Raw genomic sequence first — 46,276 nt, forward strand, 5'->3', positions numbered from 1 at the left:
CATAAGAGGCACTGTTTTGCTACCCATGCTCTGGAAGAAGGCATCGATCCGGTATTTATTCAACAAATGATGGGACATAAACATCTTAATACTACAGTAGCGTATCTTCACATGACCTCGAAAAGTCTTATTGGGGTTAAAAGTCCTCTTGATACTGGCTGCAACCAAAAACAATGAGTACCGTACAAGATGCGCTTCATCAGTTTCATTCCCAATTTACCAAGAGCTATCCTTTGTCTGCGCAGCAGGCCAAAGTCTATCGGGATATTCTGTGTTGCCGGACAGCACAGGTTAGGGGGGCATGCCTTTGTTTGCGAAGAATGCGGCCATTTGGCCATTTACTACAATTCTGCCGCAATCGCCACTGCCCCACCTGTCAAGGCCTCACAAAAGCCAGATGGATTGACAAACGCAGCCAGGATATTCTTCATGCTCCCTATTTTCACGTCGTATTTACTATGCCCCAAGAGCTTCAAATTCTGATCTATCACAACCAAGAACTACTCTACAATCTCATGTATAAGGCCGTTGCCCAAACACTCCTGGAACTTGCCGCCGATGACAACTATCTTGGAGCGCAAATCGGTTTTTTCTCTTTATTTCATACCTGGGCGCAAGATTTACACTACCATCCGCACATTCATACTGTCGTATTGGCGGGTGGACTTACTAAGAAAAACCAGTGGCGAAGCGCGAATAAAAAGTTTTTTATTCCTGTAAAAGTATTATCAAAAAAGTTTCGCGGCAAATTTCTGCACCATTTGAAGCAGTACTATCACCAAAATTTACTGGCGTTTTATGGCGACGCCCAGCAATATCAAAATCCCAAGCCCTTTCAAGCCTTGCTGGATCAGTGTTATCGAAAAAACTGGTACTCTTATACCAAACGGACATTTTCCGGACCGTTGGCAGTTGTCAAATACCTGGGAAGATATACCCATCGTATTGCCCTATTCAATAGCCGGATTGTCGCTATGGATGGAAATACCGTAACGATTACTGTAAAAGACCGAAAACACAATAACCAGACAAAAAAGCTAACCCTAACCGGCATTGAATTTCTCCGGCGCTTTTTCATGCATGTATTGCCCAAAGGGTTTGTCAAAATCAGATACTATGGCTTGCTCTCCAACCGCAACAAACAGACGAAGTTGGCTCTCTGCCGGAAATTAACCGGCAGTCCACTATACCAAGCAAAGTTTGAAGGACTTACTACAACAGAAATTCTCTCGATTCTTACTGGTAAAGATGTAACCCTTTGCCCTGTGTGCGCTAAAGGAAAGCTAAAACTAGTCTATTCGTTCTTTCAGGGTTCATCACCATAATGTGGAGAAAATTATATATTCGTAGCAAGACCCATTAGTGGGGAGGGGAAAAGTATGTCCAATTTGAGGAAATCCAGCAATGATACGTCCATATCAACAGCCAAACAGCAGCCAAATGAGCAACTTTTTTCAGAAAAAGATAAAAAAACCGAAAAGACGGTTGATTGAAAATCCATAGCCACCCAGCCAGCGATTTCCTTCTTCTGGGCAATCAAAAATTTTGCGCGTAGATAGTTTTGTCGCTCAACTGGCAGTCAGCTGCTGCTAGTTGAGCCTTTTTGCGCGCAAAACTTCCGATTGAACCCTTCACGAACCGTCCCCGAGAGTCTTTCTGGCAAGAAGGAAAACTCTCGATTTAAAGGAAACATCTGATGAAAATTTTATTTTTCCCACACAAGACCGAAGCACGTATAATATTTTTGCAATCAGCTATGGTGGAGATCCTACTAGATTTTAGGGTTCTTGCATAATAGCAGATTCGTAACATCACTTCTGTAAGAATCAACGCAAAACCACATGGCAATAAAAAACCACTTGATGTGCGATAAAAATAAAACATCAGGTGGTCGTGTCACTTGAAATCATTATAATTATTTTGACCCGCTTAGTGGCGTCAGTAATTCCGACAGCCCAGCCTTTTGGTGATATTGAAAGTTTTTGCGCTCCCTTTTTAGTTTCGAAACTTGGTTATATAATAACTAGTCGTAGAGGACAATAAAAGCCATCCTACTTTCTAACTAAGAGCTTTGCGTCCAACCGCTATTTCAAATTTTGGATTCTGGCAAAAATTTATTTATTCTAACTCGTAATTTTTCTACCATAATAATCAGCATCTGGCAATATTGCGCAATCTCCTCCATATAGTTTACAGTTTCACCGAATTCTTCAATTTGGTTATTTATTATCGGTTTGCTGAATTTAAACAGAACTTTGTAAATTAAAGAATCTATTTTTATTGCTACTTCTTGCGATTGTTCCGCAAACAAACGGATTTTTATTAGATTCCTGTACTCTTGATTCTTTAATTTTGATTCTATTAGGTAAGTTTGACTGGTAATATCTGCGATCTTCTTAACGATATTATCGTTTAACTTTGAGAAAGCCTTTAACTTATCAATGCTGACAGTAAAAGATGTGTTTGGTTCTATAGTGGTTGGATTCATTCTACTTTCGTTTAGACGGTTTATACCGTTGATCCTTATCTGTTTTTTCACACTTATCCACTTCCTAAAACAAAGCTCAAAGATCTTATAAGTTGAACTCTTTCTCGTTAGGACTGTCAATGCATAACGGCTAATCCGTTACCTCTTGGATGGTATTTTACCAACCATTCCACACATTTGATTTCTTGCCCAACCAGTAATACTAATAACTTATCAGTCAGACCTTGACTCTTGTCTCACTTTATCCGTACATTCATTTGTTTTCTAATTGCAGGAAAACACCCCAAATGGTAGCCAGTATTGATTGCACTTACTTGACCAGACATTGAGGTGTTTTACCTTTATTATCCATGAACAATACACTTGATAGAACAATTAGTTTGAATTAATCCATGATGCTACTTACCAGTAGCGGCGGCAACCATAGCCTTAACATTTTCAAATTTTGCATTTGGCGGTATCGTACAACCGGAAGCAAGAATAAATCCTTTGCCCATGTCCTTAATCAATTTGGTAGAATAATTATACACGTCGTCAGGAGTGCCAAGCGCTAACATAGCAGCAGGGACATCCCCCTTAATACACATATGGTCGCCGAGAACATCTCTCACTTTATAGATGTTGGTAGCGCCATCAGACTCAAAGATGCATTTATGTTTAGGTAAGGTTTTGAAAAATTTCAAATCCCGCTCCCAGTTACCGTCAATGTGAAGGTCTGCTATCGCACCTTCTTCAATAATTGCCTCGGCAGCTGCTTTTAGATACTTCCAGACAAAACGCTGCCAGATCTTCGGCGAATAAAATTCACTTGCTCCCCGAGCCGGCGACATAAAGACAACCATAGGTTTAATGGCTCGTATTTGCTGACGTAATTCTGCTAGATTTTCTTCAAGAATAACATCTAAAACAGCCTCAACCTTATCCGGCATTTTAAACATATCTCTCATGAATTTAGGAAACGACCGGCCGCCGCCCAAAAATTCATTTACCGTAGAGGATGCTTTGGGAGAATATACCACAATGCCGGCATCCTCAAAATCTTTAATAAATTGTGGGACATCCTTCAATTGTTCACGGATCGAATCAAGATCAAAGCCAACCCGACTTTTCAAATAATCCTCACTAAAAGCTTTCCAGCCTTTATTCAGAATGGTATCGTAATCTTCCACTGTCATCAATTCCTGCTCATCAAGCTGCCACGGAGTATCATCAGGAAGCTCACGCCCAGGCAATTTGACTTTCGAATAAAAGATTAATGGAAAAATTGTGGCGGTTGCATATGTACTGCCTGTTCCATCCACATCGCCTAAATCTTTAAATGAAGACAGAATTGCTTGATGGGAAGCTTTCATGTTTGAAACAAATTCTGACAACTTCATGCCTACATGTCTTGCAAACACAGCATCTCCCGCGATTATAACAGGAGTACGGTCCGTTTGCTCAAAAGCAATGGTCTTTTTCAATCTTTCTTTACGTTCCTGAAGTAATTCTTGTGGTGTCTTCATTATAATCTACTCCTCGCATATCAAATTCCGCCTAATTATATTTTCGTGAAATCATATTAACGTATAACCCCCACTAGCCTGAATCTTTGACACCCTGATCAGATTATCAAAGGCGGCATAATATTCTTGATATATTCGTTATATTGGATGTAAATTGCACCAAGAGGGGCCCCGATCGAGTCGGGGCCTGTTACACTAACTGATTAATTTTTCCAAGTTTTAATAGAAAAATTCAATCTTGGTCATATAGGTTTTTCCAAGATCATCAGAAGCCAATCCAGTCAGGTTTTTATTTTTGATTTTGAGATCTTGACCCTCAATTGTCCAGATTACATTTTTGCAGATTGTATTTTGAAAAGCTACAAAAAGACCTTTTATGTTATCCGTGCCTTTCATGATGGTGGAGTAGGGATCTGTAGCATAGCTAACGGCTTGGGCGTCAAATCCACCGGCACCGGAAGGGACTGCACCCGCGTCAATACTGCGATAGGCAACTGACCAACCGAAATCGCCCTTTTTCTTATAATCCACAAGATTTTTCACTGAGAAGAAGGCCGGAGGCTGATTGACTGCACTTGAAAGTTCGATTGCCCAGCCTTTAGGTGATGATGGGAGTCCTTTTGCATTGGTAAGACTTGTTGAAACATAGTCCCCAATAAGCATTAAGTTACCCACCTTGACATCAAAGCCAGCTGTCCAGCCTTTAGACTGATCAAAGGCACCAACATTAGTATTAAGTGATCCTTTTCCCTCTGCAGTGCTGGTACCCGGAACATCTGACCAGTAGTAACCAGTTTTCCAGCCAATTTTATCATTTAATTTTCCCGTTAATTGAGCGGTAGTAAGGGTTTTGGCATCACCGCTGTCCCCGGTACCCGTATTTTGATTAGCATTGCTCTTAACGTTGTTTACCGCGCCGGTAAACAATACTTTACCTATATTTTTATCAACGCGAATACCGTCAACGCCCACTGCTTTACCAAAAAGAGCATGGGTAAAGGAATCCAAGGGGAAACGGCCAATACGAACTTTATCAAAGCCGAGGGTATTCTTGGCAGTTACAGCAAATATATCAAAGGCAGCGTTACTTCCATCAGTTGCGTTGTTGTAATTTCCTGCTTTACCTGTTATCAAAAGTCGTGCTGTCCAGGAAACATCATCATTAATGGTTCCATTAAATTTAATACGTTGGCGGAAATCGAAGCGGTCTGAACCATGCATCTTTGTTCCGCCCGCCTTGGGGTCATTGCCCAGATAACGGAACCGGGTTTCACCGCTTACCCAAGTATTTGTCTTAGCTTCAACTTTTGCAACTCTAGCGCCCAACCGATTAAGTTCACCAGCAAATTCTGAGGACAGTTTATCAATTAGTTCCTTATTGCTTTCATCAGCTGCATCAAACTTGTCCATTGCTTTGGCAACGATAATTGCAAATTCATACCGACTCATGGTTCTGTCGCCTTTAAACGATTTGTCACTATAACCGTCTACAAGGCCCGCTTTTACTAATTTTCCTACTGCACCATAGGCCCAGTGATCAGTGGGGACATCACTAAAAGACGCCGTGGTAGCAGCGGCATGGACAGGATGATCAACAATGGGAAACCCAGCCATGGTAATAGACATTAGCGTCAAAGGAACGATTGCCATCCATTTTTTTAGTGTTTTTGCTTTCTGCATAAACTCTCTCTCCTCATTTTTATTTTTTATGTTACGTTGGCAATTTTTTCTAGTCCCACAGCAGTTGCCGTCAATTGCTGTATAGCCGCAGACATTTCTTCTGTTGCCGCTGCCTGCCGTTCTCCAAGTTCCGAGATCATTGAAATTGTCTGTACCTCTGATTGAGTAGCATTTTGTATAGTTTGTAATATCTGTTTGATATCTTTAACCGATTGAGAACTATTCAGCGCCATTTTGCGAATTTCATCGGCAACTACCGCAAAACCTCGGCCTTGTTCTCCAGCCCGAGCAGCTTCAATTGCAGCATTTAGGCCTAACAAGTTTGAATTATCAGCCACCTCACTAACAAACTGTAAAATATCATCTGTCTTTTCAATATGGCCCAATACCGTTTGACTAACGTCTTTTGCCTTATTTATATTCTCAGCTAGCTTAACAGCCGTCGAAGCCAGTTCTCCGGCGGTAGAACTGATCTGCTCAGCAGTAGCAGCAATTGACTTGGAAGCTGCATGAACTGAATCCTGTATTTTCATTGATATTCCAATGCCTATCGTCCCAGAAACAGTTCCGTCCTCTTCAATAATAGGAGCAACAGCTATCTTGAGTTTTACCCCATATAAATGTTCCGGAAGAACCGCACTCACTTTCTGCTTTAAAGAAACACATCTCTGAATAGTAGTTCCCTTGTCTAATATCATGTCTACTTGCAAACCAGTATCATAGGTCTTGGCAGGAATATAGCAAAGGATTTTTCCTTTGCTATCAGTTACAGTAGCGTGACAGTCGTAGGGAATCAAAGCACAGAATGTTTCAGCGGTGGCAGCAATAGACTCCAACTTTTTTATGGTTATTCTCCTCTTTCCTATTTACCGGTAGCGGCGGAAATCATAGCTTTTATATTCTCAACTTTCGCGTTGAGGGGAACACAGCAACCAACCGCAAGAATAAACCCTTTTGGCCCAAGATTCTTGACTAACTTACTACTATAGTCATATACTTTTTCGGGTGTTTCTAAGGTGAGCATGGCTGCAGGTATGTCACCCATCAGACACATATGATCGCCGAGAATTTCTTTTGCTTTGAACAAATCGGTATTACTGTCAGTAGCCAAAATACATTTACCCTTAGGTAGTTCCTTAAGATACTCTAACGACCGGTCCCAGTTGTTGTCCCAGTGTAACAGCGGGTAGGAACCCGCATTTATAACTGTTTCGACAATTTCTTTTATGTTCGGTAAGCAAAAACGCTCCCACATTTTCTTCGACATATATTCTGTTGCGGAGCGGGTGGCACCAATAAAGTACGCGAACGGTTTTGACTGAGCGATTGTAGTCTTGATTGTTTCCTTCATCTCTTCGGTCATTATCTTGATTACAGCTTCTACTTTATCAGGAACGCGATACATATCCGTAAATAGATTTGCCATTCCGCGCGCGTTGGAAAGGCGGTCAAACGGCGGCGCGGTTGTTGCCGGGCTGACCGGAACAATGCCAGCGTTGATGTAGTTTTCCGTTATTTGGGGCCAGTTGGCGGACCGGTGCCATAGGAAATCATCCCAAGACTGTTTCAACTCGTTCTGAAAAATTTGCTGTGCCCATACGTTAAAACCCTTTTCAATAATTACATCATAGTCTTCGGGTTTCATCGGATTAATTTCGTCAATTTGCCACTGTGCGTCAGCAGGCAGTTCTCTTCCGGGCAATTTCAATTTTGCCATAGACGCCATCCCTAACGCTCTGATAATAGGAACTAAATATTCAACTCCATCCACCTCCCCGAGCTGGGCAATAGATGCTATATTGGTACGACTAGCTGCTTCTAAATCATTAATATAATCAGCCAGTGGAACCCCCATATGGCGGGCGAAAAAAGAATCCGCGGCCAGTATCACCGGTACACGGTCAGGCGTACCCAATTCAATTGCGTTTTTTAGACGATTAAAATGTTTTAAGTATAGTTCGTTACTACTTTCCATGAAAAATCCTCCAGTTATTAATTAATTAAATTAAAATACCTTCTCCTATCCTCCAAACAAACTTATCACCGGACCATTTTTTATCAAAATGTAGCTGCTAAAGCATATTGAACCTAACCAGCTATTTTACTACCATTTTCGCTCGACCGAACCGAGGGCGCCACTGGCATTTTGGCAAAAATAATTGCTATGATTCCTATTACTACGATCGTCATAATAATATAAAACGCCGGGTTATAACTTTTAAATATGTCAAAAACTTTTCCACCAATTAATCCCGAACAACAGCCCACCAAGACCGACCCAGAGAAAAGAGTACCATTAATCTTAGGGTAATTTTTAGCCCCGAAGAAATTGGCAACAACGGTATTTTGGCAAACAAAGGTCCAACCGAAGGCTGCCCCATAGCAGATAGCTGCTATATAACCAAGAATTAGATTGTTGGGAGTTACTTGCATGGCTAAAATAGATCCGATAATATAACCGCAAAGGCCTGTAGCGAACGCATAGCGCGCTGCGATCTTATCCATTAGCCAACCGCCAATGATCCGGCCTGCAATCCCCCCCATGGTGAACATGCCCATAGCCAAAGCGGCATCTGCGGCACTAATACCCAGACCTCTCAGGTGTGGAATCCAATGGGCGGTAAAAAAATAGAACGGATATCCTTCAGCAATTGCAGCAATAAAAACTAACCAAAAGGCCAATGTCCGATAAGCTTCAGACGGAGTCCACGAGTATTTTGTAATTAATGGGCCATCAACTGAAGGTGAGACCGTCGAGTCAATAATCTTACCATCGGGAACTTGTCCCATATCTTCTGGTCGTTCTTTGACAAAAATAAAAGTAATAATAGCACCAAAGATCACGAGTCCCAAAATAATAAGCCACCCTTGGCGCCAATCACCGTCATTAGAAACCATGATCTTATTCATTAGCGGCGAAGCAATAAACCCCGCAAAGCCAGACGCGGTCATGGCAATTCCGATAGCCCGTCCCCTCATTCTGACAAACCAACGAGACAGAACCGTAGTAAGGGGAACGATAGTGCTGAAACCCATTCCAAGGCCTAAAATAGCACCGAATCCAACCACGTAATGCCACGGCGCCGATGTTACAAGTGCCATCCATACCGTTCCAATAACCAATAGAGCGCTGCCAAATAACATTGTCCACCTGACGCCATATTTAACTACTGAAGTACCAACAAGCACGGCGGGAACGCCAGTAAAAAAATTTACCAATGTAAATGCCAATCCATAGGTAGCCCGATCCATAACAATTTCCTTCATCATGTAAGTATGAATAACAACGCCGCCGTAAAGTACAAATCCCATATTCAATAAATAGATAAACCATAAGACCCCAACCAGATTCCAGCCATAAAACTTGCGCTCATCGCTCACTTTACCGACCTCCTTGTTAGTTGCTAGTTACCTATTATTGCTTTAATAACTATTGCGTTTTCCACCTCGATGTCAACATTAATCTCCTTTCTCTTGTAATGCTTAACACAGTACAATTGATAGCAAATCACCCCCCAGATTGCGCAATTTTCCTAAAATTTTGTTTTTATTGTATCTTGTTACAGCTTTGTTGGGAAACAGTCTTTGCTTTTAGGCTTAACAAGTAATACTTGTAATTAAGTTAATTGTTTTTCGAAAAGTCTGGATGTATAATATCGTTATAATATTCTGACCTTTTGACAAGGGGTGGTGGTATCTATGGACATACGGCAGCTTCGATATTTTATTGCCGCAGCGGAGCATCTTAATTTTACCGCGGCGGCCAAACATATCTATATAAGTCAGCAAGCGCTCAGTCAGCAGATTTTCGAGTTAGAAAGTGAATTAGGAGTAACTCTGTTTAATCGCGGTAATTCCCTATCCCTCACCGCCGCAGGGGAAGCTCTCGTACGCGAATCCAAGTCCATTGTTGCCAAGACTGAAAAGGCGATTAGAGTAACCCGTCAGGTAGCTTCCAAGATAACTGGCAGGCTAAAAATCGGCTATTTGGGCTTTGCCGAAAGATATTTTCTGCCAAGATTAATATACCAATTTCGACAAAAATATCCCTCTATCGAGTTATCCTGTCATCAGCTTAGCAATGGAGCCATTGAGGCCGCATTAGAACAAGCTGATATTGACATTGGCTTTATACAATTATGGGATAAAGCTACTATCCCCGGTATTTCATGGAAAAAGATATATGATGACAAGCTTTGTCTCGTAGTTCCATCCAACCACCCGTGGGCGCGTAAGAGCAACGTAGCTCATACTGAGCTATTTAAAGAAACTTTTGTATTCCATCCTAAAAACGCACCTAGGGCTTATGTCAACCTAATGCGTGTTTGTTCAAACCGTGGATTCCGTCCCTGTGTTAATCCAGTTTCCGATATTCTAACCGTATTAATGATGATAGAAGCGGGTTTTGGCATCTCCCTGCTTCCACGCCATATTCCATTAGGATATGCCAGTTCCTTATTAAAAGTTATTAACGTTGACGATGAGGACGCGACAGTTTATGTATCCATTGCATGGAATCATACTAATTCTAACCCTGGCATCTCCCTATTTCTTAAAGAACTAGAACCATTTCTCGATTCTAAGAAATCATTAAATCCCAATAACAAAGGACGAGGGAACGGTGGTTCCGTCCTATAAGACATTTCCTCCGTCCCCTCGTCTTCTCGAGAGCTGTTGATGATTAGCTTCACCCTGGATAATTTCTACAGTAAGTTACTTTAATGAACATGGCACCACTGTCATATAAAATATGTTTCCTAGCTTTATGTACTCTTGAGTTACTTCCATAACACGCCACAAGAGGCTTTCTCAAAATAGTTTTTCTAACTATAAGAGAAAGCCCCGTCTGCGTCTGTATAATATCCTTCTTACTTACCAGTAGCGGCAGATATCATAGCTTTTACGTTTTCCACCTTTGCGTTAAAAGGTAGATCACACCCAGTGGAAAGAATATAACCGGAAGGACCAATTTCTCTAATTAATTTTGTACTATACTCATACACCTCATCCTCTGTTCCAATTGTAAGCATAGCAGCTGGGACATCACCCATTATACACATATGGTCGCCTAAAATCTCTTTTACTTTAAAAATATTTGTAGAACCGTCAGGCGAAAAAATACATTTTCCTCTTGGAAGCTCTCGGAAAAATTCAAGATCTCGTTCCCAATTAGAATCTAAATGCAATACAGGAATAACCCCTTCCGCAACTACAGCCTCAACAACCTGTTTAAAATATGGCCACACGAAGCGACGCCAAATTTTCGGAGATAAAAATTCACTGGCCGCTCGCCAACCGCCAACCCAAACGGCCACCGGCTGTGAGGTTGACAGACGCGTCTTTATTGAATTAAGTATCTCAGGCATAGCAGTTTCCATAGCGGCTTGTACCTTATCAGGAATCTTATATAAATCCTTGTTAAACTTAGTTAAGGTACGGCCACCACAGAACATTTCATACGGGATTGTGAAGGCGCCAGATTGCATAACAACAAGGCCGGACTCACGAAAATTCTTAACTGCCGTGGGATAAAACGGAGCATTCTGTTTTAACTGAGCACCCAAATCATCCAACCTATTTTTATAGTAGTCTGCGAGAAAATAACTAAAGCCTTTATTAATTATTATGTCATAGTCCTCAACTGTCATAAGTTCAACCTCATCTGTTTGCCAAAGAGTGTTTTCCGGCAATTCGCGACCAGGGAGCTTAAATCTTGATAACCACAAACTTCCCAATGAAGAAATATGGAAAAGTGACTCCTGCACACCATCAAGTTCGCCTAATGAAGTAAATGATTCTAACATGGTTTTATGAGATAACTCGGCATTAACGGCAAATTCGGATGTTTTAACTCCCAAGTGATAGGCTGCAAAAGCAATACCCGCTGGAACAACAGGGACGCGATCTGGCGTTTCAAGTGCTACCGCCTTTTTTATACGGTTTAATCGTTCATTATATAATTCTTGGGTCGTTTTCATAATATTATTTCTCCCTTCGTAGTTATGGTTATTTAAATCCTATATTTTTGACGCTGGATGTTGATCCTGATTTTCACCTTCCTTTCGCGTTTGGTCATAATATGACGACAATTCGCTTAATTGTATTAATTTTTCTACAATTCATTTTAACTCGATAGTAGCTTTATAGCAAAACAGGAATAAATTTTAGCATCACAAGTATTACTTGTAGGTTAATTGTTTTCTGAAAAATCAGGATGTATAATAAACACAAAAAGTTGTGTTTTTTTTGGGGGGAGCCATGGATATACGGCAACTTCGATATTTTATAGCCGCAGCAGAATATGTTAATTTTACCGCGGCAGCTAAACATATCTATATAAGTCAGCAGGCGCTTAGTCAACAAATCTCCGAGCTTGAAAGTGACTTAGGGGTAATTCTATTTAATCGCAAAAGAAATTCCATATCTCTTACTGCGGCAGGAGAAGCGTTATTACATGAAGCCAAGGCCATTGTGTCCCAGACTGAAGAAGCAATAAAATTAACCCGTCAGATAGCTTCCGGAATATCCGGAAAACTGAAAGTTGGTTATTTAGGTTTTGCTGAAAGGTACTTTCTACCAAAATTGTTATATCAATTTCGGCAAAAATACCCTTCTATCCAATTATCATGCAAACAACTTTCACATGGAGCTATTGACGATACGTTAGAACATGCTGAAATTGATATTGGATTTATACAAGTATGGGAAACAACAAAGCTTACCAATATCTGCTGGCATAAATTATACGCCGATGAGCTTTGTCTTATAGTTCCAGCCAATCATCCATGGGCAGGTAGAACCGACATAACTCGCGCCGAATTATCTAAAGAAGATTTTATATTTCACCCCCAAAATGCGCCTAGGGCTTATACTAATCTAAAACGTGTTTGTTCAAACCGTGGATTCAGCCCTAGTGTAGATCCAGTTTCTGATATTATGACCGTCTTAATGATGGTAGAAGCTGGTTTCGGTATCTCCTTATTGCCTCGCCATATTCCTTTGGGCTATGCCAGTCCAACATTAAATATCCTCACTGTCGTCGGAGATGATATATCTGTTGATGTAGCAGTCGCGTGGAATCGTAATAATGATAATCCCAGCATCTCTCTATTTCTTAAGGTAATGGAATCCTTTCTCGCTTCAACGCATTCGTTAAATCCAATAGTGTTTCAAAAGCTGCTCTTTGATACGCAGAGGACAGGGACGGTGGTTCCGTCCTCTAAAGACATTTCCTCCGTCCCCTCGTCTTAAAGACCTCTATAATTTGATTGTAGAGGTGAAACCATTTATGGAATCCAGCAATGACGAACGTTATCGCCAGATTGCTAAAAGAATTGTCTATTATCGCATCCGTAAGGTCTTTCCCTGGAAGAATTAGTAGATAAAATTGGTAGCAGTAAGAGTTATTTATCTAAGATAGAAGCACCTAATTCGGACTAAGACTTTTTCTCTGGAATGTGTTTTATTTGCTATTGTTGACGGATTAGAAGTTGATGTGGTTCAGTTTTTTATGCCAATTAAAGAAAATAAATAACAGCGATATCTCATATGTTTGCTGAGATGTCGCTGTTATTTTTGTACATATTCCTAAATGAAACTATGGAGTCTTTACCTTAGAATTAAATCAATATTTGTATTTTCTGTTATTAACTAAATGTTTTTATTTTGATATATAATTTTGCAGCCTTGCATACTAATATTCATTTCCATAGCTTCGTTCATTTCCTCAAGGCCATAACGATGTGATATTAGTTCTTCTACAGGAATTCCACGAAGCTGAGCCTCTTTTAAGAACTCGCAGGCCTGAATCCAATCACATGCTTGATATGTCCACGAGCCAACAACCTTAATTTCCTTATTACAAATATCTAAATGTGGATTATATGTTGCATCTCCGTTATTTACGAAGAATCCTAATTCGCATAAAGCTCCACCCCGCCGCACGTAATTCCAAACCATGGAAGCAGCTTTGGGTGAACCAGTACATTGAAATGCCATTTCCGCACCCAAACCATTAGTAAGTACTTTTACATCAGCTACAGGATCCTGTGTTTTAGTGACATTAACAATTGCAGATGCCCCTAATTTTTTTGCAATATCCAGTCTCTTTTGGTCCGTATCGACTGCAATAATATTTCTCACACCCATTGTACGAACTAAAGTTAGTAGCAGTAATCCGATAGGACCGCAGCCTTGCACTAATACACAAGAATCATGCTTGAAATTAAAAATTTCTTTTGCTTTTTCTACTGCATGTACAATAACAGCTGCAGGTTCTATAAGAATTCTTAAATCCAGATCCATATCACTTACATTGAATACAACGCCACCCGGATTAATTTTGATATATTCACCGAACCAACCATTAAAATAGGCACTTTCGCCAGGAATTAATCCAAATATTTCTCCGCCTTCACATAAGTGAATTTTCTCAGGATGCTTAGTGCAAGTATCACATTTTCCACAGGGACGAAGTCCGGTTACAATCTTATCACCCACGGCCAATGGTTTGCCATAATAATCTTTGGTTACATTCTTGCCAAGTTTAACTATTATTCCTGTACCTTCATGTCCTAATTGAACAGGAATAAAACCAAAAGGATCTCCCTTAAATTCATGAACGTCTGTACCACAAATTCCGCAACCTTCAACGTGTACTAAAATTTCATCATCGTTAATTTCTGGAACCGGAAGCTCTTTTACTTCCATGTTTCGAACACCTGTCAAAGCTGAAATTTTGGCTATTTTCGGAATTTTGAAATCATTCATCCTAAATACCTCCCCGCTTTTGTTTCTATGAAAAATTTCGTCTACACACAATTATAGGAATATTTGGTATTTAGAACAAGTTTCACTTACATTCATCTGTCACGTATCTTTACAATTCTATTTTTTTGTCACTTATTAATAACTCTTACCAATTGTAACAAGAAACAAAATGATATCTTCATGTTGTATGTCTGTATCTGGATAAGTCACTTAAATATTCGTGCAGACGCAGTGGCATAGCATCTACTAGAATCCGTGCCATTGTCGCGGGAGAAATTCTCATACCTTTTCTTACCCAGTCAGCCGTCATATCCATAGAACTTCGACAGTAAAATTCCAATAATAAACCAATTTCCTCCGTTAATGGCCTCTTCGACATGGCAACCTCTTTATAGAATTCGTAAATACAGCAGTAATCATAATGAAACAAATTATTAAGATCCGAGGAGGTAAAGGCTGACATAAAAAAATATTTATCTTCTTGCATGAACTCAAATTTTTTTATGAGACCTTCTTCCAGTGATAGACTAAGCCCCATCTGTTTAATGGTTTTTTGTATAATTTTATCAAAATACCAGTTAACTAAATCGTATTTATCTTTAAAGTTCCGGTAAAATGTTTGGCGAGTCGTACCACAATTTTCGACAATTTCCCTAACAGTAATCTTATCCAGAGGAACATTCTCCATTAGCTCTTTAATGGAATTTGCCAATGTATATTTCGTTCGTTCGGAAAAATTCATATACATGCCCCTCCTTATTGAATTATGATCATTTATTTGTTAATTAACTGAAACTCATACAGTATCGTTATATTCTTTTTTTCCGCAATGTCCCGTATATCCGGCGGCAAGGCTTTATCACTAATTATCACATCAATATCATCAAAGTAAGCACTAATATTAAAATACGTTACATTAAATTTACTACTGTCCACTAGTAAAACTAAACAACCTGTATTATGAGCAAATTCTCTTTTAAGAGCTGCTTCCCCTTCATTTGAATCAGTAGCCCCTTTCGTACTCAATCCCCGACATGAAATAAAAGTTATGTCACTATAGTGCATTTTTATATTTTGATTAGCTTCTGGGCCATAAATATTAAAATACGACTTATTTATATTCCCACCAATTAAATAAACTTCTACATTGTTTAACTCGCAAAGTTTAGTTGCAGTATGAATGCCATTCGTAAGAATAGTCAAGTTAGCAAACTTTTTTAGTTTATTAATAATCCGGTAAGTTGTTGTGCTGGAATCTAAAAATAACTTCTGGTTATCTTTTATTAAAGTAACGGCAATAGATGCAATCACTTCTTTTTGTTCTAAATTTATCCGATTTGTGTAATCATAAGGTAAATCCTTTGGCTCTTTGATGATAATTGCACCACCTGTCACTCTGCGAATTAGACCTTTTTTTTCCATTTCGGCTAAGTCTCTTCTAATGGTAGCAGAACTTACAAATAACTCTCGACTTAAAGCTTGCGTTTTTAAAAATTTTTTACCTTTTAGCAAATTAAGTATCGCTTCTTGCCGTTCATAAGGGATCATACTGCAACTCCTCTATGTTCATTTTTGATTAAAAATGAACATTTTTTTGTAGTTTTATGATTAATTATCAACATTATAACCATCCATTGAAGTAAAGTCTATATCTTTTATAATGAGAAATGTAACACACAAAAAATGGGAGGGGATACAATGGCATTAATGGGTATTGATGTAGGGACAACCGGAGTTAAGTGTACGATTACCGATAATTGTGGTAACTATTTATCAGATTCGTATGCAGAATACCATACTTTTTCACCAGTACAAGGCTACTTTGAGCTAAATCCAAATGACGTGTGGGATAGTACAAAAAAAGTTATCAAATTGGCAGCCAGTAAGGTAACTGAAAAAATTCTTGGTGTTAGTGTCTCATCTTTTGGCGAATCTTTTGTCCCTATTGACAAAAATGGTAATGTTTTAATGAACAGCATGGTCTATACAGATATTAGAGGTGTCGGGGAAATTAAAGATTTACTGCTGTCTATTTCCGAACAGGAAATAATGGAACGCACAGGACTTAAGGCAAGCAGCACATATTCTTTGCCCAAAATTATGTGGATAAAAAAGAATAAGCCAGAAATATTCAACGATATATGGAAAATACTTTTGTATGGCAGTTATATTTTGTATCGTTTAGGTAATATTTGCACCATCGACTATACGCTTGCCGCCCGGACAATGTCGCTAAATGTTGAAAAGAAAAAATGGGATGAGAAAATCCTGGCCGCTGCCGGACTTACAGAAAGCATTTTTCCTGATGTATATCCTATGGGTACTATTGTCGGAACCATTAATAAAGAATTAGCGTTAGAATTAGGCCTTCCGCAAGACATGCCATTAGTCACGGGAGCGCATGATCAGATATGTGCGGCTATAGGCTCAGGAACCTATAAAATAGGTGAGGCAATGGATGGTATGGGCTCCGTAGATTGTATTGCACCAATATTCTCTGTCAGTGTGAATACCGAGAAACTTGCGGAAAACAATTATGCGATGGTGCCCTATATTGATGATAAGTTTACCACATATGCTTATATTTACGATGGGGGAACGTTACTTAAATGGTACCGGGATACTTTTGGACAGGAAGAAAGTAGATTAGCCGCTGAAACCAATAGCAGTGTATATGATATTTTTAATAGCTACGCGGCAAAAGAACCCACTGAAATATTGGTCTTGCCACATTTTAGCGGATCCGCCTTACCTTATATGGATCCCTTCTCCAAAGGAGCAATGATTGGCTTAGATAGTAATACAAATAAAGCGAAAATTTTCAGAGCCTTGTTAGAGGGGATTGCCTATGAGCTGAAAATAAACATCGAAAAAATGGAGGAAAACGGAATCCACATAGACTCTTTAAGAGCTTGCGGCGGAGGTTCAAGGTCGGATATTTGGCTACAAATCAAAGCTGATATTTTCAACAAGGAGATAAAAGCAGTAAAAATAAAGGAAGCGGGAACATTAGGGGTCATTATTATGACCGGATTTGCAGTAGGGCTATTTCCGTCGTTTGAGGAAGCTATGAATAGTCTGGTAAAGATAGAAAAAATATTTGCGCCAAACCCCAAAAATGTTGATATTTACAATAAAAACTATAACAAGTATAAAGGGCTATACGCGTCACAGAAAAAACTGCTTGAAACTGATTAGAGAGGACGATTTATATGACTGTAGTTAACATGAAAAATTTACTGAATCATGCAAGTGTTGAAAAATATGGGATAGGCGCTTTTAATGTAACTGACTTAGACATGGTTAGAGGGGTAATTGCGGCTGCCGAAACGGAAAATTCACCTGTAATTTTACAATTCGCCGAAGTACATAAAAATTACGCCCCCTTAGAAGTACTCGCACCTATTATGGTTGATGCAGCAAGAAATGCCAAAGTGCCTGTGGTTGTTCATTTGGACCATGCAGAAACATTCGATACAATTTTGCAGGCAATGCATGTAGGCTTTTCATCTGTTATGATTGATGCATCCAAAATGGCCTATGAGGATAATATCGCAACAACAAGGGAAATTGTAAAAATTGCGCACGCTTTGAATGTTTCTGTTGAAGCTGAACTTGGAACAATGAACCGCGAAGGTGGCGGAACAAACGATTTCTATGACACCCTGGAAAGCACGTTTACTGATCCTAAAATCGCAAAAGATTTCGTAACGAAAACAGGAATAGATGCATTAGCTGTAGCTTTCGGAACCGTTCATGGTGTATATACAAAAAAACCCCATTTGGACTTTAAACGTCTGGCTGAAATCAATAACGAAGTAGATGTACCACTAGTCATGCATGGCGGATCGGGATTGAGTGATTTTGAGTATCAAGAGGCCATTAGAAATGGCGTCCGCAAAATTAACTATTATTCCACACTGGCCTACAATGTCGCCAATAGTGTCAAAGAAAAATTGAATAAAGAAACAAAACAAATATTTATTTCTGATGTTTCCCTGTGGGTTATTGATCTAATTAAAGAAGATGTACGTTCAAAAATGCGAGTTTTCCAATCTTCAGGTAAAGCATAACCAACTTAATGGGAGGAAATACAATGAAATTTTTAAGTGATTTATTAGGGCAACCAGCAATTATTGCAGGGTTGGTAGTACTTCTCGGATTAATCGCCTTAAAAAGACCTATAACAGAAATAATCAGAGGAACAATCAGAGCGATACTCGGTTTTGTAATTCTATTGGCAGGTACAACATTGATTGTTGGCGCGCTCTCAAATTTTGGCAAGCTTTTCGAAAGCGCCTTCAGCATGCAGGGAATTATACCTAGCAATGAGGCCGCAATATCCGTTATCATAGCAAAATATGGTTCAGTGGCAACTTTCATTTTTGTGGCAGGCTTAATATTGAATGTTATCTTGGCTAGATTAACAAAATACAAGTACATTTTTTTGGCCAGTGATCATGCATTCTACATGGCTTGTGCAATTACGCCCGTAATGATTTTAGCAGGATTTAACACCATTGAGTCAATTATTTTCGGCTCTCTCTTATTGGGTGTAATTCTTTGTATTATGCCAGCGCTTGCCCATCCAACTATGAAATTAATAACGGGTAAAGATAATGAAAGTTTCGCTCATTTTGGCACATTGGGATATTGGCTTTCGGCGCAAATTGGAAAATCGTTTGGAAAAAATTCAAAATCAATCGAAGAAATAGAATTTCCAAAATCATTAGCCTTTTTACAGGATAGCAATGTCTCGGTATCTCTCGTAATGACCCTTCTCTTTTTTATAGTAACAATAATTTCCGGTCCAAATGTAATAGCAAAATTGACAGATATGAATCCTTATGTTTGGGCATTTCTGCAAGCAATTGAATTTGCTGCCGGTATTGTAGTATTGCTTGCAGGCGTAAATATGCTGCTCGAAGAAATCACGCCGGCATTCAAAGGATTTAGCAGCCGAATTGTTCCGAATGCTATTCCTGCATATCCCTTTGCCATTTTATTCAAAGGAACATCGAACGCTCTATTAGCCGGTTTTTTAAGCAGCCTTTTAGGTGGTATTCTAGGTATGCTAATTCAAATTCTAATTGGGACAATTGTTATACTTCCCGGTATTGTGTTCCACTTCTTTTGCGGAGGACTTAGTGCTATCTTTGGAAATGCAACAGGCGGACGTAAAGGAGCCCTTCTTGGCCCTTTTATAAACGGTATTTTTATGACATTCCTGCCAATATTATTTATTAATTTATTTACGAAATTTGGCTTCGTAACAACAACATTCTCAGACAGTGATTTTCTTTTTGTGGATACTATATTAGGCAGTATTATATCTTCAACAAATAAAGTTGTATTTATGGTAGTAATAGTAATTATTTTTATCTTGCCATTCGTAATGACTTTAATTACGAAAAACAATGAATCTCAGTATACCAAAAATTGTAATTAAATAATCACTGTAATCATTTAAAAATTAGCCTACAAACTTTTTTGAGTTCTGGGGGAAAAATTCTACAAAGTCAAAGTTACGCCTATCTTTAGTGGAAAATTAAGCTATCTTCTAATTATATTAAAGAACTCAACCTCAGAAAGGACAGATTGAATTTCTTCAACCTGCCCTTTCTCCTTTCTGGTCATACGCATAATTTCAATTTCACAAATTGCTTTTTAGCGGTTTCTAAACTGTCAAATCCAAGCATGAGTTGGATTTTTCGTTTAATAAAGCGATGATCTCGCTCAATATTTATTGTTTAAGTATGAATATTTTTAGATATGTTTCTTTTTGTCTATCGATACGGAGTTAGCAACACAAACTTTACTCGAACATTACAGCCATCAGTGGCCGATTGTAAAAAACCGGAGACTATCTGTCGCCTGGTAAGTAAAGGAGCTGCATTCGTTTCTATTTGATGCCTTAATTGAAAAAAGTAATAAGATAGCCGTCCGGCCATTGCGTGATCCTATTGAATTCACCTATGGACTTAGCTGGAAGATGGATAACTATTTGTCCTTAGCTGTTAAAACTTTTATCGAATCTTTCACTAATTGTAATACCTTTTCAATTCTTTAAAACCTGTTTTGCCCCCATAAAATAAAAAAAACCGTAGGCTCTAAACCTACGGTTTTTCTATTACTGGAGCGGGCAACGAGATTCGAACTCGCGACCCACGGCTTGGGAAGCCGGTACTCTACCACTGAGCTACGCCCGCATAAGTTGATTTTACTGAGTTTCTTAGCCTCAGTATTTGTTAGTTTTGAGTAGTTTTAGCACTTCTTGAACGTCATTTGTGCGTCAAATCTGCGTCAACTATCAAGGCTAACTACCGAGTATTACTATAGCATATTTATAATCCAATATCAAGAGTAGGAATAATAGTACCTTCAGCTCAGGCAAGCCTCAACAAACGAATATAGTCCCTTTGCGCCTGCAACACCTGTTCAGCAATATATTCTGTAAATACCTGCAACCGTTCATGACTTTGCTCTAACGCCCGAATATATTCATGTTTAAACATCGGTGAAATAATCACCGGAGGAAATCCCTGTGAAATCAGCGCGTGATTTAACAAAAGCCTAGCTACACGCCCATTACCGTCAGAAAAAGGATGAATCATTATAAACGACCGGTGAAGCCATGCTGCATATTCCACAGGATGTAGTTTTTCTCTCTGCGCCTGAAGCGCCCCCACTAGTTTCCGCATATCATCTGGCACACTTTCACACGCAGAAAGCCGGTCATTGTATTGAGAACCAGTAATAACTACATTTACCGTCCGATAATGGCCGGCCATTTCTCCTTCACTTGGCTGAAAGCAAAGTTTATGGATTTTTTTTATATCCGATTCCGTTATTTCCAGCCGTTGCGCCAATCTCCACATGAAATCGAAAGCCCGTGCGTGGCCTATAGCATCCAAATGATCACGCAATGCCTTGCCACCAATTGTGATTCCGTCTTCAATAACAACTTTTGTTTCCGATTCTGTCAGCGTATTGCCTTCCAATGCGTTGGACGAGTACGTTATACCAATCTTAAAATAGTCTTTTAAATTCTTTACCTGATTTTGGTCAAGTGGACGATTTTGATTGATTAACTCCTGATTTGCATCTATTTTTTGCAAAAGTTGACTGAGATTACTCAAGCCGTCTCATCCTTCCCTACCGTAAATAACTTTTATATGATTATACCATACTTACTTACACTTATTTTATTTCATAATCCAAGTATTTACAATAAATCCATACCAGAGGTTACTTCAAGACTACAAAGAAGGGGGGCACCTTAACCTTACGTGCCGGGTGACACCTCTACATTAAGCCTCACCTTCATCCTGGTCAGTCACATCATCTGTAAAGCCGCAAAAATACCATCCGTGATTTTCTAAAAGAAATAAACCTATGCCAGAAATCGTCATGCGTCATAAATGGCTGGATAGTTACATACCCATCAACTTTGATAGTTCGCTCGCCTGTTGATCCGGAACCCATCGGCAAAACATCATATATTCTTTCAGCAGCTCTACTATACTTTTCAATTCGAGCCTTATCTTCATCGATAGGATTACTAATCCTTGACAAATCCATATTGTCATGTAAATCAGCAAGCTTAACTACACATGCGGTTGTGTTTTCAAGAATTCTGCCGATAAAATCATCGTAGTTTTCTCCATACCGTTTTGTCAAGCAATCTAAAACTGCCAGCACTTCATCCGAAAAACCTTCCTTTTGCAGAAACTCCAAAGTAATGTCACTATCTTCAATAGTATCATGTAAAACTCCACATATACGTTCAATCTCACTGTTCCCCGCCATCATCACCCGAAAGGGATGAAAAATATATGGTGCTCCAGCTTTATCTACCTGCTCCGCATGCGCCCTAGTCGCTATCTCAATAGCTTTGTTTAGCATATCAATTCCTCCCATCATTTTATTCTTCCGACATATTGAGCGTTTTCCACCAATCTCGTCGGTATTAAAACCGCGGTTGCCTGTATTTTAAGCTTGTATCTTCATGCACTTCCATTTTTATTTCTATGTATAGTTCTTTGTTCTGTAACAGCTCAACGATCGCAGTATCTTGAAATACAAACCGAATAATTCCATACGCATAATTTTTGATGGTATCATAAATGCGCCCCGCGCTATAGCATCCTCTTGGCACAGTATGAGTACTATTCGCTACATAGCCCACTTTGCCAAGCGGCATTACATGTACGGCAATAGCTTCTGCATCATATTCATTATCCGGCTCTTTAATCAATTGCACAGGTAAACCAACTTTTAAAGGTTTACTGCCATAATAATGCCTGCACCCGGTAATCGCAATATAATGTGTTTCCACATCTATTCCCCCTAGCTGTATCCTATTGTCATTGACACTTTTTCCCCTGTTTATAGAATAACAAAAGGCACTGACAGCATATTGTCAGTGCAAAAATCTTTTCTATTTAATTTCCAATACAGTATTTACTACTTTTCAACAATAAACCTTTGCCATTTGCTCAACTTGATCCTTTAAATAACTTCTGAGTTCTTCCGGCTCCAGCACCTCTACTTCCGCTCCATACCCTAATATCCAGCGGCTGATTTCACGCCGGCCATTTACTGTGGCCTCAAAAATTATAGTTCCGTCCTCACATTCCGTAATACGCTGTGAGGGATGAAACGTCTCAGTTCTAACCCACCTAGCAGCCTCCGGCAAAAACTTTAGTTTCACATGAATTGGCTCGCCGCGCTCAATAAGCCAGCTGCCGCTAAAATATTCCTGTGCAGAAAAATCACTTGGTAAAATAAATGGTTCTTTGGTTTCTGATGCTTTTTTGATCCTATCCATCCGAAATAAGAGCACAGCCTTACGCAAATGACAATAAGCAACTAGATACCAGGCAGAACCGCGAAATGTAATGACATAAGGATCAATCAATCTCTCTGTCTCAGATTCTCTGGTTTTAGTATAATAACATATTTTAACGCTGCATTGTTTATCAATAGCACTCTCTATAACATTGAACAGCTGTTGCGAAACATCTGCAGATCTTGATGTGACTTTAATATCTACATTTTTGCGGGCTTTATCAACCTGATATTGGCGTTCATCCGGCAGACTGGCTAATATTTTTTCTTGTGCAAGACGCAGGGGATTGCCAAGCGGGTTATCATCTTTAGAAAAGTCCTGTACACAGGCTAATAATGCTGTAGCCTCGTCAACAGTAAATGTCAGCGGCCGGAGAAATACTTTGTCCATAAAACGGTATCTTTTCGTTCCATCATCAAAATAAATCGGCAGCCCACTTTGATTCAACGCATCCAAATCCCGATAAATGGTGCGTTCACATACATTACACTCTGCAACTAAATCCTGAAGTACGGCCCCATGTCTATGTTCAATTAGTGATATGATTTTTAATAAACGCAGAAGTTTCTCTGAATTTGACAAACTTACCACCTCAATGGTAAATTCACTCAAACCACCTTCACTTCCTGCAATTTTTTAGGACAAATCGCACTTAACCGTATCTTTGCTCTGCAACGCAATCAGAAGACGTTCTATTATATTTACCTAAATCAGCATTAAGCAATATGTCAAGTTGCCGGTCGACTTCAGTTCCTGTATTAGAATAGGTAAACATTCCATGATTTAATATATAAAACAAAGCAAATATAACTTTTGTAAATTTCTTTTGGTTATGATACCCCCTTTGGCATCTATTGGCATGCTTTAATCTAATTATTGGTTTGGAATAGTCAAAAATCCATTCTTCATATTTTGTTTGAATGATTACCATTAGAGGATAAAAGCGGAACTTAAAGCTAAACTTATGACAAAATGACGCGACTATTTCCATACGCAGGCGGATTATTTCCGGTGCATCTTTATATAAATTTAGTTTTTTCATGGGTTTCAACTTTCGGTTTCTGACTTTCCATGCAATAGGCAACCATTCCGCTTCAAAGCAGGGTTGATATTTTGTCATTTTTTCATCTAATAATTTGAACGAATTATCGACATGGTTCTCAAAGTAAAATTCACTTTGCTCATCCATCAAACATCAACTCCATTGTCTAAAAAATCTTTACTGACAATCTATTTTGATCATAGCAAAATACACTGACAGCATCTTGTCAGTGCGCAGGCTGTAGTAAACAGATAATTTTTATCTGTTTAGTTCTAAAAAAGAAAATAGATAGAGCTCCGTTATAAGCTCTACCTATTTTTATATAGTCAATATCTCAAATTTATCTTTTCTTTTTCAATTACATTGTCTGTCAAATGGCAATGACCGGTTTTCTTTATCCCAGTTATCCGTATATGATGAATTCGAATTTGCATTTGCTGTGATTGATATACCAATTTCGTTTGCAGAAATTAATTCACTATAAATCCATCGCGAAAGTAAATTGAGCACTTAACATCACTAACGTAAAACTTGTCAATAGTAATAACTTCACAATTTTCCAGGACTAAGTCAACAGTTTTAAGTGTTCGCATGAATATTCCCCCAGTTACTTGGATACCCACCAGGTGTACAGCAAACGAAGTATCCCTATATTTAGAATCAACTAATATTTACCATTCACAACTGATAAATCGGCCTTTCGGCAATTTCTGTTTGCCATGTAGCATCAGCTAGTACGAGTGAATTTTAAGGTGTTTAGATGATTTTTGTTGCCAAGTTCGTTGCCAGGAGTTCATGTAGAGATGTCCGCTAGTTACAACAAAAGCGGACATTTCTACATGAATGCTGATTTAATATAATTACCGGTGCGCTTTAATCCAATTTTGTATATCATATTCATCAAGATTTCCAGTAGTTAACCCAAGTCCTAATTCTTGCTGGCTATACAGTAATTTATATCCATCCGTTCAGTCGCAACCGCATAACAAAGCGGCGACACCTATTCTTTTGTTGCCGTCAACAAAACCATGATTGTTAACAAGGCCATAGGCAGTAGCCGCAATTTTTGCTTCCACAGTCTCATACAAGTCATTGTCGCCCAAAGTAGCATATGCCGGCTAACAGCACTCTCAAGCAGACCGACATCCCGTGTACCATGACTTCCGCCAAAAGGTTATGTCTTATCTATAACCTTTTGATGTAATACGATAATATCCGCAACTGACAGACAACGCATCACTTATCAAGCTTCAATAATGCTTCTTTGTTGGTTTCTATTATATCATCCATCATAACTTCAAACTCTTTTTGCTGCTTATTCTTTAGGAACTGAACAAAATCAACGACTCGCTGCTTTTTATCTTCAGGCAATTCCAGAAAGTCTTGCAATAGTTTTTCAGCCAAAGTCATTAATTTAACCTCCAGATTATGGTTCTAAATATAATACTTTAACCCCATATCCTCGCTAACAAGGTCACCAACCAAACCCAATTCAAATTTCATTGTTCCAAATTAGCTTTAGCAAATTGCTATAGTTCTTGATTTTACTGACTTAGACCATTATTTTAAACAAAATCCTTTTTAATTCTGCTAACTTATAACTAGAAATCCAAGTTACAAGTTGTTTTTCCTAATAAACTATTACTCTACCCAGCGAGCCTGGCATATCTTTAAATCATTCCGAATTCTAGGCGTATAATGCCTTTCTCCGCATTCTTGTTTTTTTGATTAACATTTCTCAGTAGTTTCGCAATTGCTGCTGATAATCCTTTATGCTGGTCACAGAAGTTTTGAAAGCATCGCAATACATCTTGCTGATCTTTCCAAAATCTTCGCACCGCCAAAATACGTTGAAGATCTTTAGCCATCCTGTACCCTTCAAAGGCGTTAAACCTTGATAGTTCAATGTCGTGAAGAACGTCGTTTTTTCCTAAATCGGCTTTACTAATTTCATTATTCATCTCTGCCATATATTGCTCAATAAAATCTAACATACATTCAAAATCTTTACATATTTCCTCCATACGCTCAAAATCCAAGTGATTATTTTCCATCGCTAATCCTTCCCTGACGGTCTGCAAAGCAGTTCGTCCTTCATGCAAAACGAGATTATGACAGCAAAAGCACACCGCCCAAAATACCAAAATGAATATATCCTTATCGTTTTCAGATTATGTGCCCCCCCTTTCTAAATACAAACCACTTATATACGCTAGCTTAAACTCAGCTCTTCCGCTACTGTCAGTATTAGAGAGTAAAAACTCATGAAAATGGTTTACGTTTCTCCATCGTCAATAATAGAGCCTTACTTTTTACGGCATCAGAATTTGAAATTATAGGCTATACCAAGCGATCAGCAAAACTCAGATATAAGGCAGCAGTATTCTGCCGGAATCCGTCTATTTTTGACTTCTTCCATAAGCGAATCATAACCACATGCTGCCTTTTGAACACTTTGATTGTATGGCAGAAAATTTCTAGAAAGAATATCTCCAAATTGATTTTTCACTTTATTTTCTACTTCTAAGTCACATTCATCATTATCAATACCGCGACGAAAAACACCAATAACATTACTTCTATTTAAACCCTTTTCCTCAATTAATTCTAAAGTCCTTTCAACCTTCGATGGCAAGTATGCCCGTGCGTGGAGCGGAAGCACAATACGATCGCTAGATGTTATCACCATATCACTTATTTCAGATAATCCTGAATAATGCGTATCAACAATTATATAATTATAATCACTCTTTAATTTTTCAGTCATTTGTTTAAAAGGGTCGTGCTCAATCCTCATTCTCAGACTCTTATCATAATAAATACGCGGAAGATAAAAACCTAAATGCCCGTCATTCGGCAATACATGAAAATTGGGTGAAAAGCTTATAATATGTTTTCCTGGCGCTTGATCTATTAGCGCTCCCAAAAGTCCAACCTTTACTAGGTCAGACACTTCTTCACTATCTAAATTTGTGTCCATTAGAAATGGTCTTTCTTTCGCCGTACCCGCTAATACAAAAGAAATAGAAGCGACTGGACTTGCATCGATAATCAACACCTTATTACCTTGAGCAGCAAGGAGGGCCCCTGTGATTAATGCTAATGTTGATGCGCCCGCGCCACCAATAGAAAATCCAATTGAGATTACCATTTGAGACATATATATAAACGTAAAAAACTTTCCAGCTACTCACGTTAGCCGGAAAGCTTTCATTTTATTTATTAGTAGAGCGCGTGAATTTTGCGCTCCACTGGCTGAAGCCAATAAAAGAAAAGTAAGTAAGCCCCATAGCTTACTTACCGCTCGAAGTAACCATTTTTATTTCAACCCTCGGATCGCACAACGCTCACCATAAAGAATATGTTCACAGCATATTCTTCATATAAATTGTACTTTAAATCTGATAATTATGCAAACACCATTAAAGTAATACTAACAATTAAATTCGGTATGTTATGCGAATCCCCTAGCACTTAAGAATACTCCCACTAAACGTTCTCATAAAAGTCTTACATAATATTGTCAATCATTAGCTAATTTAAGAGTAATATATTTTGGTTTGCGGGGAAAGACATAAACATTCACTTTCCACTGTAATTCAGGATTTCCTCCAATAATTAATAAGAGAGGTTCCGGGCAATTATATTTCGAGGAATTAGCTATATTATTCATTGCATTAATATCATCGCCGCTCAAATTAGGTGATGCTTCCGGATGAAAATGCCATTCCCCTAAATAGTAATGACGTCTTCTATGCCATACTGTATTTAACAATTTTTGCAGCCCACATACACCCCGATAAAACCATGTCTTTCCACTAGCGGAGTCATCCGAAGGCCCTGTTACTTCCGTTACAATTGCACAATTATGATTATCATTGTAATACCCAATTAATAGCCCACCAGTCTCGTTACCTTGTGCTTCGGAACAAATATGAAGCATAGTATTGAGTTCACTTTCATGTACTTCAATTGCAAACAAATTATCTATACTTTTGTAATGTAAAGAACTCAATCCAGAACCTCCCTACTTACCATTTGCACACCCTTAAATTCTCCATCCTCGAATATTTGCTCAAATACGATAAGCAATGGTTTTTCTGAAGGATAAGATATTATTGCTTCAATAACTTTTATAGCAGCAGAGCTGTGGAGCCATACATCGTCAACTCTTGCTGGAAAGGCAGGGTGCCAACATCCTACCCCATCTCTTGGCAATTCGTTATCATCATATTCATCGATCTCTTGCTGCAACCAAGGTTGAATTCCAGCAACAAACTCATTATGTGAAAACTTCTTTCCGTACATACTGAATATAAACATTCGTTTTCCGCCCAATCCAAGTGAAACCGAAATAAATAGTTTATTATTTTCCCATTGATAATTATCTAAATTGCGTAAAACACTATCTGATCCAGTCGTTTCGAGAATTACATCGTATTGCTGAATGCCTTCTTTAGTGTCAGGTGTACATGGCGGAAATATCTCAGAATAACTTTTGATAGAAGCATGAGGAGAGACCATATTTAAATGGTTAGATAGCGCGGGGGCTTTAGGAGTATTCAAATTGCTCATATTTAATGTATGACGAACTAAATTGGCCATCTCCACAAAATCAGTATCCATTATCGCTAAATGCTCCAATCCTGCACGTACCAGCATTTCCGATAAAACTGAGCCAACTGCTCCTGCTCCAATTAGTAAAGTTGATTTTAACCCAACAATAGTGTCAAGCTGCCCACGACTATTGAATTCAGATTTATTCCAATTCTCTGTGTTGATCCATTCAATTGCAGTTCCATTTGTAAAGCACTTCATCTTATCACGCTGCCAATATCCGGTTTCATTGGTACGAAACCAATTTGCAGTTTTTGAACCGCTTGATAAGGTCGGCAATTTAAGAGCCTGCCAATATATCTGATAATTCGCTTCTCCCACCGTTTTAGGAATTGGATAACCTAAAAGTACAATATGGGGCATGCCATCTCGTAAGTGAATAGATATCTCCTTTATTACCTCTAAGATATCAATATGTTGGTTACTACATACTTGCTTTAATTCTCCCCAATTATGTGGTGCCTGCCATGGTGAAATCACTGGAGTCTCGTTAAGCAGAACCCACGCACCTAGCATCTTGCGCTCATTAAAAGCCTCGGTAATTGTTTTTCCCCAGTTTACGGTCTTGACAATTTCATGATTAAGAGTGTAAAAGCTTACAGCGGCTAGCATGTTGTCATTTATCTGTGCAAAATCTGTTAACCTAAAACGGCAGGTACATGTCTTCCATTTTGAATAATTGCGGGGATGCTCCGAGACACCCACGACAGTACTTCGCTTTTCGATGGAAAACTCAGGTATTTCGAATGGTTCACCTGGTTCTAGCAACTGATTTGTCGATGCTTTTGCAAGCCATAGCAAGGCTCGTTGTACATGCCATGCGAGACGTTCATGTATTCCATAAGGTTCATAATCATATCCTATGCGCCCTAATGATCTTATGCTTGTATCTAAGCAAAGCTTGCCCTTTCTCCACGGAATCAAGGAATCGGTTTCACCATTATACGCTTGATGAGGAAATGTTGCCGCTATTCCATTTTTCTTGGAGGGATAAATTTCTATTGCTCCCCAAGGATACTGGGATGTTGAAGTAATATACCATTCTGTAGTTGCTGGTAAATGTTCAGTCGGTAACATATCGGGAGTAAATCGGCAATGAAGTACCCATTCATTTTCAGAATCATACCATTGCCAATCTTCCAGCAGTACTACTCCCTTTATTCCATCCAGCGCTCGACGTGCAGCTAATAATTCTTCTGGTGGCTCTTTGTGTTCAGAAGTCAAGCGAATCGATTACCCCCAAGAATAGTACTTTCTTTACGAGGAGTAAAACCACCAGTAGATGCACTATTTTTACTGTTCCCGTTATCCGGAGGAGCTGGAAACTTACTTCCAAACAGTTCACGCCATGCATTGGCACTATCTGCAACATTGTCAGCATCTAGCGCTTTTCTTGCTATTTTCGCTGCATCATTGGCTAATTGATAAAAATCCTCGTATTCTTCATCTGTAACACGAGCAAAAACATCATGTTCGGGCACTCCATGGTCAGGAAGTACGGGTTTCTCGCTGTAATCACTAACGATTGCTTCTAATGTTTTAGTAACACCTTCAGCAACACTAGTAATTCCGTCAGGACAACAAGTCCAGATGAAATGTTCTAATGGATAACTTTTTGGATGCTTGGGTTCAGGGTTCAATCTGCGCCACCATTTTAAAGCCTTTACGACATTCACAAAATGAGTATTACACGCTTTATTTTTATCACGTGTTTCTTGTAATTGAGCAAGAGGATGGGTAGGTTTCCATTCTGCTGCTTCACGATCAGGAATATAAAGCGGCGAAAGTTTCCATTCAGCCTCGGTTCTCAGTGTCTCATTTAAAATAGCCATTTTTGAAAATGAACGTTGATCTAATGGCAGCCAAGATTTCTTCAATACCCAGTCATTAACGTCTTCGATCGCTTCATCATCTCTCACGCTTGATGATTCTAATATACCAATTTCACTTTCTGACGGTGCTGATGTTGGCACAATATCTAAATCTACATTACTTAAGCTGATTCCGATAGACCTGCCTTGAATTCGATATTTACCAGCATTCCATAGTACCTCCTAGCTGCTTTATTTTTCTTTCAATGGTAATGATATGGCAGGTGAGTATGTCTTTTCATTATCGAAATCATATTCATAAAATGTAATTCTTCCTAAGCTACGAGAGAGTTGTCCAAGAAAGAAGCAAAATGCATTTGGTGCAGCAACAAATATATGTAATCGTCCATTCTTCTTCATTAGCATCTGCTTCTTTAATAAGTTTACAACTTCATCTGCAAGCAAATAAGCATGAGTGCCATCAGCAATAGATGCTGCACCGGAACCGGTATGAGGGTAACACGAAATAATTTCACGAACAGGCAGCCCCGCTGTAGTTAAATATGCTTCTACTTCTTCTACAATATCATGTCGTACACTCAACGCAACCGCCATATCCAACGCAGTATTATTTCTAATGATGATATCACTTTTCCAACCCGGATAATCGCCAATATTTTTCATTCTATGGGGTCTCCAAACTTCGCGCCCGTTATTACGCTGAACAGGAGCGACATCCACGCCTGACTTTGGATCCAAACAATAACCGGCGGCAAAAGCAATCGAAGCATGAGCATCTATATGTATATCAATCTTCTCACCACTACAAATCTCTCCGGTTAAAAACTGCTCTAATTCAGGTATGACATCTTTATCCCAGCTTACATCAGATTTAACATATCGACCGTCAAAATACTTAAGCAAACACAACATTGCTTCAGTTTCATTCTCCATTTTTTCAGCCCATCGATAGAAACTTCTAATTCCGATTACCTTACTTGCTTGTGTTTTCGAACTCTGACCAACCCAAAGATTTTCTTCCTTACATATCTGCAAAAGCTCATCCCTTGTGAACGCTTTACGCCCATTCAGCAATAAGTTTTTTATCAGACTAACATATGGATTAATTAAGGAACCGTTTTCAATTGGTTTTAATCCGGCACATAGCAACGCTCTGTTAAGCTCGCGTTGTAATTCTCCTACGACCTTATATCCCGCAATAATTCGAAGGGGTCGAAGAACTTCCTTTAATTCGTCCGTATTTTGCAATCCCAAGTGTTTGCACCAGGCAGTACGCACTTTGCCCATTTTACTATTTGGTCCACCTATGAACAATTTATCTAATCGTATTTCACCTTCGTTATTACTTATTAATTCAGAAAGCACGTCGCTTGGGCTGACTATCCAATTAGTAACCATATAAAACAAGCAACTACGCCCATGTGCTTTAGAAAGCGTTTGGGCATTTCTCAATTTTTCCAAAAATGAAACAGATTCAGCGTTGATAAATTTAGGATCCATTAAGTTTTCGCAAGTTATTACATCATTCTGTGTAGCATGAAATTTGACTTGAAAATACTCTGCATGTATTTTCCCACCACTCCGATCCCCTATAGGCGGATCATAGAAAAGTACTACATCATCAAAAGACTTAATTTCATCATGTTCATACGCAACTTTAGTTACTCTTGTATGCTCATAAAACATGTCGCAAGCTCTAAGCCAAAAATAACAAGCTTGATAATCATCCCCCTGAAGTCGCGGGATTACAGCATTACTCAGGAAAATCACCTCCAAAATATTCGAATACTATAAAATCACCCCTCCATCTAATCAATTTATTTCATTGTTGCTTTCTGCCACTTTCAAACTGCAGGTTTGCTCGACTGGATAACGATATGTCACACTTTCATTTTTGCACATCAATTTGGTTTGTTCCATTACAATATCAACAGCCTTAGCTGCTTTGTCAGGAGGATAGCCATATTTTTTGAGAAGTCGTTTAATGATCATTTTCATTTTTGCCTGTACGCTCTCGCGAATTGCCCAATCCACACTGATATTGCTTTTGATTGCAGCAGTTAAATCCCGCGCTATTTGTTTTAAGATATCCTCACCCATGATTTCTTTGGCTGATTCATTGTCAGCCAGGGCATCGTAAAAAGCTAATTCATCAGCTGTCAGCCCTGTACTTTCACCGCGTTTCTCGGCTTCACTGATTTTCTTCGCTAGTTCAATTAATTCCATAATAACCTGGGTGGTTTCAATAGCGCGATTTTGGTATTTCTTGATAGCCGCATCGAGCAGTTCTGAAAATTTCTTGGACTGTACCAAGTTGCGTTTAGAGAAGCTTTTAATATTGCCTTTTAATAATCTGCTTAAGAGTTCAACAGCCAGATTCTTCTGCTTCATTCCTTTCACTTCTTCAAGAAACTCGTCAGATAGAATAGCAATATTAGGCTTGCTTAAGCCCACTGAACCCAATATGTCCACTACTTCATTGGAAGAGATGGATTTTGAAATTAACTGATTCAGCTCGCTGTCAAGCTGAGCAGTTGTTTTCTTTTTATTATCATCACTAATAATCTTAACAAGACTTGCTTTAACAGCTTTATGGAAGCCAACTTCGATATTCAATCGCTGTGCAATATCGGTAGTAGCACACAAGGAATAAGCACGCGCCAATTCAGTAGCCAGCTTGATGTAATCATTTTTTCGTTCATCACGGAATTCAATAATATAGTCCATGGTTTCCACAATGGCCTGCATTTTTTCGCTAGGTTTGCCGGTAAAGAATTTGCTGTAGTCATGACCATGCAACAGTTCCTTAATAAGGTCATGTTTCTCAAGCAGTAACTCGGCTGCCACATCGGCATCCACGCCGGTGGTTTCCTTGTCGCTTTCGGTATACTGAGACAGCGCCTGTTTCAGGTTTTCGGCAATACCGATATAGTCGACCACTAGACCGCCTTGCTTTTCTCTAAATACCCGGTTGACCCTGGCAATGGCCTGCATAAGGTTATGCCCTTGCATGGGTTTATCAATATACATGGTGTGCATACTTGGCACATCAAAGCCGGTTAGCCACATGTCGCGGACAATGACCAGTTTTAATTCATCATTTTTGTCTTTCATGCGCTTTGCCAATGTTTCGCGATTGGCCTTGGTGCCGATAAAGGGCTGCCATTCAGCCGGATCAGAAGAACTGCCTGTCATAACTACTTTGATTTTTCCGCTCATTAAATCATCGCTATGCCAATCTGGGCGCAACGCTACAATCTCATGGTATAAATCAATGGCAATTCTCCGGCTCATGGCCACAACCATAGCTTTACCGCCTTCTGTTTCCTGTGCCTGTTCCCGCTTTTCAAAATGCTCTACGATATCTTTGGCAATGAGCTTCACACGCTGATTGGCACCAACTATAGCCTCCAGCCTGGCCCATTTGCTTTTCAGCTTTTCTTTTTGGCTGTATTCCTGGTATTCGGTTATTTCATTATACTCACTGTCAATCTTGGGCTTCATTTCCTCAGGCAGCTCCAGCTTGGCTATTCTGCTTTCGTAGAATATTTTAACCGTCGTGCCATCCTCAACAGCGCGTGTCATATCATAAACATCAATATAGTCCCCAAATACAGCCCGTGTGTTTTTATCTGTAAGTTCTACCGGCGTGCCGGTAAAGCCAATGTACGAAGCATTGGGCAAGCTATCGCGCATATATTTGGCATAGCCATATTTCACATCGGCTTCTGCCTCGCTCTTCACGACTTCCGCCTCAAAGCCATATTGGCTGCGATGTGCTTCATCAGCCATAACGATGACATTTTTGCGGTCTGTGAGCACAGGCACGCTATCTCCTTTATCTTCCGGCGCAAACTTGTGAATTGTAGTAAAGATAATGCCGCCGCTTGTACGGTTATTTAACAGTGTCCGCAAATCCGCTCTATCGGCTGCCTGGACAGGCGTACAGCGCAAAATATCCCGGCATTTTAAGAAGGTACCAAAAAGCTGATCATCCAGGTCATTTCTATCGGTAATTACCACAATCGTCGGGTTTTCCAGTTCCTCGCTGATAACCAGCTTGGCCGCATAAAAGACCATCGTCAGGGACTTACCTGAGCCTTGCGTATGCCACACTACGCCGATACGCCGATCGCCCTTTTCCATAGTAGCCCGCACGGTACTCTCTACCGCTTTATTGACCGCATGAAACTGATGATAACCCGCCAAAATTTTAAAGGTATCTTTACCATCGCTTTGAAACAGAATAAACTGTTTGATAATATCAAGAAACCGATCCCGCTGAAACATACCCTTGATGAGCACTTCGAGCTGCGGAATAGACCGCGACGCCACATCATCCCCGTCAATGGTTCGCCACGCCATAAACCGATCTTCATCAGAGGTAAGCGTCCCGGCGCTCGCGTTAATGCCGTCGCTTGTAACCATGAAAGAGTTATATGTAAATAAGTTCGAAATACTATTTTTATATGTCTGCAGCTGGTTGTACGCGTCCGTAATGTCCACATTCTCATCGCTGGCGCTTTTGAGTTCCATGACAACGAGCGGCAAACCATTGACAAACACAATGATATCCGGCCGCTTTTCAATGCCATGCTCAACAATGGTAAACTGATTAGCCGCCATAAACTCATTATTAAGCGGTTTGTTATAGTCAAATATGTAGGCTTTTTCGGTGCGATAGCTGCCATCTTTCTGTTTGACCGAAACATCAATGCCGTCGGTAATCATTTTTTGAAACGCCTTGTTATTCATGAGTAAGCTCGGGCTTTGCGGTATGGCGATTTGCCTATATGCTTCATCAATTGCTGCATGGGGCAGTGTAGGATTTATTCTTGTTAGCGCTTCCTTTACTCTTTCCGCCAGAATTACATCACTATAATCCTCTCGTTCCGCATATTCACCGTCAGGAGCAATATCTGGGGCAAACACAATTTCATAGCCCAATTCTTCAAACCACTCAAGCGCAGCTTCTTCCAGTTGTGATTCGCAAAAATTCCCTTTCGCCATTTATTGCACCTCCTCTAGGGGTACTCTTATTTCTCCCGATATAAGTTTTGGTAACAAGGAATTACGTATGGCTGTTAAGTTTTGGTTTTGCTCTTCTAACAATAATTGCTTATTAAAATACAAATCGCACATACTCTGAAATTCTGAGAGAATCTTATCATTAGGTATGATAGCCGGTATTTGTTTCATAATTGCTCCTGATACCTCTTTAAAAGTTGAACCAGTTGCTCTATTTTCAATTACTTCAATGTTGTTCTTTAGAAAATAATATACATATGCTGTTCCTATATTATTTTTAGGCACCACAGACTTAAAGCCTTGGTTTGTTGCAACATCATTCTTCGCAATCGCAATATAGCCTATTGGCGCTCGCGAACTAAAAAGGACAGTACCTTTTGGCATTATTTTAGCACTGCTATTTTTCAATCCCGACTCAGTAATATCAATTTCGCCTTTTGAAATAAATTTATCTTTGTTTATTGATAAATCTTTTGGGGTTATCCAGGCTATGCCCTGATCTGTATAATATTCGCTCTTCGATTTTGACGGTGTACTTCCACCTATTACATCGCCTAAATCAGAAACTGTCCCTACTCTCCACCCTTTAGGAATCCTCCCCAACTCGCTATCCTCAAACTCCTCCTCCTGAAACGGCTCAAAACCCACAAACCAACTTTTGAAAATTGCCTGCGCCATTTCTTCCAGGATTTTATTGATGCGGTTGTTGAGTTCGATTTTCTTATCTAATGAATACAAAATATCAGCTATCGCTACTTGTTCGGATATCGGGGGGATTAATATAGGCAATCGAGATAACATATCATTATTTAAACTTGCCCTTGTAGTCATCGACGCCATACTTGTAACTGCTAATCTAAATCTTGGTGAACGAAAATAATACCCAGTAAACTTCGGATTAATAATTTCTGGATTTTTAGGACGAAGCCTTTTAGTAAACCCATTAAATGTTGCTTGCTGATAATCTTTTAAGGCAACGCAACTCATTCCAAGTTCATCTAATGATTCACTTGTCCTAGTTAAAAATACATCACCTTTTTTAACTGAACACTTTTCTCGCTCTTTTTCTGTAGTATTTGCTAAATCGCATATTTCCTCTGGAATAAAATAGTTGTTAAATACGGTTTTAAACGAGAGAAACGGAAAACCAAAGCCGAATTCTTTAGCATTCTTTGATAGTCCTGACGAAAACTCATATACTTGACCTAATGTATTTTCTCGCCATCCATTACAACACATAAGCAATCGCCTCCAACTGTAAGCTCCCATATATCAAATATCTCATATTCCATCCTCTACTTCTTCTCCAACTTCCTCGCTGTCTGCTCCAAACTATCTAAAAAATGCCGTTCCACTGGGGATAGTTCGTTTTTTCTGTGTTCTCTATACTTCTCTAATTCCTGATTTGCCTTTAGCTGTGCGACTTCGTGCGATACTTTTCCTGCATGGGTCAAAACATCCCGTCCTGACAGCTTCATAAAATCGTCAAGCTTTTGAATCCAGTCTGCCATATACATAGGCTTACGGTTTTTTGCCTGCAGTTCGGCAAAATCGATATACATGCTCACAATGCGATTAAGCGTATCAAGCTCATCTTCGGTCAAATAATTCTTAGCTGACTGCACATCGGATTTTTTGGGCGTTAGGCCTGGCCATGAGGTCAAACCCATAAAAGGCTTAGTGGCATCAGCCCGCTCAAAAATGAGCTCAGCAGCGGTTTTGCCATGCGCAGAATAGTGCATTTTGTTTTGTACCGTTTGGAAGAATCTCTTCGTGGCCTCCGCCCGCGGATCATAATCAATGCTTGTCGCGTAAATTTCCAGCACCTTGCGGTAAAACATTTTTTCGCTTGAGCGTATATCGCGAATCCTGGCGAGCAGTTCATCAAAGTAATTGCCGCCGCCCGCTTTCTTGAGCAAATCATCATTCATGGTAAAACCTTTTATAATGTACTCTTTCAGGCGCTGCGTCGCCCATATGCGAAACTGCGTGCCGCGATGGGACTTCACTCTATACCCTACTGATATAATAACATCAAGACTATAACATTTTACTGGTTTGTCTGAATTTGGAAAGTGCAAAATTTGCACATTACCAGACTCCGCAAGCTCACCTTCTTTAAAGACATTATTAATATGTTTGGTAATCACCGTGCGGTCTTTCTGAAATAATTCAGCCATTTCCGCTTGCGTAAGCCAAACCGTTTCGTTCTTAATACGAACATCAATTTTTGTTTGTCCGTCTTCCGTCTGATAAAGTAAAAATTCTGAAGTATGATTAGAACTCATACCCAATTGCCCCCAGCCGCTTTTTGATTTCGTCTTCCAGCTTATGTGACTTAGCAAACATTTCAGCAAGATCGGCGGTAAGCCTTGTCATCTTTTCATCAAACGGCTCGTCATCATCTTCGACCTCTTCAATACCGACATAGCGCCCAGGCGTCAGGATATACTCGTGACCCCTTACTTCTTCTATATCTGCCGCTTTACAGAAGCCTTGCACATCTTCATAATCCTTTCCATCCCGCCAATTGTGATAAGTATCGTAAATTTGCTGAATTTCTTCATCTGACAGTTCCCGATGCTTACGGGTAACCATCGTACCCATTTTGCGGGCGTCAATAAAGAGTATTTTGTCTTTGCGCGTTTCACGTTTCTTGGAGATAAACCACAGGCAAACCGGAATGGTCACATTATAAAACAGATTCGGCGGCATAGTAATTATGCAGTCTACCAGCCCTGCTTCGATAATGTTCTTTCTGATTTCGGCTTCCTGTTTGGTGGAAGTACTCATAGAACCGTTTGCCAGTACAAACCCGGCCACGCCATTTGGCGACAATTTGCTGATGATATGTTCTATCCAAGCGTAGTTGGCATTGTTTTGCGGCGGCAGTCCGTATTTCCACCGCGCGTCATCCTGGATTAAAGTATAGTCGCTGACATTGAATGGAGGATTAGCCAGTATATAATCAGCTCTCAGGTTTTTGTGCAGGTCATTGCCGAAGGTATCGGCGTCCCGTTCGCCTAAGTTGCCGTCAATCCCGCGAATAGCCAGATTCATTTTGCACAGCCGCCAAGTAGTGGCCGTATACTCTTGGCCAAAAATATGGATATCATCTTTCCGGCCCTGGTGTTCCTCCACAAACTTGGCTGATTGGACAAACATACCACCTGAACCGCAGCACGGATCATATACCCGTCCGTGATACGGCTCGATCATGCCTACCAAGAGCTTCACAATGCTAGGCGGCGTATAAAACTCGCCTTCGCTTGAGCCAAACTTGCCCAAGAAATATTCATACACTCTGCCTAACACATCCTGCGCCTTGGCCTCTTTATCACCAAGATTAAAGGAAAATAAGTCAATCATTTCGCCGAGCTTAGTTTTATCGAGCTCAGGACGCGCGTAGTTTTTCGGCAAAACACCTTTTAAGTTTTTATTCTCACGCTCAATGGCAATCATCGCATCATCGATAATTTGACCTATAGTACTCTGTTTAGCGCTTTTCTTTATGAAGTCCCACCTGGCGCTCGGCGGAACAAAGAAGACATTATCCATAAGATAAGCATCCCTATCTTCTTCAAAGCCATCGCCTTCTGCCACTAGTTCATTAAATTTCTCTTCAAAACTATCTGATATGTATTTTAAGAATATCAAGCCTAAAACAACATGTTTATAATCCGCCGGTTGTATATTACCTCTTAATTTGTCAGCCATTAGCCACAGATTGTTTTCAAACTCCAAATTTACAGCCATGCTTGCCCCTCCTAAATCAATTTATTGTAAAGAGTGATTTTGGTACTTTCCCATCTGGTTTCGGCCTCACTGACAGCCTTTTTATAAATGCTCAACTCTCGATCATATTGCTGTATCATATCCTGCTGCTCATGAATCGGTATAATAGGTATCTCCATTTCCATGATATCGGAATGATTGATATTCATGATCGTTGTACCGCGCTGAAAGCTTTTAATCATTGCCATACCAATCGGGCTTTCTAAAAATATCTGAATATACCTGCCGAGAACTTTATCCTTAGGTCTTATGGCAATTACATTAGCCGACGCTATAACCGTTCTGTCTTGCTGTTTAAAAACAGCCGACTTAATAGCCGTCCCTCTACAAGACAAAACAACATCCCCGTCTAATAATTCATACCTTTTGATTTTGCGTTCCTCTTCGGCAATGGTATCCATATCTGAATAATTGATTTCACCGCTTTCCAGATTAGAAATATTCAGTACCGCAATATCACCCAGTGTAGTATCCTTTTTAAGGATTGATTTGCCCCTGAACACTTCCGCCACCTCTTTTAATTTTACTTTTTCACGCGCCGAGTTCTTAAATCTTTGAATGTTTTCATCATCCTCGGAAAGCAGCAGTTCAACTCGCCAATCCTCATGCGCTAAAAATTCACGCATGCCAACTTCTTTAGTATCGGCTACGATAAGTACATCTTTTTCAAGCTGAAAGTTCCCTATTTTAATTGTCTTTTCTGGTTTGACCGCAATAGATATCAAATATGTTTTAATTGCAGTTGCCGGCCGGAAGGTTCCTTCGGGCAAAATATATATACTTTTAATAGTAAAATGATTTGCTATATACGCCCTCAGCTTTTCATACTCCATCCCAGCAAAAGTAATCTTAGCAGGCAGGATGATATCCATCGTGCCGGTATCTTTCAAATGCGCTAGCATATTTTCGGCAGCTATGCCATCACTTTCTCTGGTTAAAAATTGTTTGCCTATTTCGTCCGGTTTTGCCCCAAACGCCGGGAAGCAAAAAATGTAATCAAATGTTTCGTGCAGCAAGCATTCCGTATAGATAGATTCAAAAATAATGCGCACATTCTTGAACTTACTAAACCCTAGCCGTAGCAGCAGGCTCATCGATTTAAGCTGCGTCGTTAGCGTAATTTCCATTTGAGGAAAGCGCATAACTAACGCCTGTAGACCAGCCAAATGCTTTTCCGCCTCGGTAATCAATATCCTTTGCGGATTCAATTTTGCTATTTTTTCTTCAATGTACTGAATTAAATATTTAGGCGAAATGACCGTACCCATACGATCATTTTTATATATTTCCAATGCAAAATCGATAGGGTCAATATCTTTAAGCGCAGTAAAAAAATCGATAAAGTCCTCTCGATCTGCCGGGAAAAAACCCAATTCTTGTTCTGTTTCACGCTTCATAAACTGAAACATTTTTTCTTTATCTTTGGCTAGATTTTGCTGGCTATCTAGTTTTTCTACTGTCAATTTCACTCTAAGCATTTCATTTAATAACTGCTCGCGCGAAGTAATCTGTCTCTGATACATTTTGTTTAAAGCCAAATCTATTAGTTGGTTCAAAATTGACCTCCTCCCTGAAATTCCGATTTCCTATGTTTACCATTATAGCATTTAAAAATTTAGTATTCAAGTACTAAGTTTATGAATGCCGTATATTAAATTGCTAATTATATCAAATTCATCCATTCAGCAAATCTAAACAAAACTTCACTTTCTTTCTGGTTGTACCTAGACCACATCCTCCGTTTTTACTTATCAGGGTCTATACTCCTGTCGAACCCCTGGTTTCATAGCAAAAACTCAGTTAAATCGCGGGTTATTAGCCTCTCAGTCGGTTTCGCCTAATATTTTACAATTACCCTGGTACTGAGTATAGTTACCTATCCATTGCCGATATTTACACATTGCTTTTTCAAATACTTGCTATAAATGGAAAAATACCGCCATACCAGGCGGCTCCAAATTGCAAAAATACTATTATTCATTTCGTACTTCAGCTCATACGGCTACAGTACATTTCTTATTTTTCGTTCACGAAACGCTTTATTGCCTTTCACCAGCATTGATATTTCCGCTGCAATATTGCCTGCCATTTGCCCTGTAAGCAACTGTATCAGCAGATCAGCTTCACACATATTGAAATACTCCAGCTTCTTTTTTAACTGAATTCCTCTTTTCTGCTTTCTTAAACACCGTATATAGTTTGCTTGTGTTTCTGTAATTCTTGGCATTTGCAACTTCCAAAATAACATCCACGCTCCCAAAACGTTGTTACAGGTCACAACTTTATTAGCAGCCTCTAACGCAAACCATATTTCTTTGCCATCTATTTTACTATCTAAGCCAATAAAAACCTTTTTATTATACGCATTAGCCATTCCCAATTCCACTAAAGTTCCATAACAATCCATGCTATTAATCCAGCAAAAAATCCAATCTGCGGATTTAATGTTGGCTTCGCATCTACTAAAAGTACCTTTTTTGACGTGATCAGCAAGTTCGAAAATAGGTAATTGCTCCGGACATTCAGAGATAGCTACCCCTCCTGTGGTCATTACATAGTCCCAATCATTCATACCATGAAAACCGTCACCCGAAAAGTGCTCACCACATGGAGAGAAAAAAGGCCCGGCATAACCGAAATACTTATCAATCGAATAACTTTTTCCTACCTGTTTAAGCGGGCGGTATTTACCAACATCTATGCCTAAAATTTCACTCCGCCAGTCGGTCGAAAAGCCACGTCTCCAGTCTTTAGCGGGTACAACCTTCCCGGCAAAATATATATTTATCATTAATACCACTTCCTAAATATTGTTCTAAAGTAGGCAGCAAATAACCAAAGTAACTTTCTACGTAACCCTGCAAACCCTCGTATTTACTAGAGGTAACCAAGGTAACCTTAAATTAACAACCATAATAATCTTTATGGTCATTCCTTCTCCCAAATCTCTTTGACAACGTCATTGATTTGTAATCGGGTATCCTACCTCATTAATTTGGGTTACCATGGTTACCTCCAGATTTGACAAGGCTTTTTCCGGTTACGCGACCTGACTCTTTTGCCCTTTGGCCATCAAAACGAGGTTACCATCTTCTCGGCTCATTATACTTTCCATAAATACCTTATTTGATAGCTTCTCAACATTAAGAACATGTGCCTTCCGTGTTAAGACGGCCCCACTAGCAGTCCTAAACTTTGCAACTCGATTTGCTACAAAGTATTCCGTTTTGCGTAGTTGCTTACAAAACTGGGTTATACTCAGAAATTCCCCCTCAATCTGGAACTCTCTAACATATTTAGTAAACCGGTCATAAAATTGATTAACCGCAAAAGCAATCTCCGTATCATTATTGATAGGCTGATAATCCTCGCCAAGGCGCAAATTCATACGATCTAATACTGCAAAAGTATTATCAACAATGCTCAGGTTATGCTCCTGTCCGTCCATCAAGTAGGTCTTGGCTGCAGTAACAATCGCATTCTCGAGTTCTTCTTCCGAAAAGCCAAACGGGCTTATTTCCGCCAAACCCAAACTGCGGCATACCATAAGTACCAGTTGTATTCCCAGAAATGTATTAGCCAGTGTGTTTTTCACCCTTGAAGGAAGCCCTGAAATCTTATTAACCTTTGACTGTTGGGCTTTATATAAAGTTCGCACCTCTTCATCAGTAAGGCCAAGCGCTACATTCAGTAACGAGCGTCCAAACCGGTTCAATAATGTTACGCTTTCCTTTAATACTTCAAAATGCCTGGTCCGTTCTGTACTTAAATCTGCTTTGCTGAAAAGTATTTCAAGGGATCGCTCCCTGATTGCAGCTTCTTCCGGTTCATTTTCTCCCACTAAAATTATGGGCGCCCTAAGATCAAAGTGTTTTACCGTCAAATCGGCAGCCCCCCTTTGCGCGGTATGCCCATCATAACTGTCACGCATTAAATTGCAAATAGTGCTGTAAACCGCAGCCGATAGCTTGCCACGTTTAAATTCTTCAATAATATGGGGAACAAGATTGCTGCTGGAATTCGTCTTTAGTGCGGCAAATGCTGTGCTTTTACTGGCCGACGTATAGCTAAGCGTATTAAATATTGGCATGATAATATTTTCCAGTGTTTGGCTTTTTCCGCTTCCTGCTTCACCAACCATTATCAAATGATTTAATTTGACCCCGGAAACCCTCAGTCTTTCTTTCAAAAAGCAAGCCGCGGTAAATCCAAGAATAGTAGCGGTCTTAGGCAGCTCATTAAATTGAAACAGCGAAGAGGCTATGTGACACAATCCATCTGCATCAATCGGTTCAACTTCCCCAATTTCCGTCGATATAACTTTATAATCGGGCAACAGAACCAGATCATCAACGAATTCCCCTTTTGAGTTAAATGCCATATTGCCGGAGACAAAACACCATTGTTCCTGGTGTTTTACCATTCCAATATTTTTGGTTACGACCTTATTTACGTACCCTTTATTATTCATCAGGGACTTAATGTCTTCTAAATCCTTATCATTTCGCTGTAAAACTGTAAAATATGGAATTCTGATGAATGGCTGCTTTAAATTTAGAGGCAGAGGTAAAATCAGTAGTACGAAACAGCTTTGATATTTGTTTTCCGTTTGCATGTACCAATTTAACTTCCAGCATGGTATCAATATCCGTTTCCAACATAGATACTGGCTCTATTATAAAATTGGATATTACAACCGGGTCCCCATTGTTACTGATTTTCACGTAGGCATTTTCCTTTTCAAAAACACCATCATTTTCATATAACGTCTTCGATACATTATCAATTGGCCCTATCGGGTATTTACCAATACTCTTGCAGATGCATTCCAATTCCGCATCTTCTAAAGGTGGATTACACCGCTCCCGATTAGCAATCTGTAATGCCGCTAATATTTCTTCAGGTTCTAAACCAGTTCTGCGCAGTTTTCCTGCCATACTGGTTAAGGAACTATTTCTTTTCCCCTCTGTAATAATGTCTTTAGAAGTATCGCACTTAGCCTCAGTCTTTTTTATACTCGCTTTTGATTGAGTTAATACATTTAGGAACCACTCCGGTAAATCAGCTAATTCTGTTTCTCCTGGCGCACATCCCCCTTTAAAGTGATAATTACCTCCACTACTGTGTCTACTAGGCGGAGCAACGACAAAACTGCCGTTACTCCGGATATCCACTCCCTCTAAAATACGAACTTTTGACTTAATCTCTTGCATTCGTTCATCATACTTAAAATACAGGTGACGCCAGCCACCGCCAGTCACAACTTCAATAGTTTCCGGAATTTTTCCGTACTCTTGCTCAAGAGCAGCAATTGTTTTCATACCGGAATCACCGTCAACATCCAGTACAAATAACCCACTTTTTTCGCCACACACAATTCCTATATTGTTTCCTGCCTGGCTATTAAACCACCTATATATTTGCTCTGCATCGCGGCTACAAGTATGTACCCAATCTTTTATTGCTGGATGCTTGCCAGGACTTTTGCACTCCTTCCCACAAGTACATCCTGCACCAGTGATACCATAGACAGGAATAACATACCAGCCGGACTCTATATATTGGGTTGCTTCTTTTAGTATTTGAATGTTTTTCATATTTTTTGCCTCCTTTATATTGCTGGCTTTAGCGACGATCCTTGTAGAATCATCGCTTTCTGGCCGTTATTATATTGCACAGTAACTTGAATGCCTTCTATCTGATTAAATTCATGCTTCCGAATAATGCGTAACAGGTTATGGTTTTCTTGCAGCATACTATAGGATTTTTCAATCAACCTGCGATTTCGCACATAATACCCAGCCTCGAATTTTGTCAACGTTGATCGGGATATTCCAATTTTATCGGACACAAAAGTTTTGGTAAGACCCTCTCTTGTCCTCCATTGTGCGAAGAATTCACCATCTTTCTTCCAGGCGGGCCCATATTTACGATAAAGTTGTTTTTCGCTCATTGTTTTCATGATAAAACCTCCAGTTAATAATATTAGGGAAAAACCCAAGCCGTTCCAGACTTTATCCATTTCCACCTTTTGTCGAAAGTGATGCATACCGCATACCTCCTCAGTTATCAGGTGTACCGATGCGACAACCTGTTATTTGTCATACCCTATATGTGTTCTTAAATGGAATTGGATCAAGACTGGCAAACAAAAAGCGCATCCGTAAAAAGAATAGCTAATAAGCCAATCCACTTTACGCATGCGCGTCTTCATCTAAGTACCTTCATATTTGAAAGCTATATTTTCATATAGGCCTCAAACTGTAATGCCAAAACCCGCTTCCGGATTTTGGGGTTATCGTGAATATTCAGTTGACGGTTTTAGATTATCATAATTCGTTCAAATTAGTCAAGTAAACTTTTTACATCCTTCAATTAGTCTTTTGGAACTTGTCACCCAAGACTGCTATACTTGACCTAAGATTGGATCGAGACGTCTTCGTATTTCGGGGCTACACTCAGCATATAGCTGTATGAATTCCAAAAATGGAAAGATACCAAAATACTGCCCAACGTAGATGATCACGGCTGGAGCCTTCTTGCTTTTATAGTTCTTTAGCACAACAGGTAATGATTTTCCTCGGTATTTCCGCCCTTCATCTATATTTTTATACACTTGGAAATACAGATACCCAAGCAAGGTCATTACCATATGAAACGTAATATAGT

Annotated in this window: 41 protein-coding genes and 1 tRNA gene; 7 read left to right on the plus strand and 35 right to left on the minus strand. The window is 39.5% G+C overall.

The window, feature by feature from the left end; genetic code table 11:
* Positions 1–177: tyrosine-type recombinase/integrase (locus BLR65_RS31875; RefSeq protein WP_176772793.1), on the plus strand; the 177-nt coding region annotated here is incomplete at its 5' end.
* Positions 174–1,325 carry an IS91 family transposase gene (locus BLR65_RS22585; RefSeq protein ID WP_211285201.1) on the plus strand — a complete coding sequence of 384 codons (1,152 nt, stop codon included), beginning with the start codon at positions 174–176 and terminating at the stop codon, positions 1,323–1,325. The genes BLR65_RS31875 and BLR65_RS22585, both read left to right, overlap by 4 nt.
* Positions 1,326–2,089: 764 nt before the next feature.
* Here the strand turns inward: BLR65_RS22585 and BLR65_RS22590 are convergent.
* The 6 genes from BLR65_RS22590 to BLR65_RS22615 form a co-directional block, all read right to left on the minus strand.
* Positions 2,090–2,539, minus strand: a complete 450-nt coding sequence (locus tag BLR65_RS22590) for a hypothetical protein (RefSeq protein WP_093796434.1) — start codon at positions 2,537–2,539, stop codon at positions 2,090–2,092.
* A 347-nt stretch (positions 2,540–2,886) separates the two neighbouring features.
* Positions 2,887–3,993: a uroporphyrinogen decarboxylase family protein gene (locus BLR65_RS22595; protein ID WP_093796435.1), complete on the minus strand. Its 1,107-nt coding sequence runs from the start codon at positions 3,991–3,993 to the stop codon at positions 2,887–2,889.
* 219 nt (positions 3,994–4,212) lie between these two features.
* Entirely contained in the window at positions 4,213–5,673 is a 1,461-nt protein-coding gene (locus BLR65_RS22600; protein WP_093796436.1) for an S-layer homology domain-containing protein, read from the minus strand.
* 26 nt (positions 5,674–5,699) lie between these two features.
* On the minus strand, positions 5,700–6,371 hold the full coding sequence (locus BLR65_RS22605; RefSeq protein WP_425441022.1) for a methyl-accepting chemotaxis protein: 672 nt from the start codon (positions 6,369–6,371) through the stop codon (positions 5,700–5,702).
* Positions 6,372–6,535: 164 nt separating this feature from the next.
* The gene (locus BLR65_RS22610; RefSeq protein ID WP_093796438.1) at positions 6,536–7,648 is read right to left on the minus strand and encodes a uroporphyrinogen decarboxylase family protein; all 1,113 of its coding nucleotides are present in this window, start codon (positions 7,646–7,648) and stop codon (positions 6,536–6,538) included.
* 113 nt (positions 7,649–7,761) lie between these two features.
* Positions 7,762–9,054 carry an MFS transporter gene (locus tag BLR65_RS22615; protein WP_093796439.1) on the minus strand — a complete coding sequence of 431 codons (1,293 nt, stop codon included), beginning with the start codon at positions 9,052–9,054 and terminating at the stop codon, positions 7,762–7,764.
* Between the two features lie 318 nt (positions 9,055–9,372).
* Between BLR65_RS22615 and BLR65_RS22620 the strand changes: the two genes are divergently transcribed.
* A complete protein-coding gene (locus BLR65_RS22620; protein WP_093796440.1) occupies positions 9,373–10,311 on the plus strand; it encodes a LysR family transcriptional regulator in 939 nt (312 codons plus the stop codon).
* A 230-nt stretch (positions 10,312–10,541) separates the two neighbouring features.
* Here the strand turns inward: BLR65_RS22620 and BLR65_RS22625 are convergent, their stop codons facing one another.
* On the minus strand, positions 10,542–11,651 hold the full coding sequence (locus BLR65_RS22625; RefSeq protein ID WP_093796441.1) for a uroporphyrinogen decarboxylase family protein: 1,110 nt from the start codon (positions 11,649–11,651) through the stop codon (positions 10,542–10,544).
* 280 nt (positions 11,652–11,931) lie between these two features.
* Here BLR65_RS22625 and BLR65_RS22630 point away from each other — a divergent pair, with 280 nt between their 5' ends.
* The gene (locus BLR65_RS22630) at positions 11,932–12,924 is read left to right on the plus strand and encodes a LysR family transcriptional regulator (protein ID WP_093796442.1); all 993 of its coding nucleotides are present in this window, start codon (positions 11,932–11,934) and stop codon (positions 12,922–12,924) included.
* Positions 12,925–13,323: 399 nt separating this feature from the next.
* Here the strand turns inward: BLR65_RS22630 and BLR65_RS22640 are convergent, their stop codons facing one another.
* The 3 genes from BLR65_RS22640 to BLR65_RS22650 form a co-directional block, all read right to left on the minus strand.
* On the minus strand, positions 13,324–14,442 hold the full coding sequence (locus BLR65_RS22640; protein WP_093796443.1) for a zinc-dependent alcohol dehydrogenase: 1,119 nt from the start codon (positions 14,440–14,442) through the stop codon (positions 13,324–13,326).
* Between the two features lie 178 nt (positions 14,443–14,620).
* Positions 14,621–15,184: a TetR/AcrR family transcriptional regulator C-terminal domain-containing protein gene (locus tag BLR65_RS22645; protein ID WP_093796444.1), complete on the minus strand. Its 564-nt coding sequence runs from the start codon at positions 15,182–15,184 to the stop codon at positions 14,621–14,623.
* Positions 15,185–15,216: 32 nt separating this feature from the next.
* Positions 15,217–15,990, minus strand: a complete 774-nt coding sequence (locus BLR65_RS22650) for a DeoR/GlpR family DNA-binding transcription regulator (RefSeq protein WP_093796445.1) — start codon at positions 15,988–15,990, stop codon at positions 15,217–15,219.
* Between the two features lie 150 nt (positions 15,991–16,140).
* Between BLR65_RS22650 and BLR65_RS22655 the strand changes: the two genes are divergently transcribed.
* The 3 genes from BLR65_RS22655 to BLR65_RS22665 are packed head-to-tail and all read left to right on the plus strand — an operon-like array spanning position 16,141 to position 19,891.
* Positions 16,141–17,640, plus strand: a complete 1,500-nt coding sequence (locus tag BLR65_RS22655) for an FGGY-family carbohydrate kinase (protein WP_093796446.1) — start codon at positions 16,141–16,143, stop codon at positions 17,638–17,640.
* A 14-nt stretch (positions 17,641–17,654) separates the two neighbouring features.
* Positions 17,655–18,515 (plus strand): class II fructose-bisphosphate aldolase, encoded by an 861-nt coding sequence (locus BLR65_RS22660; RefSeq protein WP_093796447.1) that lies wholly within the window; start codon positions 17,655–17,657, stop codon positions 18,513–18,515.
* 23 nt (positions 18,516–18,538) lie between these two features.
* Positions 18,539–19,891, plus strand: coding sequence for a PTS ascorbate transporter subunit IIC (locus BLR65_RS22665; RefSeq protein WP_093796448.1), 1,353 nt, complete (start codon positions 18,539–18,541; stop codon positions 19,889–19,891).
* A gap of 685 nt (positions 19,892–20,576) precedes the next feature.
* On the opposite strand, the gene BLR65_RS22670 is transcribed toward BLR65_RS22665, so the two are convergent.
* From BLR65_RS22670 to BLR65_RS30585, 25 genes are all read right to left on the minus strand, one after another.
* Positions 20,577–20,651 (minus strand) — tRNA-Gly (locus tag BLR65_RS22670).
* A gap of 177 nt (positions 20,652–20,828) precedes the next feature.
* Complete coding sequence (locus BLR65_RS22675) at positions 20,829–21,581, minus strand: Fic family protein (protein WP_211285202.1); 753 nt, start codon at positions 21,579–21,581, stop codon at positions 20,829–20,831.
* Between the two features lie 202 nt (positions 21,582–21,783).
* The gene (locus tag BLR65_RS22680; RefSeq protein WP_211285203.1) at positions 21,784–22,347 is read right to left on the minus strand and encodes a bifunctional (p)ppGpp synthetase/guanosine-3',5'-bis(diphosphate) 3'-pyrophosphohydrolase; all 564 of its coding nucleotides are present in this window, start codon (positions 22,345–22,347) and stop codon (positions 21,784–21,786) included.
* Between the two features lie 64 nt (positions 22,348–22,411).
* Entirely contained in the window at positions 22,412–22,780 is a 369-nt protein-coding gene (locus BLR65_RS22685; protein WP_093796449.1) for an HIRAN domain-containing protein, read from the minus strand.
* Positions 22,781–22,915: 135 nt separating this feature from the next.
* On the minus strand, positions 22,916–23,905 hold the full coding sequence (locus BLR65_RS22690) for a helix-turn-helix transcriptional regulator (protein WP_093796450.1): 990 nt from the start codon (positions 23,903–23,905) through the stop codon (positions 22,916–22,918).
* A gap of 40 nt (positions 23,906–23,945) precedes the next feature.
* Positions 23,946–24,482 carry a hypothetical protein gene (locus BLR65_RS22695; protein WP_093796451.1) on the minus strand — a complete coding sequence of 179 codons (537 nt, stop codon included), beginning with the start codon at positions 24,480–24,482 and terminating at the stop codon, positions 23,946–23,948.
* 323 nt (positions 24,483–24,805) lie between these two features.
* Positions 24,806–24,928 carry a hypothetical protein gene (locus BLR65_RS31500; RefSeq protein WP_281241573.1) on the minus strand — a complete coding sequence of 41 codons (123 nt, stop codon included), beginning with the start codon at positions 24,926–24,928 and terminating at the stop codon, positions 24,806–24,808.
* A gap of 375 nt (positions 24,929–25,303) precedes the next feature.
* The gene (locus tag BLR65_RS31055) at positions 25,304–25,438 is read right to left on the minus strand and encodes a Fic family protein (protein ID WP_093796452.1); all 135 of its coding nucleotides are present in this window, start codon (positions 25,436–25,438) and stop codon (positions 25,304–25,306) included.
* Positions 25,439–25,571: 133 nt separating this feature from the next.
* Positions 25,572–25,745: a DUF2281 domain-containing protein gene (locus tag BLR65_RS22705; protein ID WP_093796453.1), complete on the minus strand. Its 174-nt coding sequence runs from the start codon at positions 25,743–25,745 to the stop codon at positions 25,572–25,574.
* A gap of 260 nt (positions 25,746–26,005) precedes the next feature.
* Positions 26,006–26,389: a hypothetical protein gene (locus BLR65_RS22710; RefSeq protein WP_093796454.1), complete on the minus strand. Its 384-nt coding sequence runs from the start codon at positions 26,387–26,389 to the stop codon at positions 26,006–26,008.
* Between the two features lie 299 nt (positions 26,390–26,688).
* Complete coding sequence (locus BLR65_RS22715; RefSeq protein ID WP_245692991.1) at positions 26,689–27,495, minus strand: ParA family protein; 807 nt, start codon at positions 27,493–27,495, stop codon at positions 26,689–26,691.
* Between the two features lie 363 nt (positions 27,496–27,858).
* Positions 27,859–28,350, minus strand: a complete 492-nt coding sequence (locus tag BLR65_RS22720) for a Mov34/MPN/PAD-1 family protein (protein ID WP_093796455.1) — start codon at positions 28,348–28,350, stop codon at positions 27,859–27,861.
* Positions 28,347–30,176 carry a ThiF family adenylyltransferase gene (locus tag BLR65_RS22725; RefSeq protein WP_093796456.1) on the minus strand — a complete coding sequence of 610 codons (1,830 nt, stop codon included), beginning with the start codon at positions 30,174–30,176 and terminating at the stop codon, positions 28,347–28,349. Before BLR65_RS22725 ends, BLR65_RS22720 begins: the two co-directional genes overlap by 4 nt.
* A complete protein-coding gene (locus tag BLR65_RS22730; protein ID WP_143122638.1) occupies positions 30,173–30,925 on the minus strand; it encodes a hypothetical protein in 753 nt (250 codons plus the stop codon). The genes BLR65_RS22725 and BLR65_RS22730 overlap by 4 nt, the downstream gene beginning before the upstream one ends.
* Positions 30,926–31,015: 90 nt before the next feature.
* The gene (locus tag BLR65_RS22735; protein WP_094607938.1) at positions 31,016–32,554 is read right to left on the minus strand and encodes an SAVED domain-containing protein; all 1,539 of its coding nucleotides are present in this window, start codon (positions 32,552–32,554) and stop codon (positions 31,016–31,018) included.
* A gap of 42 nt (positions 32,555–32,596) precedes the next feature.
* Entirely contained in the window at positions 32,597–35,794 is a 3,198-nt protein-coding gene (locus tag BLR65_RS22740; RefSeq protein WP_093796459.1) for a type I restriction endonuclease subunit R, read from the minus strand.
* Positions 35,795–37,051, minus strand: a complete 1,257-nt coding sequence (locus tag BLR65_RS22745) for a restriction endonuclease subunit S (RefSeq protein WP_093796460.1) — start codon at positions 37,049–37,051, stop codon at positions 35,795–35,797.
* A gap of 56 nt (positions 37,052–37,107) precedes the next feature.
* Positions 37,108–38,100, minus strand: a complete 993-nt coding sequence (gene rhuM / locus BLR65_RS22750; RefSeq protein WP_093796461.1) for a virulence RhuM family protein — start codon at positions 38,098–38,100, stop codon at positions 37,108–37,110.
* Positions 38,090–39,568, minus strand: coding sequence for a type I restriction-modification system subunit M (locus BLR65_RS22755; RefSeq protein WP_093796462.1), 1,479 nt, complete (start codon positions 39,566–39,568; stop codon positions 38,090–38,092). Before BLR65_RS22755 ends, rhuM begins: the two co-directional genes overlap by 11 nt.
* Before the next feature lie 11 nt (positions 39,569–39,579).
* Positions 39,580–41,163, minus strand: a complete 1,584-nt coding sequence (locus BLR65_RS22760; RefSeq protein ID WP_093796463.1) for a restriction endonuclease subunit S — start codon at positions 41,161–41,163, stop codon at positions 39,580–39,582.
* Between the two features lie 446 nt (positions 41,164–41,609).
* Positions 41,610–42,398, minus strand: a complete 789-nt coding sequence (locus BLR65_RS22765; protein ID WP_093796464.1) for a hypothetical protein — start codon at positions 42,396–42,398, stop codon at positions 41,610–41,612.
* 249 nt (positions 42,399–42,647) lie between these two features.
* Positions 42,648–44,078 (minus strand): hypothetical protein, encoded by a 1,431-nt coding sequence (locus BLR65_RS22770; protein ID WP_093796465.1) that lies wholly within the window; start codon positions 44,076–44,078, stop codon positions 42,648–42,650.
* 28 nt (positions 44,079–44,106) lie between these two features.
* Positions 44,107–45,204 (minus strand): bifunctional DNA primase/polymerase, encoded by a 1,098-nt coding sequence (locus tag BLR65_RS22775; RefSeq protein WP_093796466.1) that lies wholly within the window; start codon positions 45,202–45,204, stop codon positions 44,107–44,109.
* 14 nt (positions 45,205–45,218) lie between these two features.
* Positions 45,219–45,656 carry a helix-turn-helix domain-containing protein gene (locus tag BLR65_RS22780; RefSeq protein WP_093796467.1) on the minus strand — a complete coding sequence of 146 codons (438 nt, stop codon included), beginning with the start codon at positions 45,654–45,656 and terminating at the stop codon, positions 45,219–45,221.
* A gap of 357 nt (positions 45,657–46,013) precedes the next feature.
* Positions 46,014–46,276: hypothetical protein (locus BLR65_RS30585; RefSeq protein WP_218130658.1), on the minus strand; the 263-nt coding region annotated here is incomplete at its 5' end.

Source organism: Sporomusa acidovorans (assembly GCF_900101845.1).
Classification (GTDB): Bacteria; Bacillota; Negativicutes; order Sporomusales; family Sporomusaceae; genus Sporomusa; species Sporomusa acidovorans.

What these genes read in the sequence shown, in the direction of transcription:
- BLR65_RS22585 (WP_211285201.1), top strand. Translation starts at nt 174, where the DNA reads ATGAGTACCGTACAAGATGCGCTTCATCAGTTTCATTCCCAATTTACC.
- BLR65_RS22595 (WP_093796435.1), bottom strand. Translation starts at nt 3,993, where the DNA reads ATGAAGACACCACAAGAATTACTTCAGGAACGTAAAGAAAGATTGAAA.
- BLR65_RS22600 (WP_093796436.1), bottom strand. Translation starts at nt 5,673, where the DNA reads ATGCAGAAAGCAAAAACACTAAAAAAATGGATGGCAATCGTTCCTTTG.
- BLR65_RS22605 (WP_425441022.1), bottom strand. Translation starts at nt 6,371, where the DNA reads ATGATATTAGACAAGGGAACTACTATTCAGAGATGTGTTTCTTTAAAG.
- BLR65_RS22610 (WP_093796438.1), bottom strand. Translation starts at nt 7,648, where the DNA reads ATGGAAAGTAGTAACGAACTATACTTAAAACATTTTAATCGTCTAAAA.
- BLR65_RS22620 (WP_093796440.1), top strand. Translation starts at nt 9,373, where the DNA reads ATGGACATACGGCAGCTTCGATATTTTATTGCCGCAGCGGAGCATCTT.
- BLR65_RS22625 (WP_093796441.1), bottom strand. Translation starts at nt 11,651, where the DNA reads ATGAAAACGACCCAAGAATTATATAATGAACGATTAAACCGTATAAAA.
- BLR65_RS22630 (WP_093796442.1), top strand. Translation starts at nt 11,932, where the DNA reads ATGGATATACGGCAACTTCGATATTTTATAGCCGCAGCAGAATATGTT.
- BLR65_RS22640 (WP_093796443.1), bottom strand. Translation starts at nt 14,442, where the DNA reads ATGAATGATTTCAAAATTCCGAAAATAGCCAAAATTTCAGCTTTGACA.
- BLR65_RS22645 (WP_093796444.1), bottom strand. Translation starts at nt 15,184, where the DNA reads ATGAATTTTTCCGAACGAACGAAATATACATTGGCAAATTCCATTAAA.
- BLR65_RS22650 (WP_093796445.1), bottom strand. Translation starts at nt 15,990, where the DNA reads ATGATCCCTTATGAACGGCAAGAAGCGATACTTAATTTGCTAAAAGGT.
- BLR65_RS22655 (WP_093796446.1), top strand. Translation starts at nt 16,141, where the DNA reads ATGGCATTAATGGGTATTGATGTAGGGACAACCGGAGTTAAGTGTACG.
- BLR65_RS22660 (WP_093796447.1), top strand. Translation starts at nt 17,655, where the DNA reads ATGACTGTAGTTAACATGAAAAATTTACTGAATCATGCAAGTGTTGAA.
- BLR65_RS22665 (WP_093796448.1), top strand. Translation starts at nt 18,539, where the DNA reads ATGAAATTTTTAAGTGATTTATTAGGGCAACCAGCAATTATTGCAGGG.
- BLR65_RS22680 (WP_211285203.1), bottom strand. Translation starts at nt 22,347, where the DNA reads ATGCTAAACAAAGCTATTGAGATAGCGACTAGGGCGCATGCGGAGCAG.
- BLR65_RS22695 (WP_093796451.1), bottom strand. Translation starts at nt 24,482, where the DNA reads ATGGATGAGCAAAGTGAATTTTACTTTGAGAACCATGTCGATAATTCG.
- BLR65_RS31500 (WP_281241573.1), bottom strand. Translation starts at nt 24,928, where the DNA reads ATGCGAACACTTAAAACTGTTGACTTAGTCCTGGAAAATTGTGAAGTT.
- BLR65_RS22705 (WP_093796453.1), bottom strand. Translation starts at nt 25,745, where the DNA reads ATGACTTTGGCTGAAAAACTATTGCAAGACTTTCTGGAATTGCCTGAA.
- BLR65_RS22710 (WP_093796454.1), bottom strand. Translation starts at nt 26,389, where the DNA reads ATGGAAAATAATCACTTGGATTTTGAGCGTATGGAGGAAATATGTAAA.
- BLR65_RS22715 (WP_245692991.1), bottom strand. Translation starts at nt 27,495, where the DNA reads ATGTCTCAAATGGTAATCTCAATTGGATTTTCTATTGGTGGCGCGGGC.
- BLR65_RS22740 (WP_093796459.1), bottom strand. Translation starts at nt 35,794, where the DNA reads ATGGCGAAAGGGAATTTTTGCGAATCACAACTGGAAGAAGCTGCGCTT.
- BLR65_RS22745 (WP_093796460.1), bottom strand. Translation starts at nt 37,051, where the DNA reads ATGTGTTGTAATGGATGGCGAGAAAATACATTAGGTCAAGTATATGAG.
- rhuM (WP_093796461.1), bottom strand. Translation starts at nt 38,100, where the DNA reads ATGAGTTCTAATCATACTTCAGAATTTTTACTTTATCAGACGGAAGAC.
- BLR65_RS22755 (WP_093796462.1), bottom strand. Translation starts at nt 39,568, where the DNA reads ATGGCTGTAAATTTGGAGTTTGAAAACAATCTGTGGCTAATGGCTGAC.
- BLR65_RS22765 (WP_093796464.1), bottom strand. Translation starts at nt 42,398, where the DNA reads ATGATAAATATATATTTTGCCGGGAAGGTTGTACCCGCTAAAGACTGG.
- BLR65_RS22770 (WP_093796465.1), bottom strand. Translation starts at nt 44,078, where the DNA reads ATGAATAATAAAGGGTACGTAAATAAGGTCGTAACCAAAAATATTGGA.
- BLR65_RS22775 (WP_093796466.1), bottom strand. Translation starts at nt 45,204, where the DNA reads ATGAAAAACATTCAAATACTAAAAGAAGCAACCCAATATATAGAGTCC.
- BLR65_RS22780 (WP_093796467.1), bottom strand. Translation starts at nt 45,656, where the DNA reads ATGCATCACTTTCGACAAAAGGTGGAAATGGATAAAGTCTGGAACGGC.